Source organism: Bradyrhizobium sp. BWA-3-5 (assembly GCF_032917985.1).
GTDB lineage: Bacteria > Pseudomonadota > Alphaproteobacteria > Rhizobiales > Xanthobacteraceae > Bradyrhizobium.
Genome location: NZ_CP136626.1, coordinates 1,169,474 through 1,227,144, shown reverse-complemented (window position 1 = coordinate 1,227,144; position 57,671 = coordinate 1,169,474). Strand labels below are relative to the sequence as shown.

Genomic DNA, 57,671 nt, shown 5'->3' with positions numbered 1-57,671 from the left:
ATGTAATCGAGCACGTGCCCGACGTGGAAGCCGCGCTGTTGCGCTTCTGCGAGGCGCTGAAGCCAAACGGCCTGATCCTGATCGGCGCGCCGAATCCGAAATCGCTATCCGGCGTCGTCACCAAATACTCGCCGCACTGGTTCCATGTCTGGTTCTACCGGCATGTCCGCGGCGACAAGAAAGCCGGCCTGCCGGGCCACGCGCCGTTCCCGACGCTATTCCATCCGCTGGTCACGCTTTCGAACCTTGAGGCGTTTGCCGAGGCCAACGGGCTGCAGATGATCTATCGCAAGCAGTATGAGAGCCCGCGCTATCCAGAGATGCGACTTCGCATGCCGTTCTTCGCGAATCTCGTCGATGCCGGTGCGTGGGTGATGAACTTCTTCCTGCCCGGAAAAACCGACGTGCGCCACGGCGACTACCACGTGATCCTACGGAAGCGGTAACGACGATGAATGCGCTGTTGTCAGAAGCACGAGCAAAGGTCGGCCACCGGCTAGCGATGCATCTGCGCGTCGATCTGTTTCGCTTGCGCAACGCGACGCCGATGGTCAGCTTCACCTTCGACGATCTGCCGAAGAGCGCAGTGACATCAGGCGCCGCGATGCTGGAAGCTCATGGCGCGCGGGCGACGTTCTATGTCTCCGGCAGCCTGGTCGGCGCCGATGCGCCGGACTGGACGGCTGGCGACGCCGACGACGTGGTCGCGCTTCATCGCAGGGGCCACGAGATCGGCTGCCATACGTTCTCGCATCTGCGCGCCTGCGATCTCGACGAGGTCGCGATGCGGCGGGAAATCATGCACAACCGCGCCTATCTTCGCGCGCTCGATCCCTCGATCCGGATCGAGAGCTTTGCCTATCCATTCGGATACGGCTCCTACGCACGAAAATATCAGCTCAGGAGGGCGTTCCAGACCTGCCGCAGCATCGTGCAGGGCGTCAATTCCGGTGACGTCGACCTGCAGTTCCTGCGTGCGATGCCGCTGATCGATCGCGAGATGGACCGCGACGGCATCGATCGCGCCTTCGACGAGGCGCAAACCAATAACGGATGGTTAATTTTCTATGGCCACGACGTTGCGGAACGGCCGAGCCCCTATGGCTGCTCGCCAGCTTTGCTCGGCCATGCGCTCGAAGCGGCGTCGTGCCGAAACATCCCGGTCTTGACCATGGCGGAGGCGATGCGATGCGCCCGCGCTTAAACGCTTTGTTTGCCAATTCCGGGAATAGTCCCTTGTCGAGTATGGTTAATTTTCCCTGTTGCGTTTGTTCAGCGCCTTTTTTTGGCGCACAGGGCGTGACCCGAAGAGTAACCCCTCAGCCGTTGCGTATGGCAGTTCGAATGGAAGCTGGGGCCGATGCTTATCTATGACCAGCCGATAGAGCGGGCGAAGCCCGAAGGCAGGCCGGCGGCAGCCGTGCCGGCCGGCTTCAGCGTGCTCGAACTGGTCCAGCTGCTGTGGCAGCGCAAGGCCGCGATCGCATCGGCTGCGCTGATTGCCGCCTGCGCGGCGGTCGCGGTCGGCAAGAGCCTGACGCCGAAATACACCGCCTCCGCCCAGCTCTATGTCGACCCCCGCGAACTGCAACTCGTCGATCGCGAGCTCACGCCGCGCGCCCAGGATATTTCCGGCCTTGCCATGGTGGTGGAAAGCCAGGCGCGCGTCATCACCTCCAACAACGTGCTGCTGCAGGTGATCCGCGACACCAATCTGGAAAAGGATCCGGAGTTTGGCGGCCGCGACGGCAAGGGTTTCCTAGGATCGTTGCTCGGCCTGGTCGGGATCGAGATGCGGCCGAGCGCCGAACAGCAGAAGCAGATCCAGATGGGCGCGCTGGAAGCGCTCAACCGCCACATCAACGTCAAGAAGACCGATCGAACCTTCATCGTCGATATCGACGTCTGGTCCTATGAGCCGGCCAAGGCGGCGATGCTCGCCAACGCGATCTCGAAGGCCTATCTCGCCGAATCCAAGCAGTCGCAGGCGGCCGCGGCGCGGCGCGCCACCACCGACCTGTCCGGCCGGCTGAAGGAACTGCAGGAGCGGCTGCGCAACGCCGAGAACACCCTCGCGGTCTACAAGGCGCAGAACAATTTCGTCGGCACCCAGGACACGCTGATCAGCGACCAGCAGCTCTCCTCAAGCAACCAGCGGCTCGCCGCCGCCCGCGCGCTGACGCTCGACGCACAGGCCAAGTACGACCAGATCGAGGCCAGCCGCAAGGCCGCCTCCGATCCGAGCGCGATCCCCGAAGTGCTGCAGTCGCAGACCATCGCCAATCTGCGGGCCCAATATGCCGAAGCGCGCAAGCGACAGGCGGAGCTGCAGAGCGAACTCGGACCGCGCCATCCGGCGCTGCGCCAGGCCGAACAGCAGGTGCAGGACCTCCGCCGCACCATCAATGAGGAGGTCGGGCGCTTCGCGCAGGCCGCCAAGAACGACCTGATCCGCGCCCGCGACTATGAGGCCTCGCTCAGCAAGGCGCTGGAAGCTCAGAAGCGCCAGAGCGTGCAGATGAGCCAGGCCTCGGTGCGCCTGCGCGAGCTCGAACGCGATGTGGATGCGAGCCGTGACGTCTATCAGTCGTTCCTCAAGCGCTCGCGCGAGACCGAGGAACAGGAGAGCCTCAATACCTCGAACGCGCGCATCATCGGCGAAGCCACGGTGCCACAGCGGCGCACCTTCCCGCCGGCGATGAGCCTGCTGGCGATGATCGGCTTTGTGCTGGGCGGGCTGGCTGCTGCGGGATGGATCATCGCCGCCAATCACCTGGCACCGGGCACGGGCCCGCTTCCGCGGCCGGAAGAAACGCCAGCTCTGAAAGAATTCGCGGTGGCGAAGGGCGGCGGCGACCCCCGGCCGCAAACCGCCGTCAGCCTGATCGAAAAGCCGATGATCATCGAGCTGCAGGAAACCGACGTGATCCGCACGCTCGGCGGCATCCTCGCAACCGACAGCACCGCCGACGTCACGCGGCTCGGCTGGCCGACGCTGCGCGCGGGCTTTCCGCTGATGACGGTGCTGAGCGCCATCCGCGAGATGCGCGCGGCACTGACCAGACGCGCCGGCGAGCAAACCGTGCCGGTGATGGCGGTGATCGGCGCGGATGCCGACCAGGATCGCAGCATTGCCGCGCTGAACATCGCACTCGCCGCCGCCCGCGACGGCGTGAAGGTGCTGCTGATCGATGCCGACCTCAAGCAGCGCACACTATCGGGCAAGGTGAGCCATCTCGCCAGGAGCGAGCCGAGCCGGTTCGGCTGGCTTGGGATCGGCACCAGGGCGCCACGGGCGATTGCGACCGCCAACGGCATTTCGATCCTGCCGGTCCTCAATACGGGCGACGCCAAGGCCGGCGACGCCATCGGCAAGGCGGTTGTGCAGGCCCGTTCCGAGACCGGCTGCGACCTCGTGATCCTGGACGGGCCAGCGCTGCCGTGGGGACCGGCCGACCGCAAGCTGCTCGATATCGCGGACGGGCTGGTCGGCATCCTGCCGACGGAGCTCGACATCAACGAACACATGGAAGGCATCATCTCCGCCCTCGGCGGCGATGAGCGCAAGATCGTCGGTGTCGTCCTCAGCGAAGTCACTCCGACGGCCCCGGGCTCACAGCAGGACAGGCAATATGCGTGAGCGCCGCATAAATCCTGTCGGCAGGGCCGCCACGGCCAGCATACCCCGCATCACGCTGGGTGGGCTGCGGCTTGCCGTGCTGGATCTGGAGCAGACCGCGAACTTCATGATCGATGCGGTGTTCCCGCAGCGCCGCGCCAATCGTCCGCTCTATCTGACGTCGGCCAATGGCGAGGTGCTGGCGCGCTGCTCGACCGAGCCGATGACCGGCCGGCTGTTTCGCGCCGCCGACCTGATCAACGCCGATGGCCAGCCGCTGGTGACCGTATCGAAATTCAAGTCGAAGACGCCGCTGCCCGAGCGCGTCGCGACCACCGACCTGTTCCACGTCGTTGCCTGCAAGGCGCAGGCGGCAGGGCTCACCTTCTATATGCTCGGCGCGGACGAAGCGGAAAACGCCGCCGCGGCCGCTTGCGTTCGCCGGCAATATCCACGCCTCAAGATCGTCGGCCGTTGCCACGGCTATCTGCGCGGCGAGGCGCTGCGCGCCAAGGTCGCCGAAATCAATGCACTGGCGCCGGACTATCTCTGGGTCGCGCTCGGCGTTCCCTATGAGCAGGCGTTTGTCGAGGAGTTCGCGTCCGCGCTCTCCAATGTCGGCGTCATCAAGACATCGGGCGGGCTGTTCAACTTCCTGTCGGGCAGCCGCACTCGCGCGCCGATCTGGATGCAGCATGCCGGCCTCGAATGGGCCTGGCGCATCTGGCTGGAGCCACGCCGCCTGTTCTGGCGCTATTTGACTACCAATCCCCGCGCCCTCTATCTGTTGCTGAACAGGAGCCGATCAGCGGATATCGGTCGATCAGGGGATATCCGCAGGAACCACAATCAATGAGCAACCGTCCAGCAATTCTCGTGACCGGCGGCGCCGGCTATATCGGCTCGCATTGCTGCCGGGCGCTGGAAGCGGCCGGTTACCTGCCCATCACCTACGACAATCTGTCGACCGGGCATCGCAGCTTCGCCACCGGCACGCTGGTGGTCGGCGATATCGCCGACAAGGCCACGCTGGCGCGGACCTTTGCCGAACACGACATCGTCGCCGTGATGCACTTTGCGGCCTCGAGCCTGGTCGGCGAATCCGTCACCGACCCGCAGAAATATTACCTCAACAACTTCGCGGGCACGCTGGCGCTGCTGGAAACCATGCGCGCGGCCGGCTGCGCCCGACTGGTGTTTTCCTCAAGCGGCGCGGTCTACGGCAATGCCGACAGCAAGGCGTTGCCGGAAAGTCATCCGTGCGCGCCGATCAACCCCTATGGCGCCTCGAAATGGATGGTCGAGCGCGCGCTGGCGGATTATCGCTCGGCCTACGGCTTCGGCTCGTTTGCGCTGCGCTACTTCAACGCCGCGGGCGCCGATCCGGCCGGCGGCATCGGCGAGATGCGCGAGGTGGAGACGCACCTCATTCCGCGCGCCATGATGGCGCTGCAGGGGCATGTGCCCGAATTTGCGGTGTTCGGCGACGATTATGACACGCCCGACGGGACCGCGATCCGCGACTACATCCACGTCACCGACCTCGCGGCGGCCCATGTGCTGGCGCTGAAACTGCTGCTGGACGGCCATAGCGGCGGCGCGTTCAATCTCGGCACCGGCAACGGCTTTTCGGTGCGCGAAATCCTTGCGGCGATCGCGTCCGAGACCGGGCGCGAAGTCCCGCATGTGGTCAGGCCGCGCCGACCGGGCGATCCGACCTACCTGGTCGCCGATCCCTCCGCCGCGCGCGACACGCTGAACTTCCACCCGACGCATTCGGATCTGGCCACGATCATCCGCACCGCCTGGGCCTGGCACAAGAAGGCGCACCCGCTGAAGGCGGGTGCACCCGGTTGAGCCGCCGACCAATTCCGCCTTGTCGTAGGAGCAAGGCGCATCCACAAACTCGTCATGCCGGGCTTGTTCCGGGCATCCGCGCCTTTGTCTCCCGCATAAGAACATGGATGGCCGGGACAAGCCCGGCCATCCACGATGCGGAAAGAGCTCGGCCGCCTTACAGCGACTTGATCTGCACCTTGCGGAACTTGATCACGCCGGCGCCGTATTGCAGGGCAAATGGACCGCCGGCGTGTTTTGAATCCTGGACATCGACGGTCTTCTGGCCGTTCAACATGACGACGAGATGCGGCCCCTTGGCGGTGATCTCGAAGGTGTTCCATTTGCCGCCGACCTTCGGCATCGGATCGACCTTGGCGACGTCGACGATCGCGCCGGTGCCGTAGGTCGGATCGGGCCGCTTGTCGAAGATGTTGACCTCGTAGCAGATCTTGGAGTCGATCTTCGCGGCCTGATCGCAGCGAATGAAGATGCCGCTGTTGGCGTCGTCGTCGGCCCAGAACTCGACCTTCATCTCAAAATCCTTGTAGGACTCCTTGCTGACGAGATAGGACGGGTCCTTGCCTTCGGTGATCTTGTCGGCGACGAGCGCGCCGTCCTTCACGGCCCAATTGGCTTTGCCGACCTCGGCCCAATCGAGCATCTTGGTGCCGTCGACGAGCGTCACCCAGCCGCCCTGGCCCGATGCCACGCTTGAAAATTGAACGGCGGCGGCACCCATCAACAGGCCGGCCGCGAGTATCGACAGTCGCTTCATGAACGTAGCCCTCCCATGGCTGCTTTTGGTTGGGCGGAAACCTAGCATCACAGTATCTGGCGTAAATCCGTTTTTGATGCTGCAGTTGCGTTATGCGCATCGTGCGTGTCGCAACGCCGGTCACGCATGCGCATGGACGCCTTGTCCCATGGGAACGGAAGCAGCTAGCATGGCTGGACCAAAGAGATGAGCCGCAAGCTGACGAGCCATTGGGAGGAATGCATGAAGCCGACAAGCACGCCCTGGCGGCACTTCACGACAGCGTTGGCGTTCACGGCTATGACGGGCATCGCCGCGGCAGCGGAACTGAATCCCGCGGCGGTCGCCTACAAATTGCCTGACCAGATTCCGTGGGGTCCCGTCAACGCTACCGGCGCGCAAAACGCCGTCGTGGTCGGCGATCCCTCAAAGCCCGGCTTCTACATGGTCTACAATAAATGGACCAAGGGCAATCATTTCAGCCGCCCGCACTTCCATCCGAACGATCGCTACATCGTCGTACTGCAGGGCACGTGGTGGGTCGGCACCGGGCCGAAATTCGATCCGGCCAACACGACGCCGATGCCCGCGGGCAGCTTCGTCACCCATTTCGCCAAGCAGGTGCACTGGGACGGCGCCAAGGATGAGGACACCATCCTGCTGATCATGGGCGAAGGCCCGGCGACCTCTACGGCGGCAGAAGAGAAGTAGCCGCCGCGATTCCAAGTCAGTCCCATCTTCTTTCTCACGGCCTTCCCATGCTGTTTCAGTGCAAGACCTGCGGGCCCGCGACCGACCACGGCAGTGCGTCGGGACCTCGGGGCAAGACGTCAAGATCCAAACGCTGGCGCACCATCGACATCCATTGCCATTGCATGGTTCCCGAGGCGAATGCGATGGTGCTGAAAGCGACCAGCATTCCCGGCGGCGGCGTCACGCCAAACGCCAACGCGCATGTCAACGATCTCACCAAGCGCATCCAGCCGCAGCGCGGCAAGATCGACTTTCCGAAACTGACCGATCTCGATACCCGCCTCGCCGACATGGACCGCGACGGCATCGACGTGCAGGTGATCTCGCCCTATCCCGGCCACTTCGTCTATGCGGCCCCGCCGGAAGTCGCGCGTGGCAGCTGCCACATGGTGAACAACCACATCGCCGAGATGGTGGCGAAACACCCAGACCGCCTGATGGGCATGGGTACCGTGCCGCTGCAGGACGCCGGCATGGCCATCGCCGAACTCGATCGCACTGTTGGCGAACTCGGCTTCCGCGGCGTTGAGCTCTGCACCAACGTCAGAGGCGTCGACCTGACACGCGCCGGGCTGGAAAAGTTCTTCGCCCGCGTCGAAGAGCTCGGCGTGATAATCTTCCTGCATCCGTTTGGCACCAGCCTCGTCGGGCGCATGGAGGACCATTACTTTCCGAATACAGTCGGGCATCCCCTGGATTCCGCGCTGTGCGTCGGACACCTGGTCTTCGACGGCTATCTCGAGCGCTTCCCTGAACTGAAGATCTGCATCGCCCATGGCGGCGGCTACATCCCCGGATATTGGGGCCGCTTCGACCATGCCTTCGCGCATCGCGAGGACTGCCGCGTCACCATCAAGAAGAAGCCGTCGGAATATCTGAAGAAGCTCTATTTCGATACGGTTGTATTCGACGAACGCGAGCTGAAGCACCTGATCGATATCTGGGGCGCCGACCACATCATGCTCGGCACCGATTATCCGTTCGACATGGCGGAACCCGATCCCGTCGGTTTTCTTGGACGCGTCAAAGGCGTCAGCGCGGCGGATATGGCGCTAGTGGCCGGCGGCAATGCCGCGCGAGTGCTGGGCTTGCCCGCGAATGCCCGCTGAGGGGACTCGCAACCATTTCAATGGCCGGGCGTTTTCATATCCCCAACCATTTTACGGATAGGAAAACATGGCTGTTACCGAACAGATCAAGGAGCACATGGACGTCATCTCGTCGGACAAGAAGACCGTCGGCAAGGTCGACCACATGGAAGGAACCGACAAGATCAAGCTGACCAAGCAGAGTTCACCGGACGGCCAGCACCATCACTTCATTCCGGTATCGTGGGTCGACCATGTCGACCAGCACGTCCATCTCAACAAGTCGGGCGCGGACGTCACCTCGCACTGGGAGCACGGCCGTCAATAAGCGGCCAACGCGCATTGCAGCGCGCGCGGATGTGGCTATCATCTGACCTCAGGAGACAGGATGCATCCGGCCGCGCGACTGCAGTTTGAACGCATGCTCGACGAACATGTCCGCTGGCGGGCCGTTCCCGAAGCGGAACGGTCGCCTGCTCCGGCATGGTGGTGGGGACCGGCCATGGCGTTGCGCAATGCCGCGGAATCACTGCCGGTAGAATGGTGCGCCAGGCTGGGTTTGCCGGATCAGGCAAGCTATGCCGACGGCGCGGCGATCTTTCTCGGGGCGTTCACAGGACAGACCTCCCTGCCCTGCTCGCATGACTTTCCCCGCAAAGCCGAAGTTTCGGAGGTAAAGGCCGTCCGCGAACTGCACCCGCAGCCGTCAGACGACAGCGCCTTTCAGCCCTGAGCCGGCCTCGGGCTGCAATGGGGGCGAATCCAGCGGCGGCTCGGACCGCAGCAGGTCGGCCATCTGCCTTGCAGGCAACGGCTTGGAGAACAGGAAGCCCTGCATTTCATCGCAGGCGTGGTTGCGCAGGAAGGTCTCTTGCTCCACGGTCTCGACGCCTTCGGCGATGACGGTCATGCCGAGCGCCTTGCCCATGCTGATGATCGCCTGCGCAATCGCCTGGTCTTCGGAATCGACGGGCAGGTCGCGAACAAAGGAGCGGTCGATCTTGATCGTATCGATCGGGAATTGCTTCATCAGCGACATCGACGAATAGCCGGTGCCGAAATCGTCGATCGCAAGGCGAATGCCGCGGCTCTGTATCGCATCGAGGATCTTGATCGCGCGCGAGACATTGCGCATCACCATGCTTTCGGTGACTTCGAGCTGCAGCAGCACCGGCGACATGCCGCTCGCCAGCAATGCTTCGTCGACGTCGTGCAGCAGATGCAGATCGGCAAACTGCCGCGGCGACAGGTTCACCGCGACGGTGACCGGCCGCAGGCCGCGGCGCTGCCAGGCCATGTTCTGCGCACAGGCTTCCTTGAGCACCCAGCGGCCGATCGGAACGATCAGGCCGGTCTCCTCGGCAAGTGGAATGAACTGCCCCGGCGATACCGACCCGAGCTCGGGGTGATCCCAGCGCAGCAGCGCTTCGACGCCGGTGATCTGACGGCTCTCCATGTCGATCTTTGGCTGATAATGCAGCGAGAACTGGTTGCGCTCCAGCGCGCGGCGCAGCGCGCTCTCCAGCGTCAGCCGTTCGATCGACTGCGTCTTGATCTCCTTGGAGAAGAAGCGGAAACCGTTCTTGCCGTCTTCCTTGGCAAGATACATCGCCATGTCGGCGTTCTTGGTCAGCGTCTGCATATCAGTGCCATCGGACGGATACATCGCGATCCCGATCGAAGCTGTCGTATGGCACTCGTGGCCGCTGAGCAGCAGCGGCTGGCTCAGCACCGAAAGCAGCTCGCCGGCGATGCGCTCGACCTCGTGGCGTTCGGCCGTCTCTTCCAGAATGACCACGAACTCGTCACCGCCGAGCCGCGCCACGACGTCGCTCGAACGCAAGGCGCGGCGCAGCCGGCCGGCGATCTCCACCAGCAGCATGTCGCCGGCATCGTGGCCCAGCGAGTCGTTGATGACCTTGAACCTGTCGAGATCGATGAACAGCAGGGCAAACTGCCGCTGATAGCGCCCGGCGGCATCGATCGCGCGGCGCAGCATGCCGTTGAACATTTCGCGATTCGGCAGACCGGTCAGGCTATCGTGCGAGGCCAGGTACTCGATCCGCTCATCGGCCTTGGTCTTCTCGTCGGCGCGGTCGAAATTCTCCAGCGCAAACGACACGTTGTCGACGAGCCGCTGCAACAGCTCGGCGAATTCGGCGGTGAAAGTATCCTTTTCGACCGCCATAAACGACATCACGCCGACCACCTGTCCGTGCGTCATCAGCGGGAAGGAAGCGCCGGAATTGGTGCCGTCAAGGCGCGCCCTGTCGTGAAATGCGGCCGCGCGCGGATCAACCTGGTAGTCGTTCATGATGCTGGGCTGGCGCGAACGAATCGCCTGCCCGCACAACCCACGTCCCTCCGGACGCCTCTCGCTGGTCGATATCGTTGCCAGCCACGCGCTGGAAGCGGTCGGACCGGCGGCACCCACGACCTCGAGAAGATCGCTGTCGGGCTTTGTCAGCGCGATGGACGTCAGGGTGAATTTGCCGCCCTTCGCCGCCGCCTCGCACACCAGTTCGAACAGCTCGGGCCGCGACGTAGCGCGGATGATCGCTTCGTTGGTGGCGCTCAGCGCCGCCAGCATGCGCGTCACCCGCTCCTTCTGGACTTCGGTCCTCGCCTTGTCATCAGCGCGATCGAAATTCTCCAGCGCGAAAGAAACGTTATCGGCCAATCGCTGCAGCAGTTCGACAAATTCAGGGGTGAAGGTGTCCTTGTCGAGGGACATGTAAATCATGACGCCGACCGGCTCGTCGCGCACCAGGAGCGGAAACGCGGCGCCTGACTGGGCGCCATAGCTGCCCACCACGACCTGGAAGGCGGCAACGCGCTGGTCGGCGACATAATCGTTGGTGATGCACGGACGCCGGGTCCGGAACGCCGTTCCGCTCAGCCCCCGTCCCTCGGGGCGGTTTTCATCCACCGACAGCCTAACGTTCCGGGTAGTCTCCGCCGCCGGACCCGAGGCGGCCACGATCCGGAGGAGATCGCTGGCGGAATCCTTCAGTGCGATGGTAGTCGAGGTAAACCTGCCGCCATCAGCCGCGGCTTCGCACACGAGGTCGAACAGCTCGGTGCGGGACTTGGCCCGCATGATGGCTTCGTTGGTTCTGCTGAGCGCGGCGAACATCCGCGTCAGGCGCTTTTTCTGGCTTTCGGTCCTGGCCTTCTCGTCAGCCCGATCGAAAGTTCCAATCGCGAACGACACGTTGTCGGTGAGCCGCTGCAGCAGTTCGGCGAACTCGGACGTGAAGGTGTTCTTCTCGGAGGAGATGAAGAACATCACGCCGACAGCTTCGCCGGAGACCAGCAGCGGAAACGCCGCGCCCGACATCGCGCCGTCGCTGTGAACGAACTGATGAAACGCCGATCCGCGCGGATCCCCGCGCAGATCGTTGCCGATGCAGGCCTGTCGGGAGCGGAAAGCGTTGCCACAAAGGCCACGGCCTTCCGGGCGATCCGCATCGATCGACACCTTGACCCGGCGCATGTTATGCGCGGTCGGCCCGGCCACGGCCACCATTTCCATATGTTCGCTGTCGGATCGCGCCAGCATGATGCTGGTCGAATTGAAGCGGCCGCCTTTCGCAGCCGCTTCGCACACCAGCTCGAACAGCTCCTTCCGTGACGTCGCGCGGATGATCGCCTCATTGGTGGCGCTGAGCGCCGCCAGCATGCGCGCCAACCGCTCCTGCTGGGCGTCGGCTTTCGCCTTTGCGTTGGCGCGTTCGAAGTTTTCCAGGGCGAACGAGACGTTCTCGCCGATCCGCGCCATCAGCGCGACGATCTCTTCGTCCTCCGCCCACAGCTTGCCGACGAAGAACAGCAACACGCCGATGCTTTCGTCGTGCTTGATCAAGGGAACGGCAACGCAGGCGGTGACGCCGGTCTCGCGGGCGGCCTGATGCCAGGGCTGGCCTACCGTCGAGTTGAGGATATCGTTGTTGATCGCCGGCTGCTGGGTACGGAAAGCCCTGCCGCAGACGCCCTTTCCATAAGGGTTGTCCGCATCGATCGAGAACGGCGCCCGCATGATCTGCTCGACGATGGCGCCGGTACCGGCAACCGGCTTCAGCCAGATCGAGTCCGGCTCTGCCAGCAGCACCACGGTGGCCGCAGACTTTCCGCTGTGCACGGCCGCATCGCAGACGCGCCGGTACAGATCCTGTTCGGTCTTGGCGCGAAGGATGGCCTCGTTGGTGGCGCTGATGGCGCCGAACATCCGGTTGAGGCGACGCAGGGTGCGCTCGCCATTCTTGCGTGCCGCCTCATGGTCGAAATTATCGAGCGCAAAGGAAACGTTCGCCGACACGCGCTCCAGCATTGCGACAAGCTGGTCGTCGATCGAGTGCGCCTCGCGCCGCGAAACCAGAAGTACGCCGACGCACTGGCTGTTGCAGAGCAGCGGCAGCGCCGCTGCCGCGCCGACCTGGTTCGCCTTGGCGCCCTCGCGCCATGCCAGCGAGCGCGGTTCGTTTAGAAAATCGTTGCTGACGCATATGCGGCGGTCGCGGAAGGCTTGCCCGGCAACGCCGGAACCTTCGGGCGTGCCGGCCAGGATCGAAATGTCGATGCTGCGCAGCCGCGGAACATCATCGCCGCAGCCGGCGGCAAAACGCAGGAAATTGGTTTCCGGCTCGAGCAGGAAAATCGACACGGCAAGGAAGTCGCCAACCGAGAACGCGGCCTCGCAGACTTTCGCGTACAGCTCTTCAGGTGATGTGGCGTACAGAATCGCTTCGTTGGTCGCATTCAACGCCGCGAGTGTGCGCGCGATATCGGTCTTCACCTTCCCCAAGCTCCCTGCCGGCAGCGCCGGGCTGCTCCCTCATGAATTTTATGCGTGTGGGGGGCCTAAATGCTCGTTATTGGCGCTGTGGAGTTGCTAATCAGAGTAAACGTCGGACCAACGGCGAACGCGGTTGCTCGGGAGAACTACGGTCCTTTTTACGATTTATCAGCCATGGCGCCGGTGCCGCACCAATTTCACTGCATGAAGGCGCCGTGTCCCGGACGCGGCGCAGCGCCACAAGCGCGTTCACGCGCGTCTTCGACGCGCTATGGCGCTGCTCCGCAGGGCCGGGACCATCTTGCCACGATCCTGATAATGGACCCCGGCTCGGCAGCGCATCACTGCGTGCTGCGCTGCGTCCGGGGAACGGGGCCCTCACCTCTCTGCCGGCGGCATGGCTAACAGGATATTTCCACGCTTGCCCTGCCACTTTGGCTTTGAGAGCATGCCCGGCAGAAGCAAGACCCACCGTTCGCGGGCGTTCCAGGGAGAGGAAATTTCCATGCCGATGGTTCAGGCCGACCGGCTCACGCGAATTGGCGTCGCCCTGCTCAAGGCCGCCGGCGCATCGGAGGAAGAGGCCCACGCCGTCGCGCTCGGCTGCGTCAATGCCAATCTTGCCGGCCATGACTCGCACGGCGTGATCGCGATCCCGACCTATATCGACCGCATCAACGCCGGCCATATCGTGCCCGGCGCGCAATGGACCATCGTGCAGGAATCGCCGACTACGACCGTGATCGACGGCCATTGGGGTTTCGGCTTTCACGTCAACGCCAAGGCAATGGCGCTGACGATCGAGAAGGCCAAGACCGCCAATGTCGCCGCCTGCACCGTGTTCCGCCAGAGCCATGTCGGTCGGCTCGCCGCCTATCCGTTGATGGCGATGCGGGCCGGCATGATCGGCATTGCGGCGGCCGATTCCGGGCGTTCGCCAAAGCATGTCGCGCCGTTCGGCGGCCGCGAGGCGAGGCTCGGCACCAACCCGATCTCGATTGCCGTGCCGTCCGATCTCGAAGCGCCGTTCTATCTTGACATGGCGACCTCGGCGGTGGCGGCCGGCAAGATCGCGCTGTCGGTCGCGCGCGGCGAGCAGATTCCGCAGGGCTGGATCATCGATGCCGAGGGACGGCACACCACCGATCCAACGCAGTATCGTAAGGGCGGCGCGCTGCTGCCGCTCGGCGGCAGCGAGGGCTACAAGGGCAGCGGCCTTGCCGCGATGGTCGAGGTGCTCTGCGGCCTGCTCACCGGGCTCGGCTTTGGCGTCGAGCCGACCGGCCGGCACAATGACGGATGCTTCATGGCGGTGTTCAACGTCGCCGCGTTCCGCCCACTAAAGGATTTCGAGAGGGAAGTCGGCGAGTTCGCGCGCTATCTGAAATCGACTCCGCCATCCGAAGGCTCCCGCGGCGTGTTCTATCCCGGCGAGATCGAAGATCTACGTGAACAGCAGCGCAGGCGCGACGGCATCGAGATCGAAGACGCGACCTGGGACAAGCTCAAGGCGCTGGCCACCAGCTACAAGCTGGCTGCCGAGCTCGACCTGAAATGAAATTTAATCCCGCCAGCACGAGGAGAACGGCATGACGCGGCAAATGGCGCTGGTGGGTTTTTTGCAGGCGCAGAACTGCACCAATCTGCCGAGCTCGTGGCGGCACCCGGAATCGCGCGACGATTCGATGTCGGCCGACTACTACCAGGAGATCGCCCGAATCCTCGAGGCCGGCAAGTTCCACATGGCGTTTTTCGACGACCGCCTGGCGATGCCAGACCGCTACGGCAACGACCATGCCCACACCGTCGAATACGGCATCCGCTGCGTAAAGATGGACCCCCTGATCGTGCTGACCACGATGGGCATGGTTACCGAGAAGCTCGGGCTGGGATCGACCTGCTCGACCACCTATTACGAACCGTTCGACGTCGCGCGCCGTTTTGCCACCCTCGACCTGATGTCTGGGGGACGTGCGGGCTGGAACGTCGTCACCTCGCTCAATGACGGCGAGGCGCAAAACATGGGCAAGGATGCGCATCTCGAGCATGATTTCCGTTACGACCGCGCCGACGAGTTCATGGAAGTGGTGCTCGGCCATTGGGACAGCTGGGAAGACGGCTCGCTGATCATGGACAAGAAGAGCGGCCGCTTCGCCGATCCTTCCAAGGTGAAGCGGCTCGATCACAACGGAAAATTCTTCAAGTCGCGTGGTCCGTTCACCGTGCCGCGCTCGGCGCAGGGCCATCCCGTCATCATCCAGGCCGGCGCCTCCGGCCGCGGCCAGCGCTTTGCGGGACGGTGGGGCGAAGTGGTCTTCACTGCCGCGCGTAACCTCGCCGCCGCCAAGGAAGGCTATGCCGCGGTCCGCAATGAAGCAGCGAAGGCCGGCCGCGATCCCGACCAGATGTTCCTCTGCAACCTGGCGACGCCGGTCTGCGGCGCCACCAAGACCGAGGCCGAGGACAAGATGGCCGTGATCAATCAGCTGCCGCTGCAGATCGATGCGCTGTCACTGCTCGCGGAGGCTTTGAACTATGATTTTGCGTCAAAACCCCTCGACGAGCCGCTGACCACGGAAGAGCTCAAGAGCATGCAGGGCATCCTCGGCATTCGGGATGGCGTGCTGAAGAACTCCGGCAAGAGCAATCCTTCAGCCCTCGACTTCGTCAATTTCTCCGGCCGCGGCCAGGTGCATGACGCCATCGTCGGCGGCCCGAAGGAGATCGCGGACCGGCTGGAGGAGATGTTCGTCGAGCGCGGCTGCGACGGCTTTGTCATCGCCGCCACCATCGTGCCCGGCTCCTATGCCGATTTCGTCAAGCATGTCGTCCCGGAATTGCAGCGCCGCGGCCTGTTTCAAAAGGATTATGCCGGCAAGACCTTGCGCGAGAATCTCGGCCTGCGGCGTCCCGCCGCCGGCGCCTGGAAAACCGGGCCGCAGGCTGCCGCCGAATAAGAGGAAGAACCATGCGTTGGCTGAAATTCACGGCCGCCGGCAAGACGTCCTGGGGCATCGTCGAGGGCGAGCGGGTGATCGCCGTCGACGGCGACCCGTTCGGGCAATGGCAGCGCGGGACGCAGTCGCACGCCCTTGGCGACGTGAAGATCGAGTTGCCGTTGATACCGCGCACCTTCTATTGCGTCGGGCTGAACTACCTCAAGCATCTCAAGGAAGCCGCCGATAGGGCCGGCACGGTGCCGAACGTGCCCGACCGGCCGGAGATCGGCTATCGCGCGCAGAACGCGCTGATCGCCCATGAAGAGAACGTCGTGATCCCGGCGAGCGCGACCGAGAAAATTCACTATGAAGGTGAACTCGTCGTCGTCATCGGCAAGAAGGCGAAGCATTTGACCGAAGCCAACGCGATGGAGTGCGTGTTCGGCTACACCATTGGCAACGATGTCAGCGAGCGCACCTGGCAGAAGGCCGACCGCAGCCTGTGGCGCTCGAAGAATGCCGATACGTTCAAGCCGATGGGGCCGTGGATCGAGACGGAGGTCGATCTCGACAAGATGGAAACGGTGATCCGCGTCAACGGCAAGGAGACCGGCCGCTTCCACACCAACGACATGATCTTCGGCGTCGTGCCGTTCCTGGTCGAGCTCTCGAAATATTTCACGCTGTCGCCGGGCGATGTGATCTGGATGGGCACCGACGGCGCTTCGCCCGATCTGAAGGACGGCGACGTCGTCGAGATCGACATCACGGGGATCGGCACGTTGCGGAACAGGTTCGTGAGGGAGAAGGTTTGAGGCCTCCGCTCCCTGAGGGATTGTGAAACTATGTCCACGCCGTCATTGCGAGCGCAGCGAAGCAATCCATCTATCCCCGCGCCGAGGTGGATGACGTGGAGAGAGCCGGCTTTCGCTCTTCCGCCCTCCTGTGAGGCAAGAGTCCAAGAACGTCCTCAAAAATAGGGACAGGCGCCGGAATCGGGGCTAAGTAAAATTCGTCCGGACGGGTACCAATTCGCACGGAGGACCATCATGGCTCGCAACTCCATCCTGCTCGGCTCGGCCCTTACCGGCCTTGTCCTTGCCGCGGCATCTCCCGCGGCAGCCCAACCTGCAATCGACCTGGACCAGCTCACCGCTACGCAAGCCGCCGCCGATCTCTGCGCCGGCAAGATCACCAGCAAGGCGCTGACCTCCGCTGCGCTGGCGCGCGCCAAGGCAAGGAGCGACCTCAACGCCTTCATCACGCTCGACGAGGCCGGCGCGATGAAGGCCGCCGAGGCATTCGACGCCAGCCGCAAGAAGGGCTCATGCAAACCGCTCGGCGGGGTGCCTATTGTGATCAAGGACAATATCGAGGTGGCCGATCTCCCCTCCACGGCCGGTACGCCGGCGCTGAAGAATTTCGTGCCGAAGAAGGACGCGCCGGTCGCTGCAAAACTGCGCGCGGCTGGCGCCATCATCATCGGCAAGACCAACATGCACGAGCTCGCCTTCGGCATCTCCGGCTTCAATGCCGGATTCAAGACTGGCCCGGAACCCGGTGTGCGCAATGCCTATGATGCGACGAAAATCGCCGGCGGCTCGTCTTCGGGAACGGGCGCCGCGGTCGGCGCGCGGATCGTCACTGCCGGTCTCGGCACCGACACCGGCGGCTCCGTGCGGGTGCCCTGCGCGCTGAACGGCTGCGCCACGCTGCGTCCGACTGTCGGCCGTTATCCGCAAGGCGGGATTGCGCCGATCTCCCACACCCGCGACACCGCCGGCCCGATGGCGTCCACCATGGCCGACGTCGCAGCGCTCGACCGCATCATCGCCGGCGGTGGCGCGATCGCGTCTGCCGATCTGAAGATGGTCCGCATCGGCGTCGACAAGACCATGCTGGCCAATCTGGATGGCGATACAGAAGCGGCCTTCAAGGCCGCGTTGGACAAGCTGAAGGCGAACGGCGTGACGGTCATCGACATCGAAATGCCGAAGCTCGCCGAGCTCAACGGACAGGTCGGATTTCCGCTGGCGCTCTATGAAGCCTATGACGACATGGTCGCCTATCTCAAGAACAGCGGCTCAGGCGTCAGCATCGAGAACCTCGCCAAGGAGATCGCAAGCCCCGACGTGAAGGGCACCTATGACGGCCTCGTCATTCCGCGCAAGCTGCCCGGACCGGACAACACCGTCTCGGACGCCAAGCCCGCCTATGACGCCGCGATGAAGACCGCCCGCCCCGCGCTGCAGGCGCTCTATCGCGACACTTTTGCCAAGAACAAGCTCGACGCCATCGCCTTCCCGACCGTGCCGAAGGTCGCGATCGCGTCGAACGCGGACTCGTCCAGCCTCGCCAATTTCCTGCTGTTCATCCAGAACACCGATCCCGGCAGCAATGCCGGTGTGCCCGGCATCCAGCTTCCGATTGCGCTGGGCGCTTCGAGCAAGCTGCCGGTCGGGCTCGAACTCGATGGTCCGGCGGGAAGCGATCGCAAGCTGCTGGCGGTCGGCATGGCGATGGAGAAGCTGTTTGGCCGCTTGCCGCCGCCGTCGCGCTAAGCCGGCTAATGCCGCGCAAACAGGCTGGCGACACCACTACGGCGGCGGACGCCGAGCTTAACGAAGATGCGCTCGATATGGGTGCGAACGGTCGAGACCTCGACGCTCAGCCGGTGCGCGATCTCCTTGTCGCTGAGATCATCCGCAATCATCCGCGCGATCTCGAACTCGCGTACCGAGAGTTTCAGCACGGGCGAGCCATCCGCCACACTGGCCGCGGCGCCCCCGGCCGCACGCACCAGCGCCCCCGTAAATGCCGGCTCGATCAGGCGCAACAGCTCCAGCGTATGGCCGTCGAAATTCTCGCGTCGCCGGCCGCGCCAGATCCTGACATCCCCGATATTGCGATTGCCGACAAAACTGTAGGCATTGACGCCCCAATGCAGTCCGTCACGGGCGAGAAAATCGTTGAAGAATTCAGTCCGCATCAGCTCGCGCTGCGGCATGACCTGCGTCACCAGCGTAGCTTCACGGCGGGCCTGAAGTTTTAAGGTGATCGGGTCGCGGTGCTGATAATAGCGATCATAGGCCGCGATATTGGCCGGGTCCATGTTCAGATACACGGCCCTCTCGAAACGGCCGGTCGCATCCTCCCAGACGAAGGAAGCGTAATAATCGGCTTCCAGCAATTCGAGCAAATGATTGCCGACCGCCTCGCGCACGTCGCGCTCGCTGAGGTCTTCGGACAATAGTCCGAAGATGCGCGCCAGCACCCGGCTCTCGGAAGCGCTCACATACATGGCGCCATCCTAACCGGGAAGTGCGATCAGGGGAACCGGCGCGAGCGCCTTATTCGCTCTTGATCCCGGCATCCTGGATCGCTTTGCGCCAACGCTCTCCTCCTTTCGGATCACTTTATTGTATCCGGCAGTGCGGATCCAGAAGGGTGACTATCGTCCGGCGCAGGCTACACTGCGGACCGTCTCATTTGAAAACGTCGAGAGGAGAGCCGCATGAAGCCCCGGATGAATTACTACCAGGCCGCGCCCGACACCATCAAAGCGCTCGTCGCGGTGGAGAACGAGATCGTCGCCTCGGGTCTCGAAAAATCGCTGATCGAGCTGGTGAAGACGCGAGCGTCGCAGATCAACGGCTGCGCCTATTGCATCAACATGCACACCCAGGACGCCCGCAAGCTCGGCGAGACCGAACAGCGGCTGTATCTATTGAGCGCCTGGCACGAGTCGCCGCTCTATACCGACCGCGAGCGCGCCGCGCTGGCATGGACCGACGCGGTGACGCTGATCGCGGAAACGCATGCCCCCGACGACGTCTATGAGAACATGCGCGCCCACTTCTCGGAGGCCGAAGCCGTCAACCTGACCATGCTGATCGGCGCCATCAACGCCTGGAACAGGATCGCGATCTCGTTCCGCGCAGTTCACCCGGTGAAGGCCAAGGCCGCGGTGGCGTAAGCGATCTATTGACCCCGCACGCCACTGTCATGCCCCGCGCATGCGGGGCATCCAGTACGCCGCGGCTCCTCGGCTCAAGCACAACTTGCTCTGGAATACTGGATCGCCCCGGACAAGCCGGGCGATGACGTATCTCGAATGGATACCTTACACCGCCGTCGCCTTGGCGAAATCGACGTAGATCTCGCGCAGCCTCTGAGTCATCGGGCCCGGCTTGCCGTCGGCGACCTGCTTGCCGTCGATCGACACCACCGCCTGGACGAACACGCTGGCGCTGGTGACGAAGGCTTCCTTGGCGGCGAGCGCCTCCTCGATCGTGAACGCCCGCTCCTCGACGCGGAGCTGGCGCTCTTCGGCCAGCGCAACCACCGCCTTGCGGGTGCAGCCGGGCAGGATCGCGCTGCCGTTCTGTCGCGTCACGATCACGTCGTCCTGGGTGAGGATGAAGCACGAGGACGAGCCGCCCTCGGTGACCTTGCCGTCCTCGATCATCCAGGCTTCGCCGGCGCCGGCGACGGCTGCGGCCTGCTTGGCCAGCACCTGCGCGAGCAGCGCTACGCTCTTGATGTCGCGCCTCGCCCAGCGCAGATCGGGCACCGTAATCACCTTGATGCCGGTCTTGGCCGACGGCGCGTTGATGATGTCCTTGGTGGAAGTGAACATGATCAGCGTCGGCTTAACGCCCTTTGGGAAAGCAAAGTCGCGCCCGGTATCGGCGCCGCGCGTCACTTCCAGATAGACCATGCCATTTTCGAGCTTGTTGCGGGCGATCAGCTCCTTCTGGATCTCCTGGATGCGCGCGGTCGTTTCCGGCAGCGCCAGCTCGATCTCGCCGACCGAACGCTCCAGCCGCGCCAGATGCGAGGCGTTGTCGATCAGCTTGCCGTCGAGGACGGCGGCGACCTCGTAGATGCCGTCGGCAAACAGGAAGCCGCGATCGAGGATCGAGACCTTCGCCTCCGAGAGCGGGACGAACGAGCCGTTGACGTAAGCGATCTGTTCCAAGATAGAGTCTCCTGAGTAGCGATGCCGCCGTGGCGGACGTTGTGGGCGCCGTCATTGCGAGCGAAGCGAAGCATTCCATGCAGCAGCAAAGAAGGAATGGATTGCTTCGTCGCTTCGCTCCTCGCAATGACGCGGATGAGCCGTTGCTCCCTAATGCGACAATATCTTCGACAAAAACTTCTGCGCGCGCTCGCTGCGCGGGCTGCCGAAGAAATCGGTCTTCTGCGCGTCCTCGACGATCTCGCCCTTGTCCATGAAGATCACGCGATGCGCGACCTTGCTGGCAAAGCCCATTTCGTGGGTGACGACCATCATGGTCATGCCTTCATGGGCAAGGTCGACCATGACGTCGAGCACTTCGCTGATCATCTCGGGGTCGAGCGCCGAAGTCGGCTCGTCGAACAACATCGCGATCGGGTCCATGGCGAGCGCGCGGGCGATCGCGACGCGCTGCTGCTGGCCGCCGGACAGTTCGGCCGGATATTTGTTCGCATGCACCGTCAAGCCGACGCGCTCGAGCAGCTTGTTGCCCTTGGCGACGGCTTCGTCGTGCGAACGGCCCAGCACCTTCTCCTGCGCGAGGCAGAGATTGTCGATGATGCGCAGATGCGGAAACAGCTCGAAATGCTGGAATACCATGCCGACCCTGGCGCGCAGCTTGGGCAGGTCGGTCTTGGGATCGTTGACCTTGACGCCGTCGAGAACGATCTGGCCCTCCTGGAACGGCTCCAACGCGTTGACGCATTTGATCAGCGTCGACTTTCCCGAGCCCGAAGGGCCACAGACCACCACCACCTCGCCCTTGGCGACGCTGGTGGTGCAGTCCTTCAACACCTGGAAAGTCGGCCCATACCATTTATTGACGTGGCTGATTTCGATCATACGCTGTTCCCTAACGAACAATGGCAATGCGCGCCTGCAGACGCCTGACGCCACAGGATGCGACACAGGAGATCGCAAAATAGACCGCGGCGGCGAACAGGTACATCTCGACCAGCCGCCCGTCGCGCTGCGCCACCTTGCTGGCGGCGCCGAGGAAATCCGGGATCGACAGCACGTAGACCAGCGAGGTGTCCTGGAACAGCACGATGGTCTGCGTCAGCAGCACCGGCAGCATGTTGCGGAACGCCTGCGGCAGCACGACATAGCGCATGCTCTGGCTGTAGGTCAGCCCGAGCGCGCTTGCGGCGGCCGGCTGGCCCCTGGAGATCGACTGGATGCCGGCACGCATGATCTCGGAGAAATAGGCCGCCTCGAACATGATGAAGGTGACGAGCGAGGAGGTGAACGCGCCGACGCGTATGGGGCGCGATGCACCGGTCAGCCACTGGCCGATGTAGGGCACCAGGAAATAGAACCAGAAGATGACGAGTACCAGCGGCAGCGAGCGCATGAAGTCGACATAGAGCCCGGCGATGCGGCCGAGCAGTCTGTAGCTGGACAGCCGCATCAGCGCGATCAGCGTGCCGAAGATCAGCCCGCCGAGCGCCGAGAGCCCGGTCAGCATCAGCGTAAAACTCATGCCGTCGAGAAAGAGATAGGGCAGCGAGCGGCGGATGACGTCGAAATCGAGATTGCCGAACATCGTCATTTCCCCGTGATGTAGCCGGGGATCGCCAGGCTGCGTTCGAGGAAGCGCATGCCTGTGACGACGATGATGTTGATCGCGAGATACATGATGGTCGCGGCTGTGAAGGCCTCGAACACCTGGAACGAGAATTCCTGCATCGCGCGCGCCTGTCCTGTGAGTTCGATCAGCCCGATGGTGATCGCCACCGAGGTATTCTTGACGGTGTTGAGGAATTCGGACGTCAGCGGCGGCATGATGATGCGGAACGCCATCGGCAGCATCACGTAGCGATAACCTTGCGTCAGCGTCAGCCCGAGCGCCGTCGCAGCCTGCTTCTGGCCGCGCGGCAGCGAGGCGATGCCGGCGGCGAGCTGCACGGCGACACGCGCCGACATGAACAGACCCACACCAATAGCGGCCGTCCAGAAAGGCGCATTCGGAAGCTGCTTCAGCCAGAGCCCGGCAGTGCGCGGCAACAGTTCGGGCAGCACGAAGAACCAGAGAAAGAGCTGCACCAGAAGCGGCATGTTGCGGAAAAATTCGACATAGCAGAAGCCGATCCACGACGCCGCCTTCGACGGCAGCGAGCGCAGGATGCCGATGATCGTGCCGAAGAACAGCGCGATGATCCAGGCCAGCAGCGCCGTCTTGACGGTCAGCCACAATCCAGACACCAGCAGGTCGAGATAGGTCCCCGCCCCGGTCGGATTCGGCTCAAAGAATATGTGCCAGTTCCAATTGTAGTTCACGAAGTCCCCCGCCCGAAACGCCGGTAACCCCCCAGTCACCCACGCCTGTGCATCATTGACACCTATTACTACTAGTAGCGGATATGCAAAAGTCCGGCCATTCTGAATTCCAAAATGGCCGGACCTTGCTGCTCCCCTCATCCTGGGGAGCGGCGCCTGCGCCGCGTCTCGAAGGATGAAGGGCCCGTCTGTGGCCTCATGGTTCGCCCGGCGGTGCAATGCATCGTCCGGAGACGGCGCTCACGCGCCTCCTCACCATGAAGGTTGAGACTTACTTGTACGAATCCGGATCCGGCGAGTCCGACGGCTTCGCAAATTCGTTCTTCAGCTCGGAGCTGATCGGTACGTTGAGGTTCAGCCCCTTGGGCGGAATCTTCTGCGTGAACCACTTGTCATAGATCTTCTGGCCTTCGCCCCCGGTGTAGAGCGCAGCCGTTGCCGCATCGACCACCTTCTTGAAGGCCGGGTCGTCCTTGCGCAGCATGATGCCGTAAGGCTCGGGCTTGGAGAACGCATCCTTGGAGATCACGTAGTCGGCCGGCGCCTTCGAGCCCGCGATTAGGCTCGCGAGCAGGATGTCGTCCATCACGAAGGCGACCGCGCGATCGGTTTCCACCATCAGGAACGCCTCGGCATGGTCCTTGGCAGGGATGATGTTGATGTTGAGGTTGCGCGCCGCGTTGGCTTCGGTGAGCTGCTTGATGTTGGTGGTGCCGGCGGTGGAGACCACCGACTTGCCCTTGAGGTCATCGATTGAGTTGATCTTGCTCGCCTTCTTGGTGACGTAGCGGCTCGCGGTCAGGAAGTGGGTGTTGGTGTAGGCAATCTGCTTCTGACGCTCGGTATTGTTGGTGGTCGAGCCGCATTCGAGATCGATGGTGCCGTTGGCAAGCAGCGGAATGCGCGTCGATGACGTCACCGGGTTGAGCTTGACCTCGAGCTTGTCGAGCTTGAGCTCTTTCTTCACGGCATCGACGATCTTGTAGCAGATGTCCATGGCGTAGCCGACCGGCTTCTGGTTGTCGTCGAGATAGGAGAACGGAATCGAGGAGTCGCGGTAGCCGAGGGTGATGGCGCCGGTCTCCTTGACGTTCTTCAACGTCCCGGTGAGTTCCTGGGCCATTGCCGGGCTGGCGCACAGCGCACCCGCGAGCAGACAGCCGATAATCTGACGATGTTTCACGTAATTTCTCCCTCAAAAGGTTGCGGATGATTGCTCATCCACTCGAACTCAGCAACTTGCCGGGCCGTTTGGCCGGCGGCCTCGAACCAGTCTCGAACCAGTCTTGGCAAGACCGCCCCCGGCATGCGCGGCACTATGCCTGCACAATTCGGACCAAAACAGATTTAGGGTCCGTTGGCCATCATGCATTCGACCCCTGAATGCGACTAAAGACAAAGGCACCGCCCATTTGTCGCCACCGACCGGGACCAGCCGCTTCCGGCCCAAGGCCGCCGCGGTGCCTTCCGTTAACCAAGCCACGCCGCGGCCGGCCAGCGCCATGCCGCAGAGGACGTCGGACATGTCACTTTCGATGACCCGCACCTCGGAAATCGGAGCCCCCTCCAGGATGAGATCAACCAGGCGAGCGAAATAGACGCCGGGCGAATACGTAAGGAGCGGCACCGGATGTGACACCCGTCCGGGTAGCGACGCGCCGCCTTTTGCAACCAGCGCTTCGCTGGCATAGGGCCGCAGGAATTCGGTGCCCAGCGTCACACGTTCGTAACGGTCCGGGTCAAGATGGATCGGCTGCTGGGCGTGGTGATAGCAGATCAGAATATCCACATTGTCCGATACCAGCGACGTGACGAGATCGTGGATGTTGCCGACCACGACCGAACAGCTCAGCCGCCGCTCCTGCGACCAGGCCTGCCACCATTGTGGCAAACGTGCGGTGGCCATCGCGAACGGCAGCGCGATGCGGATGTGTTCGTTGCGATGTAGCGGCTTGCCACCGCCAAGCTCGTCGCGGCTGTCGAGCATCTGCCGCAGCAGATCGCCGGCGTGCTCGCGAAAGCGCTCGCCTTGCGGCGTGAGCTGCGTCGGATAGACGCTGCGGTCGATCAGGTCGAATCCGAGCCAGGCCTCCAGCGATTTGATGCGGCGGCTGAACGCGGCCTGTGACGTATTCCGCCGCTCTGCCGCCCGCGTGAAATTGCCGGTCTCGGCCACCATCAGAAAATCCTGAAGCCAGCGCAGCTCCATCATGCTCCCCTTGCAGGCGGTTGTCGCGATCCGGCGACGGCGGCCGCCCTCGGCCGCGCAGCGTTGCGCACGCCGGGCGTTATCGGTTCTCGATGTGCAGCGTGGAGCCCCATGCCGGCGAACCTAGCGGATCGGCCTGCGGGATGACCAATGCAAGCTTTGCATCAGCGCGGGACGCCACCTCCGCTGCGGCCATATCCGTCATTCCTCGCATCGTCATCCAAAAGCGTTCCGCGTTCGCCAGAGCCCATTGTCTATAGCCTGCCACGCTTCCGGCGGGTTATGCAAATTTTGCATCATGCAGACTTGGCATCAATCCCAGGCGCCACACGGCCTACATTGGCGAGCGACACGCCTGCGGCCGATCCGATTCTCGCATTTCAGCCAGGCGTCACTGAGGATGAGAACGCGACATGAAAATCTGTGTACTCGGCGCCGGCGTCATCGGGCTGACGACCGCGTGGTGCCTTGCCGAGGCCGGGCACGACGTCATCATCATCGACCGGCACGCGTCCACCGCCAAAGAAGCCAGCGCCGCCAACGGCGCCCAACTCTCCTACGCGTTCGTGGCGCCGCTGGCCTCGCCGGCAACGCTCAAGAAGCTGCCCTCGCTCTTGCTGTCGCGGGATTCGCCGATGCGCATCCGGGCTCGCCTCGATCCAGCGCTGATCGCCTGGGGCGCGCTATTCCTTCTGGCCTGCCGGCCGGCTGCGGTGCGCGAGACTATGTCGGCACAGCTCGCGCTCGCCGCCTTGAGCCGGAGCGAGCTGACGCGGCTGACGCAAAGCCTGCACCTGTCGTTCGGACTGCGCACCGCCGGCAAGCTGGTGATCCATCGCTCCGCGCGCGACTTCAAGGCGGCATGCCGCAGCGTCGCCGCGACGGGCGAAGAACCCGGCCAGCAGATCCTGTCCGCGGCCGAATGCCTGGCGTTGGTGCCGGCGCTCCAATTCGATGCGGCACAATTCGCGGGTGGCATCTTCACCGCATCCGAGCAGGTCGGCGATTGCGCGGCATTCTGCGCAGCGCTGACAGTTCGCCTGCGACAGCGAAGCAATGTCGCGTGGCTGCTCGATACGTCCATCTTCGGGCCGGTTCGTTGCGGCGACAAGCTCGTCGCCGTCCATACCGGCAAGGGACAGGTCGCGGCGGACCATTTCGTCCTGTGCATGGGCGCGGCATCAGCCGCATTCGCACGCGCATGCGGCTTCTATCTGCCAATCTATCCGCTCAAGGGCTACAGCATCACGCTGACGCGGCCACCGGACGCGCGCGTCCTCCGGCACAGCATCACCGATATGGAGCGCAAGCTGGTATTCGCGCCGCTCGCACGTGATGGCCGATCCGCCGTCAGGATCGCAGGCATCGCCGATCTCGAACGCAACGACATGACGCTCGATGGCCGGCGCATCGACATCCTGCGCCGCGCCGCGGCCGAACTGCTCGGGCTCGATGCCGCCGGCGACATCGCACCATGGTGCGGGCTTCGCCCCGCCACGCCCGACAGCCGGCCGATCATCGGCTGGTCGCCGCTCGACGGTCTCTTTATCAATTCAGGGCACGGCATGCTCGGCTGGACCCTGGCCTGCGGCAGCGCACGGCTGACGGCCGACATGATCGAGCGCAATCGCCCAGCCAGCGAAACTGGCGCGTTTGCCCTGCGTCGCGCCGCATGAGGGAGCGTGCTCGAGTAGCCCGCATGAGCGTCGCGACATGCGGGTAAACTGTTCCCGGGTATCGCTACGCTCACCCGGGCTACGCCGTCTTGCCCGGCCGCGAGCTACAGCGGCTTCTTCATCTCCCCAAGATCCCAGAACAACCCGGCCATGATGGCAAGCGCTTCCTCGGTAACCGGCAGCAGGATGTGCTCGTCCGGCGCGTGCTGCGAGCAGCCGGGATAGGAATGCGGCACCCAGATCGTCGGCAGGCCGAGCCCTTCGGCGAACACGTCATTGGGCAGCGAGCCGCCGAAATTCGGCAGGATCGCCGGCGCCTTGCCGGTGGTTTTCAGGATCGAGTTCGCGGTCCAGTTCACCCAGGGGCTGTCGACATCGGTGCGCGAGGCGGCAAAGCGCTGCGTGCCGCTGACTTCCACCATCGTAAAACCATTGGCATGCAAATGCGCGCGCACGGCATCGACGACTTCCTCATACTTCGTGCCGACCACGAAGCGGAGCTGCAACACGGCATTGGCGTGGCCTGGAATGGCGTTGGCCGGCTTCTCGATATTGCCCGATGACATCGCCAGCACTTCGAGCGTATTCCAGGCGAACAGCCGCTCCGCCGGCGACAAACCCTCCTCGCCCCAATCGGGCGCCAGCGGCGGTTCGTCCGCGGTCGGCTCGATCTTCACGTCGGCGAGTGCCGCGCGGACCGCGTTTGAAATCCGCGGCGGCTTCAGCGCATCGAGCTTCATTCGCCCCTTGCCGTCGACCAGGCTCGCGATGGCGTTGCAAAGGATCGTGGCGGGATTGGCCAGCACACCGCCCCAATTGCCGGAATGATTCCCGCCTTCGCGCAAATTGACGTCGAGATGGATGCGGTTGCCGCCGCGGCATCCGAGGAAGATGGTCGGCCGCGCCGCCGTGAGCCGCGGCCCGTCCGACGCCAGGAACAGGTCGGCCTTCAGCTCCTCGCGATGGGCTTCGCAGACCTGCCGCAGGTCGGGCGAGCCGATCTCCTCGCCGGTCTCGATGATGAACTTGGCGTTGAAACCGAGCTTGCCGCCGCGCGTCTCGCGCACGGCGCGCAGGGCCGCCAGATTGATGCTGTGCTGGCCCTTGTTGTCGGCGGTGCCGCGGCCATAGACCCGCTCACCCTTGATCGTGGTCTTCCAGGGATCGAGATTGTCGCGCCACTCGCCTTCCATGCCGTCGACGACGTCGCCATGGCCATAGGTAAGCACGGTCGGCAGCGCGGCGTCCTTGCGATAATCCGCCAGCAGATACGGCCCCCTGCCGGTCGGCGATTCGATCAGGCGGGTGGAGAAATCGAGCGCTGCAAACGCCGGCTGCAGATCCTCGACGAGATAGGCGCGAAGCGCCTCGCCGCGGCCGGGGTTCTGACTTTCGGTCGGGTAACCGACCCTGCGGCCGAGCTCGGCGAGAAACGCGCCGGAATTGAGATGCTCACGTACCCGCGCAATCGCGTCGGCTCGATCGGCCATATTTTCTTATCCTTTGTTTGCACTCGTAAGGGACTGCAACCTATCGGGATAAAGCGCCCGCTGGAAGTCCGCCGTGCGCTGAATGAGCCTTGCCAAACGCAGCGGGGATGCAACAATTTCGGGCAACAGCCCGGCATTTGAACCAGGCGAATGCGCGAGAGGAACTCTGCGCGGATTGAGGTGCACGTCATGACAAAGCAAATCCGGCTCAACGCCTTCGCCATGAACTGCGTGGCGCATCAATCGCCGGGGCTGTGGACCCATCCACGCGACCGCACCCTTGAGTACAACCGCCTGCCCTATTGGCTCGACCTCGCACGGGTGCTGGAGCGCGGCCGGTTCGACGGACTGTTTCTCGCCGACGTGCTCGGCGTCTACGACGTCTACGGTAACAGCCCGGACGCGGCGCTGCGCAATGCCGCGCAGACGCCGGCCAACGAGCCCTTGATGCTGATCCCGGCGATGGCGGCAGTGACGCAGAATCTCGGCTTCGGCGTCACCAGCAATCTTTCCTTCGAGCCGCCTTATCCATTTGCGCGGCGCATGTCGACGCTCGATCACCTGACCGAGGGCCGCATCGGCTGGAACGTCGTCACCGGCTATCTCGACAGCGCCGCCCGCGGCGCCGGCAAGGACAAGCAGACCGCGCATGACGACCGCTATGAGATCGCGGACGAATATATGGAGCTGGTCTACAAGCTCTGGGAAGGAAGCTGGCAAGACGATGCCGTGCTGCGTGACCGCGCGCGCGGCATTTTTGCCGATCCGTCGAAGGTGCATCGCGTCGCACATGAGGGCGCCAACTATCGGCTCAACGCGATTCACCTCAGCGAGCCGTCGCCGCAGCGGACGCCGGTGCTGTATCAGGCCGGGACCTCGCCGCGCGGCCGGCAGTTCGCCGCCCAGCACGCCGAGTGCGTGTTCATGTCAGGCCCGTCTGCCAAGATCATCGGCCCGCGCGTCGCGGCGATCCGCGCGTTGGCGAAGGAGATCGGCCGCAATCCGACCGAGATCCTGATGTTCTCGATGATGACGATCATCCTCGGCCGCACCGAGGCCGAGGCAAAGGCGAAATATGCCGACTATCGCCGGCACATCGCGCCCGAGGGCGCGCTCGCGCTGATGTCGGGCTGGATGGGCATCGACTTCTCCGGCTACGACCTCGAACAGGAAGTGCGCCACGTCCAGAACGACGCCGGCCGCACCGCGCTCGACAACGTCACGCGGGCCGATCCGGACCGGGTCTGGACCGTGCGCGAGGTGGTCGAGCATGTCGGCATCGGCGGCGCCGGACCGGTCGTGGTCGGCACGCCCGAAAAGGTCGCCGACGATATCGAGACATGGTTCGAGCAGACCGACGTCGACGGGCTCAATGTTGCGTTTGCGACATCGCCGGGCGATTTCGAGGATATCGCCGATATGCTGGTGCCGGAGCTGACAAGGCGCGGGCGCTACAAGAACGAATATGCGAAAGGCACACTGCGGGAGAAGCTGTTCGGTGCGGGACGCGCACGGTTGACGGCGCAGCATCCGGCGGCGCGATACAGGCGGCACGTCAAAGCCGTGCAGCCGACTAGATCGTCATTGCGAGGAGCGTAGCGACGAAGCAATCCATCTATCCGTTATGCCAACTATGGATTGCTTCGCTGCGCTCGCAATGACGGTGAAATCCTCAATTCACCGCATTGCTCACCACGACCTCGATCAGCTTTGCGCCGGGGCGGCTGAAGGCCGACGACAATACTGCCTTCAACTGCGAGGGATCGGCGACCTTCGTTGCTTCCAGCCCGAGCGATCTTGCGACTCCGGTAAAATCCACCGGCGGATCGATGAAATCCATGCCGACGTAATTGTCGTCGCCATGGAAAGCGAGCAGCCGCTGCTTGATGATGCGGTAGCCGCCATTGTTGACGATGACGAAGGTCAGCGGCAGCTTGTGGTTTGCCGCGGTCCACAGCGACTGGATCGAATACATCGAGCTGCCGTCGCCGGAATAGCACACGACCGGCCGCTGCGGATTGGCGAGGCTGACGCCGACGGACGCCGGCAGGCCCCAGCCGATGCCGCCGGAGGCGAGCGCATGATAGCCATAACGATCTCGGTGCGGACGCAGCGCGATCATCTGCCGCGATGACGTCAGGCCTTCGTCGACCAGGATCGCGTTATCGGGCATCGCCTCGACCACCTGGAGCGCCAGCCAGTCAGGATCGATCGGCGACGTCTTGGCGTGCTTCGAAATCTGCTCGATCAGCGGCCTCCGCCGCGCCGTCCAGTTCTTCGATGCCAGCGCAGCCAATCCCTCCTTCGCCCGCGCCTCAAGCGCACGGCCGCCGGCCGCCTTTAGCGCGGGGACCAGCACACGCAGGGTCTCCCGCACATCGGCCTTGAGCGCGACCTCGGCGCCGTAGTTCTTGGCAATCTCCCAATCGGCGAGGCCGACCTGCACGATCGAAAGCCCGTCTGGCAGCGGATCGATTTCGCTGTAGACGGACATCCGCAGGGGATCGCCGCCGAGCGCGATGATGAGATCGTAAGGCGACAGCGCGTCGCGCGCGATTTTCTGGATCCGCGCCAACGCGCCCATGAAGCACGGGCTCTCGGAAAGGAAATGCGCGCCATAGGGCGTCGGCGATTGATAGGCCGGGCAGCCCAGCGTTTCCGCAAGTTGCGCAGCCTCCTGCAAGGCATCGCTTTTCACGATCTCGTCGCCGACGATGACGACCGGCCGCTCGGCTTTGAGAATGCGCGCGGCCAGTGCCTGCAGCGCCTCCTCCGACGGCTTGACGCGGGTATCGATCCGGGTGGAGCGGCCGAGATCGATGCCGGCCTCCGAATTCAGGATATCGCCTGGCAGCGAGATGAATACCGGCCCGGTCGGCGGTGTGGTCGCGATCTTGGCGGCGCGGCGCACGATCCGCGGCAGATCCTCCAGCCGCGTCACCTCGACCGCCCATTTCACCAGCGGCTCGGCCATCTGCACCAGCGGGCCGTAGAGCACCGGCTCGGTCAGGCCGTGGCCCTGCTCCTGCTGGCCGGCGGTGAGGATCAAGGGCGTGCCGGTGAAGCTGGCGTTGTAGAGCGAGCCCATCGCGTTACCGAGGCCCGGCGCGACATGGACGTTGCAGGCGACGAGCTTGCCGGAGGCGCGGCTGAAACCGTCGGCCATGGCGACGACAAGGCTTTCCTGCATCGCCATCACATAGGTAAGGTCCGGGTGATCCTTCAGCGCGTGCATGATCGGCAATTCGGTGGTGCCGGGATTGCCGAACAGATGCGTGACGCCCTCGTCCTTCAGGAGTGCGAGGAAGGCGGAGCGGCCGGTGATCTTGTTTTTCATGGTTCCTCCCGCCCGCCGCTTCGATGACGCACGGGGTGGAAGCAGATGACCAAACTTGGCGCGTGTAAGCAATGGAGCGTGGTCATGGCTGCCCTGCACGCGCAGTTCCGTGTCCCGAACACGGGCCGCCGCAGGACCCGGACACAAAATCGCGAAAACAACCCCATGCACAGTAGAATGGGCGCCGCTTTTGAGCCCTAGACCATCCCCTCACGTTCGGCGCGCTTCTTCTGTTTCGAGCGCTGCCAGACCACGCCGGGATAGCCCTTCAGCGGCACCAGCGGCTCGCCGGTATAGGCCCATTCCTGCAATTCCTCGATCGCGATGTGATAGAGCGGCTGGCGTCCGGTACGTCCCGAAAATAGTGCGCGGGGGATGTTGACCATGTGCGGCGAGCGCGGGCGTTCGTAGATGACAGGCGTACCGCAGTGCGAGCAGAAGCTGCGCACGGTCTTGGTGGCCGCGTCTTCGTATTGGGTCAGGCTCGTCTTGCCTTTCGTGATACGAAAACGCTTTTTCCAGCTTCCGACATAGGTGGCGTAGGCGGCGCCATGCGCGCGGCGGCTTGCCGGCGAATGATCGTGCCAGGCCCAGCGCGCCGGCACGTCGATCTCGAAGGCGACCTTGCCGCACAGGCATTGGCCGGCGGCGGGTTTGCCTGATGAGACGGCCTTGGTTTTCTTTTGCTCTAATTCCTCTTCTGGAAACATGTGGCCCCATCCTCACATTCCGTCGTTGCGAGGAGCAAAGCGACGAAGCAATCCATCTATCCGCGTGTTGCGGCATGGATTGCTTCGCTCCGCTCGCAATGACGGCGGAGACTTCACGCCTGCTCCAGCTCGTTGTGCTCCGGATAATCAGTATAGCCCGCCACGTCGCCGCCATAGAAGGTGGCGCGATTATACGGCGTCAGCGGGAAACCGCGCTGCAACCGTCGTGGCAGATCCGGATTGGAAATGAAGATGCGGCCGAACGCGACAGCGTCCGCATGGCCATCCCGGATCGCGGCATCCGCGGCCTCGCCGGTGAATCCGCCGGCCGTGATCAGGACGCCCTTCCAGATCGGGCGGAACAGCACCATCGCCGACGGCACGTTCTGATGGTTGACCTCGGCGCGACCGGCGCCGGAGGAGCGCGGCTCGATGAAATGCAGGTAAGCGAGGCCGAGCGGGTTGAGCTGCTCGACGGCATAAGTATAGAGCGGCATCGGATCCGGCTCGCCGCTGCCATTGGCGACGCCATAAGGCGACAGCCGCACGCCGACGCGGTTCGCACCCCACACCTCGACCACGGCCTTGGTAACTTCCATCAGAAAGCGAACGCGATTCGGGATCGAGCCGCCATACCGATCGGTGCGCAGATTGGTATGCGACTGCAAAAATTGCTCGATCAGATAGCCGTTGGCGCCGTGCACCTCGACGCCGTCGAAACCGGCGGCAAGCGCGTTCCTGGCGGCCTGCCGGTAGGCGTCGACGATACCAGGGATTTCCGACGTCTCAAGCGCACGCGGCGTCTCGTAAGGCACCGCCTTGCCATCTGCCGTCCCCGTCTTCAAATCCGCAATCGCCACCGCCGATGGCGCAACAGGCAGCGCACCGCCAGGCTGAAACGAGGAATGCGAGACGCGCCCGACATGCCAGAGCTGCAGGAAGATGATGCCGCCCTTTGCGTGGACGGCATCGACCACCTTGCGCCAGCCTGCGATCTGCGCATCGGTGTAGATGCCGGGCACACCGGGACTGCCGAACGCGGTATCCGTCACCGGCGAGGCCTCGGCGATCAACAGCCCGCCCGGCGTCGCGCGCTGCGCATAATATTCCGCGTTCAGCGGCCGCGGCGCGAGCGAGGGTTTTTCCGCCCGCATCCGCGTCAGCGGCGCCAGCACGAGGCGATGCTGGAGCTGGTACGGACCGACCCTCAGCGACGAAAACAAGAATGGATAGTTCATGTCTCTCCCAGAACCCCGTGTTGATACGGATATGTAACCGCTTCAGCTTGTTCGTAAAAGGTGTGGGGCGCAACGTGCAGCTTCGACGCGAGAGGCACATCTTCCATGCAAAAACCGAACGGCAGGTCGCTTCCTTCGCTCAGCCTCCGCATCGACATCGACGCCGCGGGACGCATCGGCCCGGGCAAGATCCAGTTATTGGAGACGATCCATCGCAGCGGATCGATATCCGCCGCCGGCCGCGCCATGGATATGTCCTACAAGCGGGCATGGGACCTGGTCGACGAGATCAACCGTGTCTGCCGCCAGGCGGCCGTGGAACGGCAGACCGGCGGCAAGAATGGCGGCGGCGCGGTGCTGACGCCGTTCGGCCTCTCGCTGGTGGCGCGCTATCGCAAGATCGAACGCAGCGCTGCCACCGCCGCGCGCAAAGAGCTGCAAGCACTGCACAAGGAGATCGGGCGGTCGAAGAAAACCGCCAGCCGGTAGAAAAGAAAAGGGACAGGTCGAAGCCGCCGCGCTCTCTTCACCTCTCCCGCTTGCGGGGAAGGTCGGATCGCATCGAATGATGCGATCCGGGTGGGAGCTCTCTCCACCTAACGACTCGCGGAGAGAACCCCCACCCCAGCCCTCCCCCGCAAGCGGGAGAGGGAGCGCAGTCTCTACGCGGCGCTAGGCCGTCTTGATCCAGACCGCCTTGACGTTGAGATATTCCTCAACGTGCTGCTTGCCGGACTCGCGGCCATAGCCGCTCATCTTGTAGCCGCCGAACGGCACCGCCGGGTCCATCGCCTGATAGCAGTTCACCCAGACCGAGCCGGCGCGCAGCGCCTTGGCGACCTGGTACGCCTTGCTGACATTGGTGGTCCAGACGCCTGAGCCCAAACCGAACGTCGTCGCATTGGCGCGCTTGACCAGCTCGTCGGTATCCTTGAACGATATCGCCGAAATCACCGGGCCGAAGATTTCCTCCTGCGCGATCCGCATATTGTCCTGCACGTTGGCGAACACCGTCGGCTGCACGAAGTAGCCCTTCGACAACGCGCCTTCGGTCAGGCGGCGGCCGCCGACCATCGCCCTGGCGCCTTCCTTCTGGCCGATGTCGAGATAGCCGGTGACGCGCTCGAGCTGGTCCTTCGAGACCAGCGGCCCGATCTGGGTGTTCGGATCAATGCCGGGGCCCACTTGCAGCTTCTTGCCGAATTCGGCGACGCGGCCGACGAACTCGTCATAGACTTTCTGCTCAACGAACAGCCGCGTGCCGGCGCTGCAGATCTGGCCGGAATTGGCGAACACTGCCATCGCGGCGCCCGGCACCGCCGCGTCGAGATCGGCATCGGCGAACACGATGTCCGGCGACTTGCCGCCGAGCTCGAGCGAGACGCGCTTGAGATTGCCGGCGGAGGCGCGGATGATCGACTGGCCCGTGACGTGCGAGCCGGTGAAGGCGACCTTGTCGACGTCAGGATGCGAAGCGAGCGCCGCGCCTGCGGTCTCGCCATAGCCGGGCACGACGTTGACGACACCCGGCGGAACGCCGGCTTCCATGCAGAGCTCGGCGAGCCGCAGCGAGGTCAGCGGCGCTTCCTCGGCGGGCTTCAGCACCACGGTGCAGCCAGTCGCGATCGCCGGCCCGATCTTCCAGACGGTGGCAGCGAGCGGCCCGTTCCAGGGGATGATCGCCCCGACCACGCCGACCGGCTCCTTCAGAGTGTAGGAGAAGATTTCGCCGGGCAGCGAGTTCTCGATGGTCTCGCCGTGCAGCGCGGTCGCCTGCCCGGCATAATAGCGGAGCATGCCAAGCACGCGCAGCTTGTTGCCGCGGGTGCGGCTGATCGGCGCGCCCATATCCAGCGTATCGAGCTGCGACAGCTCCTCAAAGTTCTTCTCGACAAGATCGGCGAGCTTGAGCAGCAGGCCCTGCCGCTCATACGGCTTGACCTTGCTCCAGGGACCCTCGAAGGCGCGGCGGGCCGCCGCCACGGCGCGGTTGATATCCTCGGCATCGCCTTCCGCAACGGTCCCGAGCAGCTCACCGGTCGCCGGGTTATGCGTCTCGAACCGCTTGCCGGAGACGGCGTCGATCCATTGGCCGTCGATCAGCATCTTCTTGTAGGAGCCGTCCGCATAAGGGTGACGCGTGATCGGAATCGCCTGGGTGACAGCCATGTTTGCACTCCCTTGCAGTTAGCTGAATTCTGAGACGTTATATTTGTTGATCTATAACGTTGGTCTGAAATCGTAGCGCGACCGAACACCCTGGGAAAGCCACCGGCGCGAAGACCTCCCATGTCCATTCGATCGTGGTAGTCTGGGAGGTATAGTCGTGCGAATACATACCTCATATCTGGCCGGAGAATGACGATGCCCCATCCTTCGATGTCGCCCAATCATGTTGCCGTGATCACTGGAGGCGCGTCCGGCATCGGGTTCGCAGCCGCTATGCGTTTTGCGAGCCTCGGCATGAAGGTCTGCATTGCCGATCTCGGTGCCGATCGGCTGGCTGAAGCGGCTGCGAAACTGGCGTCCGTCGCCAGGGGCGGCGCGAGCGACATCATGACCGCTTCCGTCGACGTCAGCCGCTTCGACGATGTCGCTGGCCTGGAATCCGCCGTGCAAAAGCGTTTTGGCGGTACCGACATCCTGATGAACAATGCCGGCATCGGCCCCGAAAGCAACAGCTTTGGGCCGCTGGAGAACTGGCAGCGCATCCTCGCGGTGAACCTGTGGGGCGTCATTCACGGCACGCAGGCGTTCGTGCCGTACATGGTGGAACGCGGCCATCCCGGCCTCGTGATCAACACCGGCTCCAAGCAAGGCATCACGACGCCACCCGGCAATCCGGCCTACAACGTCTCGAAGGCCGGCGTGAAAGCGCAGACCGAGGCGCTACAGCACGAGTTGCGGAACCTGCCGGGCTGCCAGATCAGCGCGCACCTGATGATCCCGGGCCACGTCTTCACCGCGCTGACCGCGCGCGGCCGTACCGAGAAACCGCCCGGCGCCTGGACGCCGGAACAGACCGTCGACTTCATGATCGCGCGGATCGAGGCCGGCGATTTCTACATCCTCTGCCCTGATAATGACGTGCCGCGCCGGCTCGACGAGCGGCGCATGCTATGGGCGATCGGCGACATCGTCGAGAACCGGCCCGCGCTGTCACGCTGGCATCCTGATCATGCAGAGGCGTTTGCGCGGTTTGTGAACGAAGAATAGCTGGGGCGCATACACAAAATCGAGACTGTAAGCTCGGCTCGACCTATGTCCGCTGTTCGGCGAATTGCAGACTCGAATCGGACATCGCCTCAAGTCTCAAACGGCCATGAGCACTACGGTGAGAGAGCCAAGCCAATTCGATTGCGATTTCATGTCGGAACGGCGATTTCGCAAAGAAGCCCTTCCGATCGCCAGTCAAAGAGCACTTTGCCGCCTAGTGCGCTGATCGTTCCTTCGATGAGGCGACTACCAAAGCCCCTGCGTTCGGGGGCACTTACGCTGGGGCCACCCAATTCAATCCAGCGGAGCACTAGTTGTCCATTCTCGCTGCGCGACCACGTCAATCCAATCTGGCCTTTTGCGCTAGATAGCGCTCCATACTTGGAAGCATTGGTTGCTAATTCATGCAAGACCACAGCAATCGCCTGCGCACTGGTGGGTTCTAACACGGTTTGCAGACCCTCTATCCGAACCCGCTCGTGGCCCGCTTCGAGATAAGGGGCGAGTTCCTGTTTGGCGATCGCTGAGACTTCGGCTCCTATCCACCGCGTTTCGACAAACAGCGAGTGAACATTCGCCATCGCTTGGATGCGCCCGCTGATCACTTCCTTGAGGCTCTCGGGGGTGTCAGACTGAGAAAGATTGATGATTGCCTGTACGTTCGAGAGGATGTTCTTGCTTCGGTGCTCCGCCTCGCGAGCCAGAATACTAATCTGCTCAAGAGTTCGTTTCTGCTCGGTAATATCTCTTGCAATCTTTGATGCGCCAACGATGTTGCCGTGGGCATCTTTGACAGGAGAAACGGTCAGCGAAACGATAATTGAGCTACCATCCTTACGTCGCCGAACGGTCTCAAAATGGTCGATGCGCTCACCTCGTCGAAGGCGGGTTAAAATCTCACGTTCTTCGCTTTGCCGGTTCTCCGGGATGACGAGTGTAATTGGCTGGCCGATCGCCTCGGCGGCCGAGTAGCCGAAAATGCGCTCAGCCGCCTTGTTCCAGCTTGTAATAATACCATCTAGGTTCTTGCTAACGATCACGTCATCGCTAGACTCAACTATGGAGGCCAGCAGATTGGCCAAGCGCTCGGCACGTTCTACAGCCGGTTCGCTGACGAGAGGCTTGCGTTGAAGTCCTAATTTCCGCCACACAGGAAAATCCCCGAAAAACCCAGATGCTGCACTGCCGTTGGCGGTCAATTATAGCACCCCGCGCAAAGGTCGTGATTCCTCCTTTGGTCCACAAGCGCAGTCAGGCGCTCATCTCGTCAGCTCCTGTTTTCCTCTGAAAGCGGCCTTTGCGGCCCGCTCAGAGGCAGTTCGGCTGAGGGCCAGAATCTGCCATTTGAGAGTGGCACCGTACCACCGAATCGATTGAACGACACCCGCCTGCAAATTCGATGAAATAAGCTAAGATCGAAGCGCCACGAGCCCGATTAGAAAATAGCGTTCAATGTCCGCTGTGGCTCAAAAGGCGAATTCGCCCTGGGAAGTGCCACTTCCGCTCATCCTCCAAAGGCAAACTCACAAGCTATAAGCTATTTGTGCGTCGCAACTATTGAGTACGAATTAAGTGACATGGCGCGGAGAAGCTTGCCGTCATCTTTTACATTATAGACACGGCCCAACGTTTGTTCGCTCCCAGAACCAATTTCTGCGAAGTGATGGCTGGCTCTACTTCTGCGCTGCGAGCGAAGCGTTTTCGGTGGTAGCCGGCGCGATGGACGCCGTCGTCAAATCGGGATCATTGCTGGCACCGAACTGCACGTCCTCCAAAAGCGACGAGGATACCGACGGCATCTGCGCGCCACTGGAGGCGCGGAAGACGGCGACACGGGTCTTGTTGAAGACGTCTTCAGCGTTAGCATGCGCATTGAGCTCGTTGAGCAACTCAGTAACGAGCACACTGTGCTTGCCGTTCGTGTCATCGGCGACCTTGCCGGGCGTATTGGACGAGATGATGAGCGCGCTGCTCGGTGCGTTGACGGGCGCAAGCCCGTGGGAGTAGGAGCGGAAACGGCGTTCATAGGGATTGCGTCGAGAGGCGTCGAGGACAGCCAGCGTGGCGCGAGCGCCCCGCTCCTTGATTGCGTGGAGCACGGCTTCGACGGACACACCCTCGTGGCGTACATCGCCTTCCTTCCATATCACGGCATCGGTCGGGATCATGTAGGTTTCGTGGCGAGACTGCACGCCATAGCCACCGAAAAACAGCATCACGACAGATCCGGGAATGATCCTGGATTTTAGCCGCTCGACCGCGCGAGCCATATCTGCCTTTGTGGCGTCCTCCACCACATCGACATCGAATCCGTGGCGGCGTATTGCATATGCCAGACCGCTTGCGTCGTTGATGGGTTGGTTTAGCGGCTCGGCGGCATCCGGATAATTGCCATTGCCGATGATGAGCGCGAGCTGCAGAGCGCCGGCTCTCTCCTGAGTAGACACCACCTTTGCGGCTTCCGAGGCGCGCAGATCCAACGCTGCATGCGCGCCGATCGCCAGCAACGCCACGCCGACAAGACTGCAAGTAACGGTAGGTAAGTGGCGAACACAGTACGGCTGCGTCACTTTCATTTCACCCCCCTGAACTGCGAGAACTCCCATACTGCAAAAGCGTTGCGACATGACCGTGCACGAAGATCACAGTCAGCCGCGATTCCCCCTGTCATCGAAAAGCATGCTGAGAACTTCTTGAGCCGGGGTTAGCCGACGTGGTTTCTGGGGATTTGCAGTGTTTGGTAAATAAACCATGCGAGGCCGCCACGAGCAGCTATCGCGTCGCCGTCTGATGCTGCTCGTCGCGAAATATGGGCGATCGCTTGCCGGCAGTAACATTCGGTTTGCCGTTTGGCATAATTCCGGGAAAGGAGATTAGCCGGCCGTCATACCCCGCGAAGGCGAGTTATCCAGTACGCCGCGGCCTTCGATTCTGTCGCTGGCGCTTCGGGATACTGGATTGCCCCGCCGGAGCCTGTCATCGGGCGCGCATTCGCGCGACCCGTTGGCCGGCAATGACAGAAACGTAGGATGGGCAAAGCGGGGCGTGCCCACCATCAAGAGGCACCATCGGTGATGGATGGTGGGCACGTCGCTACGCTCCTTTGTCCACCATACAAGCTACAGCGCCGTCAGCCTTACAGCGTCACCTGCTTGTCGCCGCATTGCTTGCAGACGTATTTGACGCGGGTCGCGCCCTTTTCGGCCTGGACGCGGTTCGGCGCGCCGCATTTGCCGCAGATAGCCTCGATCCTGGTGTTGCCCTGCTTGATGACGAGGGCCTTCTTCGCCATCGTCTCGCGGATCAGCCGCTCTGCCTCTTCACGCATCGCTTGCTTCGACATTGCCCTGCCCTGTCATGAACCGCCACGCGGCGCGGTCTTATCACAGTCAAAACCCATTTCGTAGGCCGGGCGCGAAAAATCGTACGAACAAAAATGGCGTGACCGAACGTCAGACGGTTTCCGGCGTCAGCGACAACAGGCGCCGCACCAGAGCGAGCGCGGTTTCGGTGGCCGGATCGGCCGAGATGACGGGAACCGCAAGCGCAATGACGTCAAGCGGCTCGTGCGACAGGACGATGAGGTGCGTGGCGCTGTTCGCCTTCATCAGCGACATGACGCGCTCGACGGCGGGATCCGTTACGACGAGCCCCCACGGCGCGTCGGGACGGCGCAGCACGCGCCGGGTCGACAGGAAACCGCGCAGCAGCGCGGGATCGTAGGCGGTAAGTTCGCCTTCGCGGTAGCGCCGGGCGCTCTCGAACACCGGATGACGCGCCAGTTCCGCGATCAGCGCATCGCGGGTTTTTGCCGGCGATGCCGCGACGGAATTGAGCACGCCGGGCACCTGGGCTTCGAAATGGGCACGGAGCGCGTCCACCATCAGCCCGATGGTGAGAACACCCGCGATCGCAATGGCGCAAAAGCGCATGATTTGCGCCGCATCGACGTCGGGCGCGACGAACGTCGCCGCGATGCCGAGCAGTGCCGAACCGGCCAGGCGCAGCACCGTGAGCAGCAGCGCCTGGCGCTGGGTCTCCGCGCCGCGCTCCGCGATCAGGATTGCGGTGACGACGAGCAGCGCCCCCAGCGCCCCGAGCCGGACCGGGATATCCGGGATCAGCACCCTGAAATCGGTGAGGATGAAGGGAATGACGAGGACGGCGCCGACGGCAAGGCGGGTGATGCTGCGATTTTCTGATACCATCAGCGTGGCCGGGTCGCGCGCGGCGAGCAGCCAGGCGCAGATCGCAAAGCCGCCAAGCTGAAACAAGGCGAGCAGGATGGCCGCGGGTGTCACCAGGGGCTCAAATCCGACCGCGCCGGCGAGACCGATCACGATACCGCCGGTCAAAATGACAATCTTCGCCAGGCGGGGAGCGTGGCGCCGGAGAATGCCTTCGGTGACGATCAGGGCGCCGAGTGGGATCAGCGCGGCCGGTATCGCCGACAAATTGTTGAGAAACTCGCTGCCGCTCCACCACGCCGTGCCGCGCACCAGGAACAGTGATGCAATGATGCCAAGCGCGATCAGGAGGCGCCGGGTCAGCGGGCCCTTGGGATCACGCCGGTGCAGCGTGAGCATGGCCACCGCAACGCCGATCGCGCCGCAGAGATTGACGATGGAATCGGCGATCATACCGGGCGTCATTTGCCGCTCCCGTTGCCGGGCGCCCGCGGCCGCAAGCTGCCGAACGGGCGCGTATCGTCGAACCAATGGATCGCTGGCAGGATCAGCCGCTGCAAGGCCAGCACGGCGGTGGCCGCGAACAGCGCCGGCAGCGAGCCGGCCGGCACATCGCGCTGGATATAGCGGCGAGCGCCGGCCAGATCGACCCGGCCGAGCTGAAGGACGTCGTCGCCCCTGACGTAGTCGAGTTCACGTGCGCACCAGGCGTTATATTGCTCCTCGCGATGCTTCGGCGCGACCTCGAAGGATTTTTTCAACGCGTCCGAGCCGCCGGTATAGGCATTGGTGATGACGAAGCGGTTCTCGTCGAAGCCGGCCTCGCTGCCGACGCCGAACACCGCGCGATGCTCGCGCATGATGCCGCGCGCCAGTTGCAGATGCGCAAAGCTGCGGCGCGCCGCGGCATCCGGGGACGGAAACACGTCCGAAAATGTGTCGCAGACCATGCCGAACACGGACGGCACCTGCGTGACGTTGGAAATCCATTTCGGGCGCAAGCCGTCGCGCGCAAACAGCACCAGCGTGGTGAGGCCATAGAGCACCCAGGACAACCCCTGCCCCTGCACATCGGGATCGACCATCACGAGGCCGAGATGGGTGACCTCTTCCACCTCGCCGTCAAGCTCGACCTGCATCACCGACAGCGCATTGAAGGCGATCGGCCGCCCCGTCGCCTCCTCCGAGATCAGCGTGACGATGGCGCGCGACAGCCGCTCGCGCTCGCCGGAGAAGATGCCGTAGGTGAGATCGCCGACCGGCAGCGTCTTGCCGGCCACGGTGCGCAATTGGGCCACTAGTTCGTCGAGATCAGTTTGCGGAAGCGACAGCCCGGGACTCTCGACGATCCGCGTTGTCAATCCCGTGTGGGTGCGCAAGCTGAGATCGATGGCCGGCTGGTGAAACGCCTTTAGCCAGAAGGCGGCATAGCTGGCGAGACGGCCGGCCGCAGAACGGATCTGCCGCAGGCCATGACGGATCGCTGAATTGCCGCTCCAGAAAAACGCCATGCACTTGCCCGCATTCGGACGGGATTGGTGCGCCGGGGCCCCTTAAGGACCCATGAGCGCGAGATGTCGGGATTTGCGGCAGGGTAAACGATGTGTTGGCGAGGTCAAACCTGCCGCCGGACGGGCAAACGGCGAATGCCGAAACATCCGCCGCCCGCCTTCGCCAGCACCGCGCCACAGGTTACGCGGCATTGGAAATCAAGAAACTTGGAAATCAAGAATCTTGGAAATCAAGAAACCTTGGAAACTGCGCAGCCTCAAAAACTAGGCGGCGGTCTTGGAAACTTCCATCAGCAGCCGTTCGGCCTTGGCGTCCTCGATGCGATTCACCAGGCGGCTGCTTTCATGCACGTCGCGCACAGTCTTGGTCAGGGTGACGCAGGACTGAATAAGCATCACGCTGCCCATCGCGAGGTAGCCCTTGATCCGGAGATCGACCGGCAGAAACTAGACGCCGATGGCGACCAGGAAGGCCGAGGCGGCGAACGAGGCGTAGGTGAAGGTGACCCAGGCGTTGCTCTGATGCTGGATATTCTGGTTCATGGCGCCATCCCTGCTGATATGATTTTTGATGAAAAACCGTTTCGGACGGCCGGCGTTTCGCTCCGGGGGTTCCGCTACCGCGTCCGTCCCGGATTCCTGCGCCCGCGGCAGTTAATGAGCGATGACCGGATCACCTGTAGGTTGTGGCAGGGTAAACGATAGATTGAACGGCCGGATCAAATGATCCATGACAGGAACAGGCCCGGCCCGATCTGCCTTCTTCACGCGCTGGCCGGCTCAAAGTACTCCCGTCGCCGGCCGCTATAGTCGTTCGATAACAACGAGCACGCGGCCATAATAATCGCGCCGCCGGTGGCCAACGCCGTCACGATCGATGAGGGAAACAGAGTGCTGAACACGGCGGAAATCTCGGCCGTGACGGCTGTCGCACCGACGATTGCGCTCAGGGAGGCCCGCAGGAAAATCGGAAAATCCCGGGCGAGAAATTCATCTGCCGTCCAGCTGACCGCCGACATCGGCAAAGCGAAGATGGCCAGAACCCCGGCCACCAGACATCCGAAGTCGAGGGAATCCGTGCCGGTCGCAACGACCCAGATCAGCAAGGCCGCGAAGAACACCGTCACCGGCGCCAGCACCAGGAATACAAACGCTCTTTTCATGGCAGTCATCCTTTGCCTTGTCTGTCTCGTGACGTCTGCCCGTGAAGCTTTTCTCCGGTACGGACGACGGGTGCTGAGACACCCGCCGTCCGCCTTCGCCAGCACCACGCCACAGGATACGCGGCCCTTGCGATCAACCGGCTTGAGCTACGCGGCCTTTGAGACTTCCATCAGCAGCCGCTCGGCCTTGGCGTCCTCGATGCGGTTCACCAGCCTGCCGCTCTCGTGCATGTCGCGCACGGTCTTGGTCAGGGTGACGCAGGACTGAATGAGCATCACGATGCCCATCGCGAGATAGCCCTTGATCCAGAGATCGACCGGCAGAAAGTAGACGCCGACGGCGACCAGGAAGGCCGAGGCGGAAAACGAGACATAAGTGAAAGTAACCCAGGCACCGCTGTGGGGTTGGACGTTCTGGTTCATGATGATCTCCTGTTGATATCGGTTTGATCGATTGAATTAAGTTCAGGCAGCTTGCGTGCGTTTGGCATTCAGCCGTGCGAGCACGTCGTCCGCGGTTGATTTCATTCGAGGGCCAAAGCCCTGTTCGGCCAGTTTCTCGGCGGTCGCCTGCGGGCCGGTCGCGGCATCGAGCTCGACCAAGGCATCGGCCGCGGCCTGGGCCTCGATCTGCCGCTCGCGCAGCCGCTTCAGCGTGTTCTCCGCTTCCGGCAGCGTGGCCTCATAGGGACGTGCCGCCTCGACACCGCCGCGGCGCAGTGCGCGAACCGCTTCGGAGGCGCGGGCGATGCGACGACCGCGTTCGAGCTCGGTGATCCGCGCCTCGGCGCTGGCGACCTGGCGCTTCATCCGGGTGATCTCGGTCGCAAACAGCGTGCGCGCAGTCATCGCCGCGTCGCGGTCGGCCTCGAGATTGGCAATCGCCTGCGCCGCCTCGCGGGCGAGATCTTCCCGGCCGCCATTGAGCGCCGCGGTGGCGCGGATTTCGAGATCGGCAATGCGGGCATTGGTGGCTTCGAGACGGCGGCCTTCCTGCTGGTCGCCGGCAATCGCCAGCGCCAGCGAGCGCTTGGAACGCTCCACCGCCGCGGCGGCATCGCGCATCTGCTGGTCGAGAATGAGCAGCGCCGCGCGGTCTTCCAGTTCTTCGCCCGCGATAGCCACGCTGCCCCGGAAAAGCGTCAAAACAGTTTTGAACATGTTCAGCTCTCTGTGCTATGAGCATCGCTCATGGATTGTTTGTAACAGTACTTTGAGCGTCGCTCAATAATTATTATGAGCGTCGCTCAGGATAGGAGATTTATGTCCAAGGCATTGGAAAGACGGGCCAAAAACCGCGAATCGCTAATAGAAGCGGCGGAGCGACGGATTGCCGCAGGGGGACTGGCCGGCCTGAAAACCCGCGATCTGGCGAGCGATATCGGCGTCGCCAATGGCGCGGTCTACAATCTCGTCGACGATGTCGACGAACTGATCCTGCGGGTGGGATCGCGCACGCTGGAGCGGCTCGATGCTGCGCTGACCTCAGCCGAAGCCGACGGACCCGCCTCCCCGCGCGAGACGCTGGTGCGCATCGCCGTCGCCTATTGCGATTTCGCCGGCGAAAATCTCGAACTGTGGCGCGCGCTGTTCGAGCACCGGATGGCGCCGGGCAAGCCGGTGCCGGAATGGGCTGTTAGCGAGCAGATGAATCTGTTCCGCCATATCTATGGTCCGCTCGCCGAGTTGTTTCCGAAGCGTGCGCCGAATGAACTCGGCGTGACGGCGCGCAGTCTTTTCTCTGCCGTTCACGGCATGGTGCTGCTGGGGCTCGAGCAGAAGCTGATCGCGGTGCCGGTCGAGGCGCTGCGCGCGGAGATCGCGGGCATTGTGCGCGCGATGGTCGATGGGATGACGGGGAAACCGGATTAGGTTTCAATAATCACGTAGCTGTCCTCGACGTGCACCGGGAAAGTCTCGGCGACGTAAGGCCCCTTCTGCAGTTCCTCGCCGCTTTCGACCGCGACCGGATAGGAACGCACCTTGACCCGCTTCGGATCGAACCAGGACTGGCCGTTGCGCATGTCGAACTCCCAGCCGTGCCAGGGGCAGCGCAGGAGCTCGCCAACGCGCGAGCGCTGGTAGATGCCGGGCTCCGGCGAGGTCAGCCGCGCGACGCAGGCGGCCTTTTCCAGCGGCGCGCCTTCATGCGGGCAGCGATTGAGCAGCGCAAAGAATTCGCCGTTGACGTGGAACACGACGATGTCGCGGCCCTCGACGCCGAAGACCTTGTTGCCGCCGGGCGGGATGTCCGTGGTGCGGGCGACGATATGACGGGCCATGGTGTCCTTCAAAACTTGTAGACCGCGCGCGCATTGCCGTTGAAGATCTTCCGCCGTTCGGCCTCCGTCAGCGGCGTCTTGAAGGCGTAGCGCGGATCGTCAAAATCCCAGTGCGGATAATCCGACGAGAACAGCAGGCGGTCGGCGCCGACCCATTCGATCAGCGCGCGCAGATGTTTTCCTTCGTCCGGCTCGTCGATCGGTTGCGTCGTGAACCAGAAATGCTCCTTCACATATTCGGACGGGCGGCGTTTCAGATGCGGCACCTCGCTGCGGAACGCCTCGAAGTGGCGGTCCATCCGCCAGGTGGCCGAGGGGATCCAGCCGAAACCGCCTTCGATGAAGACGATCTTCAAATTCGGGAAGCGCTCGGGCACGCCTTCGAGCACAAGGCTGGTGAGCTGCGCCGCCATGGTGTGCGCGTTCGACTGGTGTTCCTCGACATAATAAGACGGCCAGCCGCCGCCGGTCGGCGCATGCCCGCCATAGCCGCCGACATGGATGCCGAGCGGCAGACCCAATTCCTGCGCGCGGGCATACATCGGCCAATAGCGGCGGCGGCCGAGCGGCTCGTTGGCGCGCGGGCAGACATTGATCTGCACGTAGCGGCCGATCCTGGCGCAGCGCTCGATCTCGGCGATGGCAAGCTCTGTATCGTCCTGGCCGGCAAGGATCGAAGCCTTCAGGCGCGGATCGCGGTCGGACCAGAAGGCAAGCTGCCAGTCGTTGATGGCGCGCTGGACCGCGGCGCCGAATTCGAGGTTCTGCTGCGAGAAGATGAAGAGATCGAGCACCTGCAAGATGCCGTACTCGATGTCGAGCGGATCGAGATGCTGCTTGCGCATGAAATCGAGATCGGAGCCCGGAGGCCCGCCGGTCGGCGGCCAGGCGTCGCGCCGCGCGATCAGCGGCGAGGAGCGCGGATACGGCGTGGTGCCGATATAGGGCGTGCGAAGATGGCTGCCATAGCTGCGCAAATGCTGCTGCCAGCGCTTCGGCATGAACTGCTCGATATCGGCCTGCGCGTGGATGCTCGGATGCACGTCGCAATCGATGATGCGCAGCCGGCTCTTGGCGGCTTCTTCCTCGGCGAGGACGGGGCGGTCGATGACGTCACTCATGCGATCCTCCTTGATTTCCAGAATTCAGGCCGCAAGCTTCAGCCGCGGAAAGGTTTCAAGCGGATTGTCTTCGCACATGCGCGAAACGATGCCGGCGGGCAGATGCGGCGGCATGGGATCGTCGCCGTCGAACTGCCAGTGCGGATAATCTGATGCGAACAGGAACATCTTGTCGGAGCCGATCTGCTCGATGACGTCGGCGACACTATCGGCATCCGGCGGGCCGTCGAACGGCTGCATGGTGACGCGGACATGGTCACGGATGATCGAGGCCGGCTCGCGCTCGACCCAGGGCACCTCGACACGCACGCCGCGCCAGGTCTTGTTGGCGCGCCACATGAAGGCCGGCAGCCAGCTCACGCCCGACTCCATCAGCACGACCTTGAGATCGGGGAATTTGCCGAACACGCCCTCATAGATCAGGCTCAAAAGCTGGGCCTGAAACGCTTGCGCTTCGGCGAGATAATATTCGTAGCGATAGGACGGCCAGCCGATCGAGCTTGGCGCCGTGCGATAGGCACTGCCGGCATGGATCGCGACCGGCAGCTTGTGCTTCGCGGCGGCCTGCCAGACCGGCCAGTAATGCCGCCGTCCGAGCAGCGTCTCGCCCTGCGCCAGCACCAGCACGGAAACGAAGCGGTTGTCAGCGGCGCGCCGCTCGATCTCTTCCACGGCGAGATCCGGCGCCTGCATCGGCACCACGATCGAGGCGCTCAGCCGCGGATCCTTTGCTAGCCATTCGGCCGCGATCCAGTCGTTGATCGCTTTGCAGAAGTCCGCCGCCATGTAGGAATCAAACACCGCCTGCGCGCCATAGATCACGTTGCAGATCGCGTGGCTCGAACCGAGCTGGTCGAACGCGCCGCGCTGCACCATCTTGAGGTCGCTGCCGGGCTTGCCGCTCGCCGGCCGCCAGTCGGCGCGGCTGGTGAAGGGCATGTTCGGCGGATAGGAATTGAGGTCGAGGCCGTCGATGGCGCGGCTGACGACCTGCTCCTTCCAGTGATCGCTGAGATAGGGCAGCAGCGTGGTGCGGGTGCCACCCACGGCGGGATGAATGTCGCAGTCGATCCGCGTGGCCGCCATGGAGGTTCCTCGGACTGCTGTTTCTCTATTGTTTCTTGGCGGCCGTGCTGCCGCGCCCGCAACTGTGCCGCCGACGCCGTTGCGGCGCAAGCGCATAACGTGAGGGGCGGCCTTGCCTCCGGCGCACGGCGGCCTTTCCTTCTCCCCTTGTGGGAGAAGGTGGCGCGAAGCGCCGGATGAGGGGTTTTCGCCGCGGAGACGGACCCCTCATCCGTCTCGCTGCCGCTACGCGTCAGCGATCCATCTTCTCCCACAAGGGGAGAAGGAAGAAGGCTCCGCGGTTGACAGACGAAGTCAACCTTCTCCAAATTCCGCCCAACGGTCGAATGGGGGCTAATGCAGATGAAATCCGACACGATTGCAGTTCTCGCCGCCTCGCTTCTCGCATCCGGCGCGTCCACCGCATCGGCCGCCTCCGCGACGGCCAGCGGCCAGACGGCATTGGCGCTTGCGGGCGTCGTGGCGCTCTATTCGCCGCTCTTGACCTCGGATGAACGGGAAGCCGTCTCGGCGCTCTTCGTCGGACAAAGCGGCGGCCGCTATGCCAAGAAGATCACGGTCACCGCGGACAGGATCGTCTGCCGGATCAGCAATGTCGACATCACCGCGCGCTCCTGCGAGCTGACCTTCAAGGGCGCCAAGCAAACCATCAGCGGTCGACGGGCGAGTGAAATCTTTGCAACCGGAACCATGGCCGGCGTTCCTCCCGACGGTGCCGCCGGATCGGTGTCCGAAAACCTCGCGAAGCTCACCTGCACGCTCGACCCGGCCGAAATCCGGAAAAAGGCCGGCGGCGGCGCCGATTGTTCGTTCGAGACGGGGAATTGAGGCTGGCACAGTGCCGGCTCTTCCTTCTCCCCTTGTGGGAGAAGGTGGCGCGAAGCGCCGGATGAAGCAGCGCGATTGACAGGCTGGTCGCTCCCAACCCAAATGTCCGCCCCAAGGACCGAGTGAGGCGTAGCGCGTGGCCGGCAACGAACAGGAAACCTACGAATGCGATGTGCTGGTGGTCGGCTCGGGCTGCGGCGGCCTGTCGGCGGCGGTCACCGCGGGTCATCACGGCCTCAACGTTCTTGTTGTCGAGAAGGAGCCGCGCTTCGGCGGCACCACCGCGCGCTCGGGCGGCTGGCTGTGGATTCCCGGCACCTCGCTGGCGAAGGCATGGGGCATCGAGGAGAGCCCCGAACAGGCCAAGACCTATTTGCGGCACGAAGCCGGCAACAATTTTGATGCGGCGCGCGTCGATGCGTTCCTGAGCGAAGGGCCGAAGGCGGTCGACTTCTTCACCAGCAAGACGGCCGTGCAGTTCGACATGCCGCTGACCTTTCCGGATTATCACGCCGAAGCGCCGGGCGGCGCGCAGAGCGGCCGTTCGATGGTGACACGGCCGTTCGACGGCCGCGAACTCGGCGCGCACGTTAGGGATCTCGGCGGTCCCCTGCCCGAGCTCACGGTGTTCGGCATGATGCTGGGTTCGGGCAAGGACATCGTCCATTTCATGCGCGCGACCAAATCGCTGACCTCGGCGATCTATGTCGCAAAACGGCTGTCGAAGCATGCGATGGACGTGCTGCGCTATGGCCGCGGCATGACACTGACCAACGGCAATGCGCTTGCCGGGCGCCTGGCGAAATCTGCCTTCGACTTGCAGATACCGCTGTGGCTGTCGTCGCCGGTGCTTGAAATAGTCGTCGAGAACGGCGCGGTGCGCGGCGCGATCGTCGAACGCCATGGCAAGCTGATCCGCGTCAACGCCAGGCGCGGCGTCGTGCTGGCCTGCGGCGGCTTCCCGCATGACGTCGCGAGGCGCAAGGCGATGTTCCCGCACGCGCCTGATGGCACCGAGCATTTCTCGCCAGGCCCCGTCGGCAACACCGGCGACGGTTTGCGCCTGGCAGAAACGGCGGGCGGCCGCATCGAGGATACGCTGCCGCACCCGGCGGCCTGGGTGCCGGTCTCGATCACCGAGCGCAAGGACGGCTCCAAAGGCGTGATGCCGCATTTCATCGACCGCGCCAAACCCGGCGTCATCGCCGTGATGCGTGACGGCAGGCGCTTTGCCAACGAAGGCAATTCCTACCATGACTTCGTCCAGGCGATGGTGAAGGCGGCCAAGCCCGGCGAGGAGATCACGTCCTTCCTCGTCTGTGACCACCGCGCGCTGCGGAAATACGGTCTCGGCTGCGTGCCGCCCTTTCCGATGCCGCTGCGCCACCACCTCGCGACCGGCTATCTCAAGCGCGGCACCACGCTTGCCGAACTCGCCGACAAGACCGGCATCGATCCGCACGGGTTAGCTGCGACGGTCGCCGAGTTCAACGTCGCCGCCGCAGAAGGCCGCGATCCTTTGTTTGGCAAGGGATCGCGAGCCTATAACCGCTACCAGGGCGATGCGCTGCACGGCCCGAACCCCTGCGTCGCGCCGATCAAGGACGGACCGTTTTATGCCATCAAGCTGGTGGTCGGCGATCTCGGCACCTATGCCGGCATCAAGACCGACGCGCATGCCCGCGCGCTGGATGAACACGGCCATCCGATCCCAGGCCTCTATGCCGCCGGCAACGACATGGCGAGCATCATGGGCGGCAACTATCCCGGCGCCGGCATCACGCTAGGGCCTGCGCTGACCTTCGGCTATATCGCCGGAAAGCATCTCGCGGGCGAAAATTCGACGTAAACAGGCGAGCTCGCTGGAACGAACGGCAATCGACGCAATTGTGTTTCGGTTGAATCCGGAGATCGTTCCATGCACGCGCCGCGGCTGTTCACCGTCTTCATTCTCGCCGTCGTTCCAACGCTCGCCTCCGCCGCTGACACCGAATGGCGGCGATATAGCGTCCCGAGCACCGGCACGAGTGTCGACATGCCGGTCTCGATCTTCACCAGCGATGCCGGAGCGCCCGAGAACGGAACCGGGCGGCGATTCTTCACCGAAGACCGCCGCGCCGACCTGACCGTGCAATCGATCCCCAATCCCGGAAACGACTCCCCCGGCACCTTCCTCGCCAAGATGCGGCCGCCCTCGGGCATCGTCTACAAGCGCGTCACCTCCAGCTTCTTCGTGGTGTCGAGCATTAGGGACGACCGCATCTGGTACAACCGCTGCAACCGCGGCCAAGGCAGCATGAACTGCGTGCTGATCAACTATCCCGCCGCGGAAAAGCGCCAGTGGGACGAGGTGGTGACGCGGATCAGTCGCACGCTGCGCGGCTAGCGGGCTTCCAACCGAATCCGGGGCAAATCGGGAAAAGCCGGCATTTCGGTTTGGGAACCGACCGGTGTGCACTGCGTTGCCGAACGTCGTCGTTAGTAACCGCGAGGTTGTTTCGTGAATCGCAGGGATTTCCTCGCTGCTTCGGCGTTGCCGTTGGTAAGCGGCGTTGCGCCAGGACTGCTGTCTGCCGCCAACGCCCAGCCGGCGCCGTTCGACCGATCAATCGTCCGGCAAGCGGCACGCGACCTCGCAAACAAGCCCTATAAGGCGCCAAGCGAGAAACTGCCCGATAATCTCGCCAATATCGACTACGATCGTTATCGGGCGATCCGCTTCCTGCCGGAGCGCGCGCTCTGGCGCGGCGAGAAACTTCCCTTCGAGGCGCAGTTCTTTCATCGCGGGTTTTTCTACAAGAACCGCGTCGACATCTTCGAGGTGAAGAACGGCAAGGCCGCGATCATCCCCTATCAGCCCGACCTGTTTTCGTTCGGCGATACGGCGCCGCCGGGACCTGGGGTCGATCTCGGCTTTGCCGGCTTCCGGCTTCATGCGCCGATCAACAAGCCCGACTATTATGATGAGGTCTGCGTTTTTCTTGGCGCGAGCTATTTCCGAGCCGTCGCCAAAGGTCAGCTCTATGGCCTGTCGGCACGCGGCCTTTCGATCAACACGGGCGAAGCCAAGGGCGAGGAATTTCCGTTCTTCAAGACGTTCTGGATCGAGAAGCCTGCGCCTGGTGCCAACTCCATCGTCGTGCACGCGCTGCTCGACAGCGAGAGCGCGGCCGCCGCCTATCGCTTCACCATCCGCCCGGGCGACACCACCGTGTTCGACGTCGAAATGGCGATCTATCCGCGCGTCGATCTGGATCACGCCGGCCTAGCGCCAATGACCAGCATGTTCTTCTTCGGTCCAAACGATCGCAAGGACGTCGAGGACTTCCGCCCGTCGGTGCACGATTCGGACGGGCTTGCGATCTTCAACGGCCGCGGCGAGGAGCTTTGGCGGCCGCTGCATAATCCGCGCGATCTGCAGGCCTCTTCGTTTGCCGACCTCAATCCGCGCGGCTTCGGCCTGATGCAGCGGCAGAAGGATTTTGCTGCCTACCAGGACCTCGAATCGAATTTCGAACGGCGGCCGAGCCTATGGGCGGAGCCGATCGGCGACTGGGGCGAAGGCGCGGTGAAGCTGCTCGAAATCCCGACCAAGGAAGAGATTCACGACAACATCGCCGCGTTCTGGCTGCCCAAGGCTCCCCTCGCCGCCAAGGGCGAGCACACCTACACCTATCGCCTGCACTGGGGACCGGATGCGCCGAAGTCCACTTCGCTCGCGCGCTTCTCGCGAACGGGCGTCGGCGCGCGCGGCGACAATGCGGCGATCTTCGTGCTCGACGTGATCGGCGAGCGGCTGAAATCGGTCGACCCGAAAACCCTGCGCGGTGTCGTGTCGGCCGAGAAAGCAAAGATCCAGAACATCGTCACCCAACCCAACCCGGCAACCGGCGGCTGGCGACTGAGTTTCGAACTGTCCAGGGAAAAGGCCCCCGTCGAAATCCGCGCATCGCTCATGCAGGACAATGAGCCGATATCGGAGGTCTGGGTCTACCGATGGACACCATAGCAAACCCGCGCCGGGCCGCCGGGGCCGGCGACTTCCCGCTGAACAGTTTCCTGCCGCCGGAATCGCCTACGGATATGGCAGCGCAGACGTTGCGGCGGTTCGAGCCGCCGCCCGCGACCGACTTTGCGCCGATGTGGTTTCGGCGCGGCATCGTCCTGACCGGCACCGCGTTTCTTACCGCGGCCGGCTGTTATGAAATGTACCGGGTTCTCCAGGTCGGCGGCATCACCGTCCTGGAATCCATCATCCTCGTGCTGTTCGTGCTGTTGTTTGCCTGGATCGCGTTCGCCTTCATGTCGGCGCTTGCCGGCTTCTTCGTGCTGCTGACCGGCAAGAAGGACGAGCTTGGAATCGACGCCGGCGCTCCCCTGCCCGCGATCAACAGCCGCACCGCGATGCTGCTGCCGACCTATAATGAGGATCCCCATCGCGTGCTGGCGCGATTGCGTGCGATCCATGAATCGGTCAAAGCAACCGGATACGGCGCGCGGTTCGACTGGTTCGTGCTGAGCGACACGACCGATCCCGCGATCTGGATCACCGAGGAAAAATGCTTCCTCAAGCTGCGACAGGACATCGGCCATTCGGCCGCGCTGTTCTACCGGCATCGTCCCGAAAATACCGCCCGCAAGTCCGGCAATATCGAGGAATGGGTCCGGCGGTTCGGCGGCAATTACGAGTGCATGCTTATTCTGGACGCCGACAGCCTGATGACAGGCGACTGCATCGTGCGTCTCGTTGCGGCCATGGAGGCGCATCCGAAGGCGGCTTTGATTCAAACCCTGCCGATCATCGTCAATGCAAGATCGCTGTTCGCGCGCTGGCAGCAATTCGCAGGGCGACTATACGGCCCGATGCTGGCGGCGGGCATCGCGTGGTGGCACGGCTCCGAAGGCAACTATTGGGGCCACAACGCCATCATCCGCATCCGCGCCTTTGCGGTATATGCCGGGCTGCCCGAACTGCGGGGGCGCAAGCCGTTCGGCGGGCATATCATGAGCCACGATTTTATCGAAGCGGCATTGATGCGCCGCGGCGGCTGGGCGATCCACATGGCGCCGACGCTTCGCGGCTCTTTCGAAGAATCGCCGCCGACGCTTTCAGATTTTGCTGCCCGTGACCGGCGCTGGTGCCAGGGCAATCTGCAGCATCTGGCGCTGTTGCCGACCCGCGGCTTTCACTGGGTCTCGCGACTGCATCTGCTGACGGGAATCGGATCGTATCTCACCTCGCCGCTCTGGCTGATGTTTCTGGTGGTAGGAATTCTCGTATCGTTGCAGGCGCAGTTCGTCAGGCCCGAGTACTTTCCGAAGGGATATTCGCTGTTCCCGCAATGGCCGGCGCAGGACCCGGTGCTCGCGGCATGGGTGTTCGCCGGCACGATGGGACTGCTGATCCTGCCGAAGCTGCTGGCTTTCGTCACACTCATGACCGATCGCGACACGCGGAAGAAATTCGGCGGCGGCTTGCTGGCGCTTGCCGGCATCGTCACCGAGACAATCCTTTCCGGCCTGACCGCACCTGTCATGATGATTTTCCAGTCGTCCGCCGTCGGCGAAATCCTGTTCGGACGCGACGCCGGTTGGCAGGTTCAGCGGCGGGACGACGGCGCGATCTCGCGTCATGATTTGGTCCGCAGCTATTCGGTGCCGACATTGGCGGGGATCGCCATGGCGGCAGCCGCCTATTCCGTCTCGTTGCCGCTACTGCTCTGGATGATGCCGGTCATCCTTGGACTGCTGCTTTCGATTCCGATGGCGATGCTGTCGTCCTCGACGGGCTCCGGCCGAACCATCCGGTTGTTCAAGACGCCGGAGCAAACGGCGCCGCCTCCTGTCCTGGTGAGGGCCAACGAGTTGGCCAATGTGCCGCATTCGTCCCTCTCCTGCCCGCTGCATGCGCTGCGCGACGACCCGGACCTGCGCAAGGCGCACCTGAGCAACCTGCCTGAACAGAAAACCCGAAAACGCGGTGACGTCGATACCTATCTGGCGATAGCGCGCGCTCGCATCGAAGATGCCGACAGTTTTGAGGAGGCAGCGGGCTTTCTCACCGCGCGAGAACGATTTGCAGTGCTCAATTCGCCTCCTGTGCTCGCCAACGTGTTCGCCCTACCGGACCGGCCTGATTGCAAGACCGACGCTCCCACCGCTTGAGATTGAACTGCGGGCCTGCCGTCGCCCGGCATGCGATCTTGGCGAAATCGCCAATTCTGCTAAACTGCTGTCCTGAGAGGCGAAAATGCAAGCGCCTGGACCGGAGCGAAGGCTCGCTGCAGTCCTTGCCGCCGACATGGTCGGCTACAGCCGGCTGATGGAGGTCGACGAGGCGGGAACGCTCGCACGTCTCAAGACGCACCGGCTCGAGCTCATCGATCCGGCCATCGCCAAGAATCGCGGCCACATCATCAAGACAACCGGCGACGGCCTGCTGGTGGAATTCCGCAGCGTCGTCGATGCGGTGTCGTGCGCCGCGGAGGTCCAGCGCCGGATGGCACGGCGTAACTCCGACGTGTCGCCGGCGCGATGGATCCAATTCCGCATCGGCATTAATCTGGGCGACGTAATCATCGAGGAGAACGACATCTTCGGCGACGGCGTCAACGTCGCGGCGCGCCTTCAGGTGCTTGCCGAGCCCGGCGGCATCTGCATCTCGGGCGCGGTGCGCGATCAAGTCGGCGATCGGCTCGACGAAATCGCATTCGAGGATCTCGGCGAGCAGAGCGTCAAGAATATCACCCGCCCGATCCACGTCTTTCGGGTCCGGCTCGAGTCGGCCACGATCGCAGCGCTCGAAAGCGCCAAGGAGACTTCGGCCATCCCGGCGACCAGAAAGCCATCCATCGCCGTACTGCCGCTGGTGAATATGAGCGGCGATTCGGAGCAGGAATTCTTTGCAGACGGGCTCACCGAGGACATCATCACCGAGCTGTCGCGTTTCCGCGACCTTCTCGTCATCTCGCGCAACTCGACCTTCGTGCACAAGGGCAAGGCAGTCAATGTGCAGGAGATCGCCCGGCAGCTCGACGTCGAATATGTTCTTGAAGGCAGCGTGCGCAAGGTCGGCGATCGCGTGCGCGTCACGGTGCAATTGATCGACGCACAGACCGACCGACACATATGGGCCGAGCGTTATGACCGCAAGCTGGAGGATATCTTCACCATCCAGGATGAAGTGACCGGCGCGATCGTTGCAACGCTTCCCGGCCGCGTCGAGGCGGCCACGCAGGAACGCGTGAAGCGGAAGCGGACCGACAACATGGCAGCGTATGAATGCGTGCTCGCTGCCAAGGTGCTGCACCACCGCTCGCAACGCGACGCCAACGCAGAGGCGCAACTTCTGCTCGATCGCGCCATCGCGCTCGATCCGAATTACGCGCACGCTCATGCCTGGAAGGCGTGCGTCCTGGGCCAGACCTGGGTTTATGGATGGTGCGCTGATCGCGACGCCACCTTCCAGCAGGTCGCCGACGAGCTGGCGATTGCACTGGCGCTGGATGACAATGACAGCGACGTACATCGTATCCTGGCCGCAGTGAACCTGACGCGCGACGATCATGAGAAGGCAGCCTATCATCAGGAACGGGCGATCGCGCTCAATCCGAACTATGATCTGGTCGTGGTGCAACAGGGCGAGTTTCTGACCTGGCTGGGACGGCCCGAGGAGGGCATCGACTGGATCAGGAAGGCGATGCGCCTCAATCCCTACCATCCCGAGCGCTTCTGGAACCATCTCGGCCGCGCCCTCTACTGCGCCGAGCGATTTGCGGAAGCGGCCGAAGCCTTTGCGCGGATCACGCGGCCCGACCATACCCATCACGCCTTCCTCGCCGCCATCTTCGCGCAGATGGGCAACAATATCGCCGCGGCGGCCCATGCCGGTGAGGTCGTGAAGCTTGAACCCGGCTTCTCCGTGGCCGCTTATCTCGCGACCCAGCACTACAAGCAGCAGGCCGACCGCACGCGTCATGAGGCCGGCCTGCTCAAGGCGGGCCTTCCAGCCTGAGCTTCACCAGGATAACGCATGGCTCGCCGAGCCGCAGCTTGCGAAACGACCAGCCCGCCTTCGCCAAGTGGCTTCGGCGCGGCAGACATCCGCCTGTTTCGCGGTCTACTCCGTCGTGATCTGCGCATCCTTGACGACCTTGGCCCAGCGCGGGCGGTCCTTGGCGATCAGCTCCGCCAGGCGCTCAGGCGAGCCGCCTTGCGCGACCAGGCCTTGCTTGCCGAGAAGGGCTCGAACGCCGGGCTCCGCCAGGATCTCGTTAAACACCGCATTGTAGCGGTCGACGATCTCCTTCGGCGTATTAGCCGGGGCAAGAACGCCGTACCACAAATCGACATCGAAGTCGGTGACGCCGAGCTCGGCGAGCGTCGGCACGTTGGGCGCCTGCGGCGCCCGTTGTTGGCTGCCGACGGCGAGGATGCGGATCTGTCCGGTTTCCGCGAGTGGAAGCGCGGTATGGACCGGCAGGAACATGGCCGAGACGTGCCCGCCCGCCAGATCCTTCACCGCGCCGGC

Annotated in this window: 51 protein-coding genes and 1 pseudogene (2 of these 52 running past the window's edge); 25 read left to right on the top strand and 27 right to left on the bottom strand. The window is 63.4% G+C overall.

Translation table 11 applies throughout. The annotated features are described in order from the left end of the window. The 5 genes from RX331_RS05835 to galE form a co-directional block, all read left to right on the top strand. On the top strand, positions 1–446 hold the 3' portion of the coding sequence (locus RX331_RS05835; RefSeq protein ID WP_410708253.1) for a class I SAM-dependent methyltransferase. The gene continues 352 nt to the left of window position 1, outside the view; 446 of the gene's 798 nt are visible here — the last part of the coding sequence; the start codon falls outside the window, past its left edge; its stop codon occupies positions 444–446. Between the two features lie 17 nt (positions 447–463). After that, positions 464–1,204, top strand: a complete 741-nt coding sequence (locus RX331_RS05830) for a polysaccharide deacetylase family protein (RefSeq protein WP_317255674.1) — start codon at positions 464–466, stop codon at positions 1,202–1,204. A 156-nt stretch (positions 1,205–1,360) separates the two neighbouring features. After that, a complete protein-coding gene (locus RX331_RS05825; RefSeq protein ID WP_317255673.1) occupies positions 1,361–3,640 on the top strand; it encodes a GumC family protein in 2,280 nt (759 codons plus the stop codon). Continuing rightward, positions 3,633–4,475: a WecB/TagA/CpsF family glycosyltransferase gene (locus RX331_RS05820; protein ID WP_317255672.1), complete on the top strand. Its 843-nt coding sequence runs from the start codon at positions 3,633–3,635 to the stop codon at positions 4,473–4,475. Before RX331_RS05825 ends, RX331_RS05820 begins: the two co-directional genes overlap by 8 nt. Further along, complete coding sequence (gene galE, locus RX331_RS05815) at positions 4,472–5,476, top strand: UDP-glucose 4-epimerase GalE (protein WP_317255671.1); 1,005 nt, start codon at positions 4,472–4,474, stop codon at positions 5,474–5,476. Before RX331_RS05820 ends, galE begins: the two co-directional genes overlap by 4 nt. Before the next feature lie 157 nt (positions 5,477–5,633). Here the strand turns inward: galE and RX331_RS05810 are convergent, their stop codons facing one another. Next, complete coding sequence (locus RX331_RS05810; RefSeq protein ID WP_317255670.1) at positions 5,634–6,233, bottom strand: DUF1080 domain-containing protein; 600 nt, start codon at positions 6,231–6,233, stop codon at positions 5,634–5,636. A gap of 222 nt (positions 6,234–6,455) precedes the next feature. Between RX331_RS05810 and RX331_RS05805 the strand changes: the two genes are divergently transcribed. From RX331_RS05805 to RX331_RS05790, 4 genes are all read left to right on the top strand, one after another. Next, positions 6,456–6,923, top strand: a complete 468-nt coding sequence (locus RX331_RS05805) for a cupin domain-containing protein (RefSeq protein ID WP_317255669.1) — start codon at positions 6,456–6,458, stop codon at positions 6,921–6,923. Positions 6,924–7,108: 185 nt separating this feature from the next. Further along, a complete protein-coding gene (locus RX331_RS05800; RefSeq protein WP_317255668.1) occupies positions 7,109–8,074 on the top strand; it encodes an amidohydrolase family protein in 966 nt (321 codons plus the stop codon). Positions 8,075–8,141: 67 nt separating this feature from the next. Continuing rightward, the gene (locus RX331_RS05795; RefSeq protein ID WP_317255667.1) at positions 8,142–8,381 is read left to right on the top strand and encodes a DUF2171 domain-containing protein; all 240 of its coding nucleotides are present in this window, start codon (positions 8,142–8,144) and stop codon (positions 8,379–8,381) included. Between the two features lie 60 nt (positions 8,382–8,441). Continuing rightward, positions 8,442–8,786, top strand: a complete 345-nt coding sequence (locus RX331_RS05790; protein ID WP_317255666.1) for a hypothetical protein — start codon at positions 8,442–8,444, stop codon at positions 8,784–8,786. Here RX331_RS05790 and RX331_RS05785 read toward each other — a convergent pair. Next, the gene (locus tag RX331_RS05785) at positions 8,760–12,848 is read right to left on the bottom strand and encodes a GAF domain-containing protein (RefSeq protein WP_317255665.1); all 4,089 of its coding nucleotides are present in this window, start codon (positions 12,846–12,848) and stop codon (positions 8,760–8,762) included. The two genes, RX331_RS05790 and RX331_RS05785, sit on opposite strands and share 27 nt — an antisense overlap. 505 nt (positions 12,849–13,353) lie before the next feature. Here RX331_RS05785 and RX331_RS05780 point away from each other — a divergent pair. The 4 genes from RX331_RS05780 to iaaH all read left to right on the top strand — a co-directional run bounded on the left by RX331_RS05780 (position 13,354) and on the right by iaaH (position 18,348). Next, a complete protein-coding gene (locus RX331_RS05780; protein WP_317255664.1) occupies positions 13,354–14,406 on the top strand; it encodes an Ldh family oxidoreductase in 1,053 nt (350 codons plus the stop codon). Between the two features lie 31 nt (positions 14,407–14,437). After that, the gene (locus RX331_RS05775; RefSeq protein ID WP_317255663.1) at positions 14,438–15,805 is read left to right on the top strand and encodes an LLM class flavin-dependent oxidoreductase; all 1,368 of its coding nucleotides are present in this window, start codon (positions 14,438–14,440) and stop codon (positions 15,803–15,805) included. Between the two features lie 11 nt (positions 15,806–15,816). Beyond that, a complete protein-coding gene (locus tag RX331_RS05770; RefSeq protein WP_317255662.1) occupies positions 15,817–16,602 on the top strand; it encodes a fumarylacetoacetate hydrolase family protein in 786 nt (261 codons plus the stop codon). Between the two features lie 318 nt (positions 16,603–16,920). Continuing rightward, entirely contained in the window at positions 16,921–18,348 is a 1,428-nt protein-coding gene (iaaH, locus tag RX331_RS05765; protein WP_317258029.1) for an indoleacetamide hydrolase, read from the top strand. 5 nt (positions 18,349–18,353) lie between these two features. Here the strand turns inward: iaaH and RX331_RS05760 are convergent, their stop codons facing one another. Beyond that, positions 18,354–19,088, bottom strand: a complete 735-nt coding sequence (locus tag RX331_RS05760; protein ID WP_317255661.1) for a helix-turn-helix transcriptional regulator — start codon at positions 19,086–19,088, stop codon at positions 18,354–18,356. Positions 19,089–19,301: 213 nt separating this feature from the next. On the opposite strand from RX331_RS05760, the gene RX331_RS05755 reads away from it, so the two are divergent. Then, entirely contained in the window at positions 19,302–19,763 is a 462-nt protein-coding gene (locus RX331_RS05755) for a carboxymuconolactone decarboxylase family protein (protein ID WP_317255660.1), read from the top strand. A gap of 147 nt (positions 19,764–19,910) precedes the next feature. Here the strand turns inward: RX331_RS05755 and RX331_RS05750 are convergent, their stop codons facing one another. The 6 genes from RX331_RS05750 to RX331_RS05725 form a co-directional block, all read right to left on the bottom strand. Then, positions 19,911–20,768, bottom strand: a complete 858-nt coding sequence (locus RX331_RS05750; protein ID WP_317255659.1) for a D-amino-acid transaminase — start codon at positions 20,766–20,768, stop codon at positions 19,911–19,913. 150 nt (positions 20,769–20,918) lie between these two features. Continuing rightward, on the bottom strand, positions 20,919–21,650 hold the full coding sequence (locus tag RX331_RS05745; protein WP_317255658.1) for an amino acid ABC transporter ATP-binding protein: 732 nt from the start codon (positions 21,648–21,650) through the stop codon (positions 20,919–20,921). Between the two features lie 10 nt (positions 21,651–21,660). Continuing rightward, on the bottom strand, positions 21,661–22,353 hold the full coding sequence (locus tag RX331_RS05740; RefSeq protein ID WP_317255657.1) for an ABC transporter permease subunit: 693 nt from the start codon (positions 22,351–22,353) through the stop codon (positions 21,661–21,663). 2 nt (positions 22,354–22,355) lie between these two features. Then, entirely contained in the window at positions 22,356–23,087 is a 732-nt protein-coding gene (locus RX331_RS05735) for an amino acid ABC transporter permease (protein WP_317255656.1), read from the bottom strand. A 271-nt stretch (positions 23,088–23,358) separates the two neighbouring features. After that, complete coding sequence (locus RX331_RS05730) at positions 23,359–24,210, bottom strand: amino acid ABC transporter substrate-binding protein (RefSeq protein WP_410708251.1); 852 nt, start codon at positions 24,208–24,210, stop codon at positions 23,359–23,361. A 108-nt stretch (positions 24,211–24,318) separates the two neighbouring features. After that, a complete protein-coding gene (locus RX331_RS05725; RefSeq protein ID WP_317255654.1) occupies positions 24,319–25,296 on the bottom strand; it encodes a LysR family transcriptional regulator in 978 nt (325 codons plus the stop codon). Between the two features lie 413 nt (positions 25,297–25,709). Here RX331_RS05725 and RX331_RS05720 point away from each other — a divergent pair, with 413 nt between their 5' ends. Then, positions 25,710–26,972, top strand: a complete 1,263-nt coding sequence (locus RX331_RS05720) for an FAD-dependent oxidoreductase (RefSeq protein ID WP_317255653.1) — start codon at positions 25,710–25,712, stop codon at positions 26,970–26,972. A 104-nt stretch (positions 26,973–27,076) separates the two neighbouring features. Here the strand turns inward: RX331_RS05720 and RX331_RS05715 are convergent, their stop codons facing one another. Then, positions 27,077–28,462 (bottom strand): M20 family metallopeptidase, encoded by a 1,386-nt coding sequence (locus RX331_RS05715; protein ID WP_317255652.1) that lies wholly within the window; start codon positions 28,460–28,462, stop codon positions 27,077–27,079. Positions 28,463–28,651: 189 nt separating this feature from the next. Here RX331_RS05715 and RX331_RS05710 point away from each other — a divergent pair, with 189 nt between their 5' ends. Then, entirely contained in the window at positions 28,652–30,061 is a 1,410-nt protein-coding gene (locus RX331_RS05710; protein ID WP_317255651.1) for an LLM class flavin-dependent oxidoreductase, read from the top strand. A 73-nt stretch (positions 30,062–30,134) separates the two neighbouring features. Here the strand turns inward: RX331_RS05710 and RX331_RS05705 are convergent, their stop codons facing one another. The 3 genes from RX331_RS05705 to RX331_RS05695 form a co-directional block, all read right to left on the bottom strand. Next, entirely contained in the window at positions 30,135–31,799 is a 1,665-nt protein-coding gene (locus tag RX331_RS05705; RefSeq protein WP_317255650.1) for a thiamine pyrophosphate-binding protein, read from the bottom strand. A gap of 197 nt (positions 31,800–31,996) precedes the next feature. Then, positions 31,997–32,509: a GFA family protein gene (locus RX331_RS05700; RefSeq protein WP_317255649.1), complete on the bottom strand. Its 513-nt coding sequence runs from the start codon at positions 32,507–32,509 to the stop codon at positions 31,997–31,999. Positions 32,510–32,622: 113 nt separating this feature from the next. Beyond that, positions 32,623–33,747 carry an alkene reductase gene (locus RX331_RS05695; RefSeq protein ID WP_317255648.1) on the bottom strand — a complete coding sequence of 375 codons (1,125 nt, stop codon included), beginning with the start codon at positions 33,745–33,747 and terminating at the stop codon, positions 32,623–32,625. 105 nt (positions 33,748–33,852) lie between these two features. On the opposite strand from RX331_RS05695, the gene RX331_RS05690 reads away from it, so the two are divergent. Then, positions 33,853–34,236 (top strand): winged helix-turn-helix domain-containing protein, encoded by a 384-nt coding sequence (locus tag RX331_RS05690; RefSeq protein WP_317255647.1) that lies wholly within the window; start codon positions 33,853–33,855, stop codon positions 34,234–34,236. A 183-nt stretch (positions 34,237–34,419) separates the two neighbouring features. Here the strand turns inward: RX331_RS05690 and RX331_RS05685 are convergent, their stop codons facing one another. After that, positions 34,420–35,916: an aldehyde dehydrogenase family protein gene (locus RX331_RS05685; protein ID WP_317255646.1), complete on the bottom strand. Its 1,497-nt coding sequence runs from the start codon at positions 35,914–35,916 to the stop codon at positions 34,420–34,422. Between the two features lie 195 nt (positions 35,917–36,111). Here RX331_RS05685 and RX331_RS05680 point away from each other — a divergent pair, with 195 nt between their 5' ends. Continuing rightward, on the top strand, positions 36,112–36,963 hold the full coding sequence (locus RX331_RS05680; protein ID WP_317255645.1) for an SDR family NAD(P)-dependent oxidoreductase: 852 nt from the start codon (positions 36,112–36,114) through the stop codon (positions 36,961–36,963). A 149-nt stretch (positions 36,964–37,112) separates the two neighbouring features. Here the strand turns inward: RX331_RS05680 and RX331_RS05675 are convergent, their stop codons facing one another. The 9 genes and pseudogenes from RX331_RS05675 to RX331_RS05635 all read right to left on the bottom strand — a co-directional run bounded on the left by RX331_RS05675 (position 37,113) and on the right by RX331_RS05635 (position 44,985). After that, positions 37,113–38,162, bottom strand: coding sequence for a PAS domain S-box protein (locus RX331_RS05675; RefSeq protein WP_317255644.1), 1,050 nt, complete (start codon positions 38,160–38,162; stop codon positions 37,113–37,115). Between the two features lie 474 nt (positions 38,163–38,636). Next, positions 38,637–39,539, bottom strand: a complete 903-nt coding sequence (locus tag RX331_RS05670; RefSeq protein WP_317255643.1) for a caspase family protein — start codon at positions 39,537–39,539, stop codon at positions 38,637–38,639. 560 nt (positions 39,540–40,099) lie between these two features. After that, positions 40,100–40,306, bottom strand: a complete 207-nt coding sequence (locus tag RX331_RS05665) for a hypothetical protein (protein ID WP_317255642.1) — start codon at positions 40,304–40,306, stop codon at positions 40,100–40,102. 109 nt (positions 40,307–40,415) lie between these two features. Beyond that, positions 40,416–41,615, bottom strand: a complete 1,200-nt coding sequence (locus RX331_RS05660; RefSeq protein WP_317255641.1) for a hypothetical protein — start codon at positions 41,613–41,615, stop codon at positions 40,416–40,418. Next, positions 41,612–42,661, bottom strand: a complete 1,050-nt coding sequence (locus tag RX331_RS05655; RefSeq protein ID WP_317255640.1) for a hypothetical protein — start codon at positions 42,659–42,661, stop codon at positions 41,612–41,614. Before RX331_RS05655 ends, RX331_RS05660 begins: the two co-directional genes overlap by 4 nt. Positions 42,662–42,925: 264 nt before the next feature. Next, positions 42,926–43,204, bottom strand: a pseudogene (locus RX331_RS05650) (YiaA/YiaB family inner membrane protein). 221 nt (positions 43,205–43,425) lie between these two features. Further along, complete coding sequence (locus RX331_RS05645; protein ID WP_317255639.1) at positions 43,426–43,824, bottom strand: hypothetical protein; 399 nt, start codon at positions 43,822–43,824, stop codon at positions 43,426–43,428. Positions 43,825–43,971: 147 nt separating this feature from the next. Beyond that, positions 43,972–44,247 carry a YiaA/YiaB family inner membrane protein gene (locus RX331_RS05640; RefSeq protein ID WP_317255638.1) on the bottom strand — a complete coding sequence of 92 codons (276 nt, stop codon included), beginning with the start codon at positions 44,245–44,247 and terminating at the stop codon, positions 43,972–43,974. Between the two features lie 42 nt (positions 44,248–44,289). Continuing rightward, positions 44,290–44,985 carry a PspA/IM30 family protein gene (locus tag RX331_RS05635; protein WP_317255637.1) on the bottom strand — a complete coding sequence of 232 codons (696 nt, stop codon included), beginning with the start codon at positions 44,983–44,985 and terminating at the stop codon, positions 44,290–44,292. A gap of 102 nt (positions 44,986–45,087) precedes the next feature. Between RX331_RS05635 and RX331_RS05630 the strand changes: the two genes are divergently transcribed. Next, on the top strand, positions 45,088–45,696 hold the full coding sequence (locus RX331_RS05630; protein WP_317255636.1) for a TetR/AcrR family transcriptional regulator: 609 nt from the start codon (positions 45,088–45,090) through the stop codon (positions 45,694–45,696). Here RX331_RS05630 and RX331_RS05625 read toward each other — a convergent pair. From RX331_RS05625 to RX331_RS05615, 3 genes are read right to left on the bottom strand one after another with little or no spacing between them, the layout of a single operon-like run. Further along, a complete protein-coding gene (locus RX331_RS05625; RefSeq protein WP_317255635.1) occupies positions 45,693–46,106 on the bottom strand; it encodes a Rieske (2Fe-2S) protein in 414 nt (137 codons plus the stop codon). The genes RX331_RS05630 and RX331_RS05625 overlap by 4 nt on opposite strands. 8 nt (positions 46,107–46,114) lie before the next feature. Then, positions 46,115–47,227 (bottom strand): amidohydrolase family protein, encoded by a 1,113-nt coding sequence (locus RX331_RS05620; RefSeq protein ID WP_317255634.1) that lies wholly within the window; start codon positions 47,225–47,227, stop codon positions 46,115–46,117. A 24-nt stretch (positions 47,228–47,251) separates the two neighbouring features. Next, positions 47,252–48,313 (bottom strand): amidohydrolase family protein, encoded by a 1,062-nt coding sequence (locus tag RX331_RS05615; protein WP_317255633.1) that lies wholly within the window; start codon positions 48,311–48,313, stop codon positions 47,252–47,254. Between the two features lie 342 nt (positions 48,314–48,655). Between RX331_RS05615 and RX331_RS05610 the strand changes: the two genes are divergently transcribed. The 6 genes from RX331_RS05610 to RX331_RS05585 all read left to right on the top strand — a co-directional run bounded on the left by RX331_RS05610 (position 48,656) and on the right by RX331_RS05585 (position 57,155). Further along, positions 48,656–49,141: a hypothetical protein gene (locus RX331_RS05610; RefSeq protein WP_317255632.1), complete on the top strand. Its 486-nt coding sequence runs from the start codon at positions 48,656–48,658 to the stop codon at positions 49,139–49,141. Between the two features lie 136 nt (positions 49,142–49,277). Next, the gene (locus RX331_RS05605; RefSeq protein ID WP_317255631.1) at positions 49,278–50,990 is read left to right on the top strand and encodes an FAD-dependent oxidoreductase; all 1,713 of its coding nucleotides are present in this window, start codon (positions 49,278–49,280) and stop codon (positions 50,988–50,990) included. Between the two features lie 69 nt (positions 50,991–51,059). After that, positions 51,060–51,527, top strand: coding sequence for a hypothetical protein (locus RX331_RS05600; protein WP_317255630.1), 468 nt, complete (start codon positions 51,060–51,062; stop codon positions 51,525–51,527). A gap of 114 nt (positions 51,528–51,641) precedes the next feature. After that, entirely contained in the window at positions 51,642–53,150 is a 1,509-nt protein-coding gene (locus RX331_RS05595) for a glucan biosynthesis protein G (RefSeq protein WP_317255629.1), read from the top strand. Then, positions 53,138–55,306, top strand: coding sequence for a glucans biosynthesis glucosyltransferase MdoH (gene mdoH / locus RX331_RS05590; protein WP_317255628.1), 2,169 nt, complete (start codon positions 53,138–53,140; stop codon positions 55,304–55,306). Before RX331_RS05595 ends, mdoH begins: the two co-directional genes overlap by 13 nt. 85 nt (positions 55,307–55,391) lie before the next feature. Then, a complete protein-coding gene (locus RX331_RS05585; protein ID WP_317255627.1) occupies positions 55,392–57,155 on the top strand; it encodes an adenylate/guanylate cyclase domain-containing protein in 1,764 nt (587 codons plus the stop codon). Between the two features lie 105 nt (positions 57,156–57,260). On the opposite strand, the gene RX331_RS05580 is transcribed toward RX331_RS05585, so the two are convergent. Then, positions 57,261–57,671 carry the end of a tripartite tricarboxylate transporter substrate binding protein gene (locus RX331_RS05580; protein WP_317255626.1) on the bottom strand. The gene runs 582 nt beyond the window's last position, so the window shows 411 of its 993 coding nt (coding positions 583–993); its start codon lies off the right edge, out of view; its stop codon occupies positions 57,261–57,263.

Bases quoted from the DNA above. Each gene is read 5' to 3' on its own strand.
- RX331_RS05660 (WP_317255641.1), bottom strand. From the start codon at position 41,615: ATGACGCCCGGTATGATCGCCGATTCCATCGTCAATCTCTGCGGCGCG.
- RX331_RS05655 (WP_317255640.1), bottom strand. From the start codon at position 42,661: ATGGCGTTTTTCTGGAGCGGCAATTCAGCGATCCGTCATGGCCTGCGG.
- RX331_RS05610 (WP_317255632.1), top strand. From the start codon at position 48,656: ATGAAATCCGACACGATTGCAGTTCTCGCCGCCTCGCTTCTCGCATCC.
- RX331_RS05685 (WP_317255646.1), bottom strand. From the start codon at position 35,916: ATGGCTGTCACCCAGGCGATTCCGATCACGCGTCACCCTTATGCGGAC.
- RX331_RS05825 (WP_317255673.1), top strand. From the start codon at position 1,361: ATGCTTATCTATGACCAGCCGATAGAGCGGGCGAAGCCCGAAGGCAGG.
- RX331_RS05700 (WP_317255649.1), bottom strand. From the start codon at position 32,509: ATGTTTCCAGAAGAGGAATTAGAGCAAAAGAAAACCAAGGCCGTCTCA.
- RX331_RS05795 (WP_317255667.1), top strand. From the start codon at position 8,142: ATGGCTGTTACCGAACAGATCAAGGAGCACATGGACGTCATCTCGTCG.
- RX331_RS05755 (WP_317255660.1), top strand. From the start codon at position 19,302: ATGAAGCCCCGGATGAATTACTACCAGGCCGCGCCCGACACCATCAAA.
- RX331_RS05690 (WP_317255647.1), top strand. From the start codon at position 33,853: ATGCAAAAACCGAACGGCAGGTCGCTTCCTTCGCTCAGCCTCCGCATC.
- RX331_RS05820 (WP_317255672.1), top strand. From the start codon at position 3,633: ATGCGTGAGCGCCGCATAAATCCTGTCGGCAGGGCCGCCACGGCCAGC.
- RX331_RS05585 (WP_317255627.1), top strand. From the start codon at position 55,392: ATGCAAGCGCCTGGACCGGAGCGAAGGCTCGCTGCAGTCCTTGCCGCC.
- RX331_RS05710 (WP_317255651.1), top strand. From the start codon at position 28,652: ATGACAAAGCAAATCCGGCTCAACGCCTTCGCCATGAACTGCGTGGCG.
- RX331_RS05720 (WP_317255653.1), top strand. From the start codon at position 25,710: ATGAAAATCTGTGTACTCGGCGCCGGCGTCATCGGGCTGACGACCGCG.
- RX331_RS05745 (WP_317255658.1), bottom strand. From the start codon at position 21,650: ATGATCGAAATCAGCCACGTCAATAAATGGTATGGGCCGACTTTCCAG.
- RX331_RS05730 (WP_410708251.1), bottom strand. From the start codon at position 24,210: ATGGCCCAGGAACTCACCGGGACGTTGAAGAACGTCAAGGAGACCGGC.
- RX331_RS05625 (WP_317255635.1), bottom strand. From the start codon at position 46,106: ATGGCCCGTCATATCGTCGCCCGCACCACGGACATCCCGCCCGGCGGC.
- RX331_RS05615 (WP_317255633.1), bottom strand. From the start codon at position 48,313: ATGGCGGCCACGCGGATCGACTGCGACATTCATCCCGCCGTGGGTGGC.
- RX331_RS05600 (WP_317255630.1), top strand. From the start codon at position 51,060: ATGCACGCGCCGCGGCTGTTCACCGTCTTCATTCTCGCCGTCGTTCCA.
- galE (WP_317255671.1), top strand. From the start codon at position 4,472: ATGAGCAACCGTCCAGCAATTCTCGTGACCGGCGGCGCCGGCTATATC.
- RX331_RS05740 (WP_317255657.1), bottom strand. From the start codon at position 22,353: ATGTTCGGCAATCTCGATTTCGACGTCATCCGCCGCTCGCTGCCCTAT.
- RX331_RS05635 (WP_317255637.1), bottom strand. From the start codon at position 44,985: ATGTTCAAAACTGTTTTGACGCTTTTCCGGGGCAGCGTGGCTATCGCG.
- RX331_RS05640 (WP_317255638.1), bottom strand. From the start codon at position 44,247: ATGAACCAGAACGTCCAACCCCACAGCGGTGCCTGGGTTACTTTCACT.
- RX331_RS05800 (WP_317255668.1), top strand. From the start codon at position 7,109: ATGGTGCTGAAAGCGACCAGCATTCCCGGCGGCGGCGTCACGCCAAAC.
- RX331_RS05680 (WP_317255645.1), top strand. From the start codon at position 36,112: ATGCCCCATCCTTCGATGTCGCCCAATCATGTTGCCGTGATCACTGGA.
- RX331_RS05665 (WP_317255642.1), bottom strand. From the start codon at position 40,306: ATGTCGAAGCAAGCGATGCGTGAAGAGGCAGAGCGGCTGATCCGCGAG.
- RX331_RS05695 (WP_317255648.1), bottom strand. From the start codon at position 33,747: ATGAACTATCCATTCTTGTTTTCGTCGCTGAGGGTCGGTCCGTACCAG.
- RX331_RS05775 (WP_317255663.1), top strand. From the start codon at position 14,438: ATGACGCGGCAAATGGCGCTGGTGGGTTTTTTGCAGGCGCAGAACTGC.
- RX331_RS05620 (WP_317255634.1), bottom strand. From the start codon at position 47,227: ATGAGTGACGTCATCGACCGCCCCGTCCTCGCCGAGGAAGAAGCCGCC.
- RX331_RS05790 (WP_317255666.1), top strand. From the start codon at position 8,442: ATGCATCCGGCCGCGCGACTGCAGTTTGAACGCATGCTCGACGAACAT.
- RX331_RS05670 (WP_317255643.1), bottom strand. From the start codon at position 39,539: ATGAAAGTGACGCAGCCGTACTGTGTTCGCCACTTACCTACCGTTACT.
- RX331_RS05805 (WP_317255669.1), top strand. From the start codon at position 6,456: ATGAAGCCGACAAGCACGCCCTGGCGGCACTTCACGACAGCGTTGGCG.
- RX331_RS05780 (WP_317255664.1), top strand. From the start codon at position 13,354: ATGCCGATGGTTCAGGCCGACCGGCTCACGCGAATTGGCGTCGCCCTG.
- mdoH (WP_317255628.1), top strand. From the start codon at position 53,138: ATGGACACCATAGCAAACCCGCGCCGGGCCGCCGGGGCCGGCGACTTC.
- RX331_RS05810 (WP_317255670.1), bottom strand. From the start codon at position 6,233: ATGAAGCGACTGTCGATACTCGCGGCCGGCCTGTTGATGGGTGCCGCC.
- RX331_RS05725 (WP_317255654.1), bottom strand. From the start codon at position 25,296: ATGGAGCTGCGCTGGCTTCAGGATTTTCTGATGGTGGCCGAGACCGGC.
- RX331_RS05760 (WP_317255661.1), bottom strand. From the start codon at position 19,088: ATGTATGTGAGCGCTTCCGAGAGCCGGGTGCTGGCGCGCATCTTCGGA.
- RX331_RS05770 (WP_317255662.1), top strand. From the start codon at position 15,817: ATGCGTTGGCTGAAATTCACGGCCGCCGGCAAGACGTCCTGGGGCATC.
- RX331_RS05630 (WP_317255636.1), top strand. From the start codon at position 45,088: ATGTCCAAGGCATTGGAAAGACGGGCCAAAAACCGCGAATCGCTAATA.
- RX331_RS05705 (WP_317255650.1), bottom strand. From the start codon at position 31,799: ATGAAAAACAAGATCACCGGCCGCTCCGCCTTCCTCGCACTCCTGAAG.
- RX331_RS05715 (WP_317255652.1), bottom strand. From the start codon at position 28,462: ATGGCCGATCGAGCCGACGCGATTGCGCGGGTACGTGAGCATCTCAAT.
- RX331_RS05645 (WP_317255639.1), bottom strand. From the start codon at position 43,824: ATGAAAAGAGCGTTTGTATTCCTGGTGCTGGCGCCGGTGACGGTGTTC.